The following is a 57,671-nucleotide window of genomic DNA, read 5'->3' as shown; positions in this document are numbered from 1 at the left end:
TTTTAATGGAACGCTTCTCTGAAGATGCTGCGTTACTGCAAAAAGTGCGTCGCTATTTACAGCAAAATGCACATATCCGAAGTACTGTGGTCAGTGGTAAAGAAAAAGAAGCAGCTAAATATTCTGATTATTTTGCACATAGCGAAAAAATCAGTAAAGTCCCCTCACATCGAGCTCTAGCCATGTTTCGTGGGCGCAATGAAGGGTTACTTCAAGTCAACCTTGATGCAGATCCGCAACGGGAAGAAAACGACCGCAGTGCTTATTGCGAAAGTATCATACGCGAGCATTTGAATTTGCAATTTAATGGTAAGCCTGCCGATGCATGGTTAGCGACTGTTGTGCAATGGACGTGGAAAGTAAAAATCCAATTGCATATGGAATCTGAATTGTTTGGTGCCATCAGAGAACAAGCTGAAGAAGAAGCTATTGGTGTTTTTGCTCGTAATTTAAATGACTTATTAATGGCCGCTCCGGCGGGCGCTAAAGTCACTATGGGTTTAGATCCTGGTTTACGAACGGGTGTAAAAGTCGCTGTAGTAGATACCACAGGTAAAGTTGTAGCGACAAACACAATATTTCCACACGTACCGCAAAATCAGTGGGACAAATCGTTACGTACACTAGCCAACTTATGCAAACAGTATAAAGTCCAGCTAATCAGTATTGGCAACGGCACAGGCTCAAGGGAAACCGACAAACTTGTGGCGGAGCTGATTAAATCAGCGCCAGAATTAAACCTACGTAAAATTGTTGTCAGCGAAGCTGGCGCATCGGTTTATTCTGCATCTGAGTTGGCGTCTCAGGAGCTACCTGGGATGGACGTATCCTTGCGTGGTGCAGTGTCCATCGCTCGCAGACTACAAGATCCATTGGCTGAGCTTGTGAAAATTGAGCCTAAGGCGATCGGAGTAGGTCAGTACCAGCATGACGTTAGCCAGAGTAATCTTGGTAAATCTCTAGAGCATGTTATTGAAGATTGTGTAAATGCGGTAGGCGTCGATGTGAACACCGCATCTCCCGCACTTTTATCTCATGTATCTGGTTTGAACCGGACGTTAGCGCAAAATATAGTGATGTTTCGTGATCAACACGGCGCGTTTACCCAACGAAAAGATTTATTGAATGTTGAAAGGTTGGGTCCAAAGGCCTATGAGCAGGCAGCAGGATTCTTAAGAATCGTTAACGGCAGCAATCCATTAGATGCCTCAGCGGTGCACCCTGAAGCTTACCCTGTGGTGAATGAAATCGTGGATAGAACAGCTTGCGCAGTGAACGATCTGATTGGCAACAAAGAAGTTCTTAAAGCGTTATCTCCCGAGACCTATACCAACGAGAATTTCGGTTTACCCACAGTCACCGATATAATCGCCGAACTTGAGAAGCCCGGTCGCGATCCCCGTCCTGAGTTTAAAACCGCTGCATTCAAAGAGGGTGTTGAAAAAATATCTGACTTGAAAGAAGGCATGATTTTAGAGGGTGTAGTCAGCAATGTTGCTAATTTCGGTGCATTTGTCGATGTAGGTGTACATCAAGATGGTTTGGTACACATCTCCGCCATGACTAACAAGTTTATTTCTGATCCCAGAGAAGTGGTAAAAGCTGGTGACATCGTTAAGGTCAAAGTCATTGAGGTAGATGAGCAGCGTAAGCGAATTGCTTTCACCATGAAGTTAGATGACAACACTGCCAAACCTCAAGGGGCTAGAGACAATCATTCAAAAGCCGACAATAGAGGCCCCCATAAACACGCCAAGCCGACTAAAAACCAAGGCCGAGATAATCATCGTAAAAAATCCCCCGCCCAAGGTAATGCTGCCATGGGTAACGCCTTTGCGGATGCGTTTGCTAAAGCGAAACAAAAGTAAGGTTTTTGATCTTAATTGCTAATTGTTAAGGTTGTCCTCACACATAGGGTAATACTTGTGTGTGAGGAAACTGACAACAAAAGTATTGTATGGATCAGTAGCCGGATATTGTGAGGTTAGATAAACAAAGAATATAAAAGTAAGTGAATACTTACTTTTATCAAAAAGACTAGGCACTAAATTGCAATTGTGAAGATCGAGGTTCAGATACTTTCTGATAAAAATTTTCAATAACCGATACCCGCTGTAAAATTCCGCTATCTCTATTTTCAAGACGTTCACGGTTTTGCTCTAAGCTAGCAACATCGGCACTTTGGTCCAGCGAGCGAGTGGGTGGTTCAGCTGCAAACCCATCCACAATTTCATCTAAATTTGGGGTGTTTGCGGCAATAGGGTTTTCCGCAGACTCAATACCCTGTGAATTTAACGAGTCGCCTAGCTGCTGTTCTATATTGTTAGTGACGGCTTGTTTAGCACTCTCTGCTTTTTCTCGCGCAATATCAGAACGCGCTTCCGTCGCTATCTTAGTTGCTTCACTAGCAACTCGTAAATCTTGTGCGGAAGGATCAGCTGGAGCCAGCGCAGCAGCCCGTACTTGCTGCATTTTGCGGATGGTTTCTTCTGGGGTATCTTCCTCAGAAATGTCGATAGACACTTCCCCCCCAACAGCATATTGATTGCCATCAGGTCCATTTTCATATTCATAGGTAGGTGATGCAGCATATTGCCCACCCACTGCCGCATGTGCTTGTTCATGTGAACGTACTTCGGCATCACGGCTTTTAAGTTCTTCTATCTCTTGTTGATCTGCTAATTGTTGTTGTTGCTGTTTGCTTTCAGCATCTTCTTTGCCCGCACTAGGATCTTCAGCGTTATCTTTTTCAGCTAAATTTTCTTGTGTGCGGTCATTTTGTGTTTGATTATTTTGTTGTGCTTGAGGTCGCTCATAGGTGACCTGAACTTGCTGACTGGGGGTTTTAACACGGTCTGACTCCGAGCCCAATCCACTTTCAGCCGCAGAATTTTCTGCATTACTAGTTTGCGGGATGGTTTCTCGTTGTTGATTGTCGCGCCGAGCAGCATCAGTACTGACATTATTCGTGGGGAATAATATTGCTGTTGGAGTTGGGGTGACAATATTCATCAGAAACGGCCTTGAGCCCTAAGCCAACTCATCAATGATACGACCAACCGTATCATTGGCCACTTCCAATACTTTGCCAGATGCCAAAGCATTGCGACTATTAATTTGAAGGGAAAGTAAGTTATCAGTCAAGGAGTCGCCGCCAGTAGGCAGTAGTTGACTAACTTGGCCTAACTGCTGAGTTGCAGCATTTGCTAACACGTCTTGCGGCGTTTGAGCTTGACTATTGCTTTGCGCAATACCCAGCGAAGCCTCAGTGATACCTTGCTGCGCACGGTTCAACCCAAGCGTCCCAGATATGATCGCTGAATTCACATTATTGCTTACATCAAATGCCATAGATAACCCCCATTACCTGTGCAAATTATAGCCTATTCCAATTAAATTGGAAACCTAGCTCGTTATGTTTAAGCATTTAAACAAAATAGCAATAAACTCATCCGGATGGGAAATGAAAGGCGCATGGGAAGCATGGGGGAAAACATGCGTAAAATCAGACAATTGCGAATTCTCAATGAGAGGGATCGCTTTGGCTGGCACTAAACTATCGAGGCGTCCATACAGGCGAAACGTAGGACACTTAATACCACCTACTTGTGCTCTTAAATCTGTGTTAGCCAGAATATTTAGCCCTGCCCGTAACGCAATATCATCTGGAATCGGATATTGCTGAATATGTGATTTGATTAATTTTATATCCTGTTTAGCAGATTCACTTCCCATCGCTTGAATCGCCATGAATCGGTCGAGTGTTTTACTGAAGTCTTGTTCCAGTTGACGTGTAAATGCCTGTAGAACATTTGCTTTTATTCCGGGCCACCCCTGTGCTTCGGAAAATTTTGGCGAACTAGCCACTAGCACTAAATTTTCGCATTGTTCAGGTCGGCTAATGGCAAGTTGTTGAGCGACTAAACCGCCAAGAGACCAACCGATAAAACTAGACTTGTCCGGGATGCAATCAGCAACCATACTGCAAACTGAATCTAAGTCATATTGAGCCGGTAATACATCTGCATTGCGCCCAAAACCAGGCAAATCAAGCAGAGTGATACGAAAATATTGTTCCAAAATGTGGCTAATAGGTTCCCACACACCGCTGTTGAGCCCCCAACCATGTAGTAAGACTAGATTGGGACCTTGTCCACGAGTTTCAAAAAAAAGGGAGTTGCTCATTGGGCTCTCATTTAATAAGGAATTTTATGGGACTAAGTCACTTTTACTTTACGTCAGCAAATATTAGCAAATGGCGCAATTTTAGTAAAAAAGTAACAACCTGGTTGGAACTAAATCAGCACTGTGTTTTATGTCACCAACCTAGTGGATATTTAATCTGCGATTATTGCGATAGTGATATTACATATTTCGAGCTTGAAAAATACCAATTCGACCTACTAAACAATGTTGCAGTGTGTTTAGGATTATCTTCTGCAAATTTCGACAGTTTAACTGCACTTGCCGAATACCAATGGCCGCTCTCAAACTTAATAACCCAGTTAAAATTTCACAACAAAAGCATCCATGCCAGAGGCTTAGCACAATTATTCTGTGCGCACGCTAGGCCACCACAATCCCAGTTACCGCAAGCAATTATTCCTATTCCACTGCACACTTCTAGATTAGCGCAAAGAAAGTATAATCAAGCCGCCATAATTGCGTTAGAAATAGCTAAACAAAGCGGCATCCCCTGTTTAACCGATACCCTAGCGCGACCGAAAAAAACCTTAGCACAAACCGAATTGACAGCGCAGCAACGACAAAAAAACATTAAAGATGCATTTGCAATTAATCAGCCATTAACGAAGCAGGTTAATCATATTGCTTTGTTTGATGATGTTGTAACAACGGGAGCAACCTTGAGTTCTGCTGCCGAAGCTATTCGCAGCGAATATCCGCAAATGCAAATTGACGCGTGGTCAATTTGCATTACTCCGAAAAATAATAAACCTGACTAATCTTAAATTAATCAATAAATCCGGACATGAAAATTGCGTTCCCCATTAGTCGGCTAGTCCCGTACCAAACACCACGGAAATTGGGATTATTCACAAATCCAATGACTCGCCCCTTGCCAAATCGATGAGCAACGATGGCAGCTGAATCGGATATAAGATCTTGCATCTCATCAGAGGCATATCCAGCCATTAATGGCTTTTCGGCGTACTGAGCGACGGTAATAAAGGGTTTGTCGGGCATCATGAGTATGTCAGTAGTATTGCGAAACACCGGTAATAACGCTCGGCTATAACCAAACCCAAGGGGATGACTAATATCTAGTTTAGTTTCGAATACAGCCCCTGCAATACGTTGTTTTGCAGCAAATGCTTCTCTGTCAGCAAAACTAAGATTACTAGCATTGAAGGCATCCTGTATTTCCGATTTTTTCATGAAATTGGCTTTTAACCAGCCATTATCACTTAAAAATTTAGTTCCAGATTGTTGACCAATTAACACTCCGCCTTGATCAACCCATTCGGCGACTTTCTCAATGACATCGTCTGGCAATTTTGAGTATTTTCCACTGACCCATATCATGTGAGTGTAACTAGACATATCTAATCCGGATAGACGATCCATATCAATAATAGATACAGGCATTCCCACTCGAGTATCTAAATAATGCCAAGTTTCACCTGCTTCATATTGATTGACACCTAAACCGCCAACAATCATCACTTTAGGCAAGGTAACCGGCGCCATTTTAGAACTACCTAAATCAATACCTTGGCCTGTTAAACCACTTTCAATTGACCAAACAGGTATATTCAGCTCGGTAGATAAGGATTGAATTTTTGCAAACATATGGTCTGGCTGATTAAGCCCTGTAGGTATGACGATTGAACCTGATGAAAAGCTAATGGTTCCACTACTGGTTTTCGCCGAAAATGCCGTTTCTGCGGCACGGACTTTTATGCCACTTTGCAATAATCGCTGCAGTAATTTAGGCGCCTTGTAATCTTGCCAACTGAAGCCATATGCATAAGCCCCCGATTTCAAGGCTGGTAATTTATCTACTCTCAATTCAGCTTGCTTATCAGCATAAGAGAGTTTTCGGAAGTCGCCTTTGTCTACTTCAGTGTATTGAAGGTTAAAAGCTAAGGGTAAATTCCAATTGGAAACATCGTAAAAGGTATTATCGACAAAACGTTTACGAGTGGAGAATATCGATTTAACCAAACGATATCTCGGCTGATCCGTTGGCACAAATATGCTGTCCACTGAGTGATAAGTCAGATCATCTATTTCAGCATTTTTGTTTAATGGATAATGTTCAATTTTATGTTGCTGTAGAATTTTCATCAGCTCATTAAAGCGACTTTTGTCATGACTTTCGCTGATTAAATAGCCTTTTACTCGATCATCTTTAATCAATTCTTTGGTTTCTTGATTGAAACTAGACTGATACTCAATAAGCGCTTGTTTATTCGCAAGTGCGCCTTTGAAGGTAGATAACGAAGTAGTGACCTGATTTTGAATCGTATCTGAGAATGCAAGAGGTCCATTTACGGTATCTTGTAAATGCCCACGACTACTGGCTTGCTCAAATAAAATACCTATAGATCCTAGCGCATCGGGATAAGTTGAACCTTTCCCGTAGTAAAAGTCATCATAGGCTTCTTGAGTGAAATACAACTGTTTGCTGTCATCTAACGCAGCCGCATGGAAATTGGCCAAGGCCTCGGTGAGCTTGACGTTTTGTTCTGGTGTCCAAGGGTTTTTGCGCGACGAAATACCTGGTTGGAAAAAGAAAGTGCTGTTAGATCCCATTTCATGAAAGTCAGTTAATACATGGGGACGCCATTGTTGAAACTGCTTGATACGCGCACGAGATTCAGGATGGGTCAGCAATAACCAATCACGATTCAAATCAAACCAATAGTGATTTACCCTGCCTCTAGGCCAGCGTTGACTTAGCTCTCGACTATTTGGATCAGATACAAGGTTTTGACTTTTATGCATATTCGCCCAATGAGCAAATCGCGCTAAACCATCAGGGTTAATAGATGGGTCTAGCAACACCACATTATTTTCTAATAATTTATCTACTTCAGGCCCTTGTGCTGCCGCCAAGTAGTAAGCGACTAGTAAAGATGCATTGGAGCCTGACGATTCGTCACCGTGAACACTGTAACCCATCCAAAGTACCAGCGGGTCGCTACTGTTTGATTTGGCCCCTTGCTCAATCACTTGTAAATGACGTTTCTGGATGTCTTTTATATTTTTTTGGTTATCAGCAGAGGTGATAGTCATTAACAGCAGACGGCGATTTTCATGGGTTCTACCGGTGTCAGTTAAACTAACCCGATCGGACGTTTCAGCCAACACTTCCATATAGCGAACTATTTGATCATGTCTTGCATGCCAAGTTCCTACAGGAGTACCTAAGATATCAGCTGGTTTGGGAATATTGGTGTCATAACTAACGGCTTTTGGAAGATAATCTAAGTCAGTCAAAGCGGAAGCTGAAAACGATAAAAACAAAAAAAGTACAGTGGCGCAATAACGCTTTAAATTCATATAAAACTCTTTAAAGTAGATTTAATTATTATTTTGACTAACCAGTAAGGTTTAAAACTCACTCAGCTTCTACTAAAGTAGTAGAACACCTTGTTTGGTGTACAGTATGCCTCAATTCTTTGATAGTTAAAAATTTCATAACAGAATCACATTACTTGAGTGTTTTACTCAGGTATTTCTGTTAAACTGTTCGCCTAATTTTATAAGCATCAGGAATGATTGATGATTAATATTTCTGAAAGTGCACAAGCTCACTTCACTAAACTGCTTGAAAAACAAGAACCTGATTCAAATATTCGTGTATTCGTAGTCAATCCAGGCACGCCAAGTGCGGAATGTGGTGTTTCTTATTGTCCACCGGATGCCGTCGAAAAAACCGATATATTGCTTACATTTAATGGTTTTGACGCAGTCGTTGATCAAGAAAGTGCACCATTTTTAGAAGAAGCTGAAATTGACTTTGTAACAGACCAGATGGGCTCTCAACTTACCTTGAAAGCACCAAATGCAAAAGCCCGCAAAGTTGACAGTGATGCGCCCTTAGCTGAACGCATCAGTTATATGATTGAAGCGGAAATAAATCCACAATTAGCCAGCCACGGCGGCAAAGTTATGTTGATGGAGATCACTGATAAAGGTGAAGCCATATTGCAATTTGGTGGTGGCTGTAATGGCTGTTCAATGGTTGATGTTACTCTCAAAGATGGCATTGAAAAGCAAATGTTAGAAGCTTTTTCCGGTGAGATAACTGCTGTCAAAGATGCGACTGAGCATACTGCCGGCGAACACTCATATTACTAAAAATAGCACTTCACATTTTTAACGCTGGATAATGCTTAAAAACTGGCTGTATAAAATGGGCAGTAATCCCCACAAAAGTTGGGCTGATTTTAAAATCGGCCTAACTGTTTTTATTGCTGGGGTTATTTGCATTTTTGGCGGCTTAAAACTGTGGATTTGGTTACAGATACCCGGCGTTTTATTATTGGCGTTGGGTCTGATTTTCGCAGCCAAAGGTTACCTAGGCATATTCGCCAACCGTTTCTCGCAAACCCTTAGTCAGTTTGAGAAGGCGAGCGATAAAGCCAAACGAAATACCCAGAAAGACTAATACCTCTGGCTCCTAGAAAAGCAAGCATGGCTATCCATAACGCCCAATTCCCTAGATCTTGCCACAACCACCACACTGGAAAATACACCAATAGCGCACTAATCAACATGCTATCACGCATGGCATTGGCACGGGTCAACCCGACAAATACTCCATCCATTAAAAAGCACCAATGTGCCACTAATGGCAATAGCCAGATAATAGGCAAAAACGCTCCCGCCGCCTTTTGCAAGGATTCTAAGTCAGTGAGCAGTTGAATAATATTATTACCCCAGATAACAAACACTAAGGTGTAAAGTATTGCAAAAGCACTCGACCAAAAAAGTCCTAAAGTGACATTTGCTTTCAGCAGTTTATCGTTTGACGCACCTTTGGCTTCACCCACTCTAGCTTCAACAGCAAATGCCACAGCATCCAACCCTAAAGCGATGAGCACAAAAAACTGCATTAACAGCGCATTAATCGCAGCCGTTTGAACCCCTAAACGAATACCTTGAAAGGTCATAAAAACTAAACAGGCTTGCAAAGCTAAGTTTCGAATCAACATTGCACTATTAAGACGGGTCAAAATAGCTAAACTTTTTAATCCTAGCCATTCTCGTTTAGGTAAAACACGGTCGGCTCTAAACACAAAGAACAAACCCATGATAGTAATACAATATTCGGCAATCATCGTAGCCGCTGCGACTCCAGCAACGTGCCAATCAAACACAAAAACAAAGAGTAAGTTCAAACCGATATTCAGTAAATTGGCAAATACTTGGCTGTACATCACCAATTTATTTCGTTGTTGGCCAAGTAACCAACCAATCAACGCCAAATTAGCTAATGCCGCTGGTGCACCCCAAATACGCACATTAAAATACTCAACGATGACTTGAGAAACCAATTCATTGGCATCTGAAAAGTGTAAACCGATAGCTAAAATTGGTTGCTGAAGTAGCAACAATAAAACAGCAATGATGCCAGCACTGAACATGCTTTGATAAAACACTTTGAAACTGGCCTGGGTCGACTTTTGTCCTTTCGCTTGCGCACTTAAGCCAGTGGCAGACATGCGTATAAAACCGCAAATCCAATAAATTTGCGTTAGTATAAGTGAAGCAACGGATGCGCCAGCCAAAACATGGGTTCCATTCATATGCCCAAGTACCGCAATATCTACAAATCCCATCAAAGGCGCGGTAATATTGGCCAATAACATCGGGAAAATTAAAGCAATCATTTCTAGATGCGCTGATTTTTGCCAGAATAGAGGCTTTGAAGCAGATGACGTTGGAAGATCAGACAATGATTGGGTCCAGAGCAAGTAAACAAATAAATTTACAGTATTATTTCATTTTTTTAGTACTGGGAGGGGTTTTATTTTCTGCCTTCAGTAAAGCAGTTAACGCAACGCCGTCTCATGGCGTTGTTCTACTATATCACCATGTCAGTACAGACACGCCAGCGAGCACCTCAATTAGCCCTGAGAAATTCTCTGAGCACATGGCTTATCTGCAAAAAAATCACAATGTAATCGCCCTGCAAACATTGATTGAAAGCATTCAAAATGACTTGCCATTGCCCGAAAATGCCGTTGCTATTACGTTTGACGATGGTTATCAAAATATTGCTGACAACGCACATCCGATTCTGCTGAAATATGGTTTTCCCTATACCATTTTTATTAGCCCCGACTTAATCGGTAAGCAAAATCACCAACTTGATTGGCCACAGATAGCTAAAATGAGTAAACAAGGTGTCAGCTTCGCTAACCATACCCGCATCCACAAACACTTGCTGATTGATAACCAACAACCGGACTGGTTGGATAAAACCATAGAAAATATTGAACAGGCCGAGCAGAGTATCAAGCATCATGCAGGCTTCGATTTGAAGTATGTTGCTTACCCATACGGCGAATACAATCAAGCACTTAGTCAAGCGCTTGTCAAAAAGGGGTTTATCGGATTTGGGCAGCAATCAGGGGCTATTTCTAAAAACAGTGATTTTGGCGCATTGCCGCGTTTCCCAGCTGCGGGGATATACGCAAACCTCGAAACACTGAAAGTCAAAATGAACAGCTTAGATATGCCGATAATCAGTAAGAGTCGAGCAGAACCGCAACTCAGTCTTAGCGAACGAACACCTTCACAAACCATTAAAGTCAAATTGGACGACATGCATACAAGCCAACTATCCTGTTATTTTGGCGGGCAACCAATAGATGTAAAGTGGCAAGACAATTCGTTTACTTATGCAATCGAAAAACCGCTGCCAAAGGGACGCTCACGGGTAAACTGCACGGCACCAAGTATCACTTATTCAGGTAAATATTACTGGTTTTCTCAACCTTGGTTTGTTCCTGATGAAAATGGTAACTGGCTCGATTAAACTCGTTATTGATGGGAATGTTTGTGGATGGAAATTAAATTAGAAAAGCCAATTTCTGCTCAGCTGATTGCGCTTTTAAAAGCACATCATCAAGAAATGTTTGAACATTCACCGCCAGAGAGTGTGCACGCTTTGGATGAATCTAAATTCAATGCCGATGATCTGACATTCTGGGGATTATGGCAGCAAGACGAACTAGCCGGATGTGGCGCATTAAAAGTCTTATCCGCCAAGCACGCAGAGATAAAATCAATGCGCACATCTAAGGCATTTTTACGCCAAGGGGTCGCGGCCAAAATTCTCACTCATCTGATACGCGAAGCAAAACAACGAGGTTATCATCGCTTGAGTTTAGAGACTGGTAGCATGGAATTTTTTGCACCTGCCAGAGCCTTATACGCGAAAAACGGATTCATAGAATGTTCGCCGTTTGCCGATTACGTTGAAGACCCCCACAGTGTTTGCATGACCCTAGATATTCGCAGAGTAGACAGCGAACCACACAAAAGTTAGGCTAAAAAGTCCTTAAAAAAAGCCAATGTGCGCTGCCAAGCTAGCTCTGCAGCCTCTTGGTCATAACGGCTCGTTGAGTCATTATGGAAGCCATGGTTAACCCCTTGATAGGTATGAGCAACATAATTTGCATTGTTCGACTCTAGTATTTTTTTATACTCTGGCCAACTACTGTTGACCCGTTTATCCAAGCCAGCAAATTGTATCATTATAGGTCCTTTCACCTTGGCTGCGATCTCGTCTTTCGCTGGTGTCCCGTAGAAAGGAACAGCCGCATCAACTAAGTGAGGCAAAGTACCAGCTAACATGTTGCAAATATATCCGCCAAAACAAAAACCAACTACGCCCAATTTACCATTGCTTTTCGCATGGATCTTTAAGAATCGAGCGGCCGCAATAAAATCCTGCTCAACCTTTCCTTTATCCAAGGAACGTTGCATTTTACGCCCTTCGTCATCATTGCCAGGATAACCGCCAAGGGGAAATAGCGCATCGGGTGCAAATGCGATATACCCTGACTTTGCCAAGCGACGAGCAACATCTTTGATATAAGGGTTAAGACCACGGTTTTCGTGCACCACCAATACGGTTCCGGTCTTTTCATTGAGCTCTTTGGGCACAGCCAAATAACCACGGCCTTTTCCATGCCCTTGGGGGGAATCAAATTCTAAATATGAAGCTGTAATATCAGGATCATTAAATGAAACTTGCTCGGCTTTTGCATAATTAGGAGTTAAAGAAGCAGCAATTGTCGATATCGCCAAGCCTGTAACGGCCAAACTTGATATTCGCGTTAAAAAAGTCCGTCTATCTATATCACCATGGGCGTATTCATCGTACCAATCGAAGGCTTGCTGGGGAATTTTAACCGTATTATCACTCATCAGTTTAACCTCTATATTTGGGCTGCTTATATAATTTAGGATCACTTTACACTAAAGTTTTTTGCATGTGAACGTGGGGTAAAAAACCCAAGTTTGTTCCTTTCTCACTTGGATGAGATGTGGATTTTTGTACAAAGCCAAATTTAACGTATGCCTGAATCGCAGCTTGATTTTCTGCCATTACATCTAAAACTAGCTTTGTCTTGCCTAACTTTGTTGCCGTTTCCGAGCAATGTTCCAAAAGACTGGTTGCAATTCCTTGTCTGCGGCTTGAGGGCTCAACAGCCAAGTGTCCTATACAAAGATCGTGAAAAGTTGGCGCTTTCACTAGATAAGATAGATCTTCACTATTATTTAGAATGGCGGCAGTTTCTAAAGGTCCAAAATGTACAATTAAACTTGCTAAAGTTTGTTGTTTAAACAAATCGGTTATCGGTGCTTGCCAGTAGCTCACGCATCCACATAACAATCCATCTTGTATCGCAACAGTTTGATTTAAAAAACCAAACTGCCCCTCAGGAATTTGTAACGCGGTTTCTAAAAAATCCAAACAAATTTTTTGTTTTTCAGACAAGCTTAACGCTGTGTGATGGCCGGTGAGTAAACTCATTAGGTTGTCCGGACCAGACAAAAAAAGCAATTTGGCAAGAGTTTGATAATGACTTGCTTGGGCCCGCGTAATTAGCATGTTTTTAGAATTACATCATAGTAACGATTTTGGGCATATCTTCTAATATCTGTGAACCTTCACTCACAGGTATTGAACCAGGTTCCATTTTAGGTTTGAAACGGCCAACAACCTCGCCACGGGGATTGATAACGGTGATTGAAGCACTATGGTCGACTAAATAATTGGGATCGTCGGTGTTATCACTCATAGCGTACATCATGCCCATCGCTCTAACCAATGGAAATAATTGTTTATGCTCGCCAGATGTGGCCCAAAAATCAGGATTAAAGAAGTTAACGTATTCTTGTAAACGCTCAGCGCTATCACGTTTTGGATCAACTGATAAAAACCAAATTTTGACCGGATTTTCAGTTTTGATCGCCTGTAATTGCGGATAAATCCCTTTCAGTTCTGCCAGTGTAGTCGGGCAAATATCGGGGCAAAAAGTGTATCCAACAAACGCCAAGGTCCAATACCCCTTGAGTTGTTGATTATTAAATACCTCACCATTTTGGTCGTAAAGTTCAAACTCTGGCAGCGCTCGCTCCACCGGATATTTTTGAAGATACTTCACTTCTTCCACTTCCGGTGGCGCAATAACCACCGAAAAGTACAGGCCAGCAGCCAAAGCTACTACCGCGACTATGCCAATTAATAGGTTTTGTTTCATAGTGTGAATTTTAAATAATGGTCAACCAGTAATACTACAAAGAGTACCATTAAGTGAACAATTGAAAAACCAAAGGTTTTCATCGCAGTGTTTTCATTACAGGCATATTTCAATTTCCACGCATAGTACATGAAACCAACATTCAACAGGCCTGAACCTAATAAGTAGATGACCCCAGACATACCCGTTAGATACGGAAGTAAACAAACAATGGTTAATAAAAGGGTATACAGTAAAACCGAGGTTTTAGTGAACTCAACACCATGGGTAACCGGTAACATTGGAATTTCAGCCTTCGCATAATCTTTCACTCTATGTATAGCTAACGCCCAAAAGTGCGGTGGCGTCCAAGTGAAAACAATAAGCACCAGTAGCAGCGCGTGAGAATGAATTTCGCCGGTTACAGCCGTCCACCCTAATAATGGTGGAGCAGCTCCAGCCAATCCTCCAATCACAATATTTTGAGGGGTAGCACGTTTAAGATACATAGTATAAATAACCGCATATCCCACCAAACTAGCTAAGGTCAACACAGCGGTTAATCGGTTAACCCAAAGCTCAAGACAGACAAATCCGGCTACACCGAGAACAATTGCAAATATAGTTGCACGCAGCGGACTAATTTTTCCTTTCGTTACGGGGCGATTAAAGGTTCTCGCCATCTTGCCGTCTATCTTGCGGTCGACAACATGATTGATCACTGCAGCAGATGACGACAGCAAGCCTATGCCTCCTAGACCAGCAATTAGCACTTGCCAATTCACCCATGTTTCAGTTGCTAAACACATACCAACCAGTGCGGTGAGTAATAACAACATCACCACTTTGGGCTTAGTCAACTCGTAATAATCACGCCAACTAGCTAATTGTGAAGATGATTTTGAATAATTTGCCTGAAGTGTTTTACTCACTTTGGTCTCCTAAGTCTTTCTGTACAGGGTGTAGCAAAGTTTCACCATAACTAACAGCAAACATGCCGCGACTGCATTGTGCAAAACAGCGACAAATAATGGCAGGCTAAATACCACGTTACTCACCCCAAGTATTACTTGTAACCCTAAAATCAATACCATGCTGACTGACAATTTCTTGATCAACTGTGAAGCTGCCGAGCTATATAAACGGATTGCCAACCAACATAAATAAATAAAAGTAACTATCGCACCGAACCTATGGGTCACATGCATAGTCATTCTTTCTGCCCAGTCGTGTACTCCGAACTCATAGTTATCTGCATGAGGAATGCTATACGCTCCGGCAAAATCGATACGGCTCACCCAGTCACTTTCGCAAAAGGGTAGCTCTGTACATGCGAGGGCAGCATAATTGGCGGAAGTCCATCCACCTAAGGCGATTTGAGCAACTAAGATCACAATCCCCAATGCGCAGAATTTAGCAAATCGTTTCATGTCCGAATCGCCACCTGGTATCCGATAAGGCGTAACGCGCAGATACAATAAATACAGGCAGGACAACACCGCAAAACCACCGAGCAAATGGCCCATAACAACTAAAGGCATCAAGTTGAGTGTGACAGTCCACATCCCTAAGGCAGCTTGAAAACAAACTAAACACAGCAAAAAGAAGGGTAATTTTACCGGACTGTGAAACGACCGTTTTACCAAACTAATTAGAAATATAAGCAGTATAAATAGACCCAAGGTACCAGCGGCATAGCGGTGAATCATTTCGTTCCACGCTTTATGGGCTTCAAATGTTCGTTCAGGAAAAGCATCCTGTGCAGCGCTAATATGAGACTCGGTAGCAGGTACGCTTAAATGTCCGTAGCAGCCAGGCCAATCTGGACATCCCAATCCGGCATCAGTTAAACGGGTATAAGCCCCTAACACAATAACCACAATTGCTAGCACCACTGAAGCCAGCACTAATTTTCTCATTGCTATCATTCCTTAACCAATGCGAGACAGCTTTAACAACTTGCGTAAATCGGCCAAAATATCGCGACTTTGTTGAATAGCATCTTCTTGTTGTAATTTTATTGGATACTTTAAAATGACATTTCCTAATGTATCAGCAATGAAAATACCATCTGTCGATGCATCTTTAAACACATTATTTACATTTTGCTCATCTGTACTTAACACTTTAATGTTCGGATGACGCTGCATATCAGTTAATTCAATTTTTTCACTTGTCTGATGGGCCAAAACCAAGGGCTCCACCCGGTCAGATTCCTTACCTAAAGCAACCCATATCTGGTTTAGGCTATAAAGGGCATTTTCACATCCCTGGGCGCATTCTTGCGGCATAACAAATAACAGTCGCCACAGTGGTTCTCTATCGCTAACAACAGAGCTCAAATCAAGGGGCGGCGTGAGCAGCTCACCCTTATTTGTGGAACCTTTGTTGAACCAATCGAAAGTTAACGCTAAGTAAGCTAAAACCACAGGAAGAACAAACACAATAAACATAATTAATGGCGTTTTAGACTTCTTTTTAACGGCTGCTTCAGACATCTTTTGTGACCTTCCTTTTTCGTAATGCAACAATATAAATAACTGCGCAAGCTATAGCTAAACCAAACCACTGCATTGCATAGGCATAATGTTTTTCGGGCGCCATTACCACAGCAACCCAATTTCGGGTAAATCCAATGGGAAACTCAGGATCTAACTGCAAAACCACGGGTAAAACCTGTGTTCCGGTAAATTTTGCGATCAAGGTTAAATCAATACTTTGCAACAACATTGGCCATTTATCATCCATTTGTGCGGTTTCTGTGACCATTGGGTTCACTGTAGGCACAGAGCTAGTACCATAAAATACTTGTTCATAGGCAGGTAAATCAAAGCGTGGCAATTGATCGCGATATTGACCAGCTTTAACCCAGCCCAAATTAACCATTACATCGCCAAACTCGGTTCTGACAGGTATTAAAACTTGGTAGCCAACCTGTCCATTCTCGATTCGATTATCAAGCAAAAAAACCTTGTTGACTAACATTTTACCTTTAAATTGAAGGGGTAAATCTCGCTTATCTTGACGCGCTAAAAGATCTTCAATATTTAATGGATTAGAGGTTTTACGTTGCTCAATTTGTTGTATACGTGCCTCTTTATAGTGAGCTCGTTGTAGTTGCCATACTCCCAGAGAGCATAAGATTATAACTGCCAACAGAATGAAAAATGTGGCAAAGTAAGGATGCTTGGGATTATCCGGTCTATTGGCCATAACTTTGAGGAGTGATCGATTTTGATAGTAAAATTATTAGTCGGCGGTTTATTACTGTTTATGCTCTACAATCTTTTTCGCGCGATGATAATAATGTTAAAAAACGACCCTAACCAGCCTCCTATGAGTAAATTTATTGGCCGCAGGGTGATGACCTCTGCAATTATAGTGATTTTGTTATTATTGGCTGTGGCAACTGGATTGATAACACCGAATCCGCGCCCCTATTAAGGGACGCAGAACCGTGAGCGTAAATCTACAGAATGTATACAAAGAAAAATAACATAACCCAGACTACATCAACGAAGTGCCAATACCAACTGCCGGCTTGGAATGCAAAATGATTCTCTGGCGTAAAGTGACCTTTTAATACCCTTAAAAACAAGACAATTAAAATGATCGTACCCAAAGTAACGTGCATTCCATGGAAGCCAGTTAATAAGAAGAATGTATTGCCGTAAACGCCTGATTGCAGTGTCAGGTTCATTTCACGATATGCGTGCACATATTCTTCAACCTGCAGGGTTAAGAAGAAACAACCCAGTAAGATAGTCCCTCCTAAAAACGCAATTAGCTTGCCGCGCTGTTCCTTCTCTAGCGCCACATGAGCAAAGTGACAGGTGACTGAGGAAATCAACAAAATAATAGTGTTGTACAGAGGTAAGCCCATCCAGCCCATCGCGGTTGTCTCAACGCCACCAGGGGTTTTAGTCAACGGCCAAACTGCTTCAAAATTAGGCCAAAGAACCTCGGCAGTCATGGCATTGTTGCCAGCCCCATCAAGCCAAGGCATAGCGATTACGCGAGCATAAAATAGTGCGCCAAAAAAAGCCGCAAAGAACATGACTTCAGAAAAAATAAACCACGCCATACCTTGTCGATAAGAGCGTCCCAACTGAGCACTGTACATTCCTGACATAGATTCGTGAATCTGGTTTCTGAACCATCCCACTAACATGACCAGCAAAGTTACAATTCCGGCAGCCAGAATCCAGCCACCATAACCACTTTCACCTTTGGTTTGTTCAACCACAAAATTTCCTGCGCCAAAGGCAATCAGAAATAATGCTACCGCGCCGACAATCGGCCAAGGGCTTTGGTCTGGAACATAATATTTTTCGTACACTTGTTGTTGCTGTTGTTGTGCCATTTTGATTCCTTTTATCCTTGATTCATTGCAACGCCTTCGGCACTTGCCGTTACGTCATACAAGGTATACTGAAGGGTAAAAAACTTAATATCTTTTGGAAGCTGCGGATCAACATAAAACTTCATCGGCATTATTGCTTCTTCGCCAGCACCAAGAGGCTGATTATTAAAGCAAAAACACTCGGTTTTATTCATATACAGAGCGGCAGTGCCCGGTGAAACAGAGGGAACAGCTTGTGCCACATAGTCTTTGTTGGTGGTATTTTTAACGTAAAAATCCACCTGATTCATTTCACCTGGATATACTTCCACTTTACGAGTTTGAGCCCTGAATTCCCAAGGCATTCCAGTATTGGTTCGGGTAATAAACTCAATGCTAATCGTGCGAGAACGATCTATCTCGATTGATTCGTATACAGCAGCTGTATCACTGGTTTTACCGTTAATTCCCGTCACCTGACAAAAAACCTCATAAAGAGGGACTAATGCAAATGCGAAACCAAACATACCAATCACAACAACAACCAGCTTTAAAGCCAGTTTGCCGTTGTTAGATTGGTTGTCGTTTGAACGCTCAGTCATGTCAAATCACGCTTACTTAATAACAGGAGGCGTATCAAATGTATGATAAGGAGCTGGAGACGGGATTTCCCATTCCAAACCCTCTGCACCTTCCCACACCTGGTCAGATACAGGCTCACCTTGTTTGCGACATGCTTTAATAAGAAGTGCTAGGAATATCAGTTGCGATAAACCGAATGCAAAACCACCTAAGCTTATCCACTTATTGAAGTCAGCAAACTGCAGTGCATAATCCGGAATACGACGAGGCATGCCAGCTAAACCAACAAAGTGCATGGGGAAAAACAGAACATTAACGGAAATCAATGAACACCAGAAATGCCATTTAGCCAATGTGATATCGAACATCTTCCCAGTCCATTTAGGCAGCCAATAGTAAACCGCTGCCATAATCGAAAATATTGCGCCTGTTACTAATACATAATGGAAGTGAGCGACGACAAAATAGGTATCGTGATATTGGAAATCCACAGGCGTTATCGCCAACATCAAGCCCGAAAGACCACCAATGGTAAATAACACAATAAAGGCTAAGGCAAACAACATTGGCACCTCAAATGACAAGGAACCCCGCCACATAGTGGCTACCCAGTTGAAGACCTTCACCCCTGTGGGCACCGATATCAGCATAGTGGCGAACATAAAGAACAGCTCGGCCCCCACTGGCATCCCCGTGGTAAACATGTGGTGCGCCCAAACGATAAAAGACAACAACGCAATTGACGTAGTTGCATATACCATAGACGCGTAACCAAACAGTTTTTTACGGGAGAAGGTCGGCACAATTGCGGAAATAATACCGAATGCCGGAAGAATCATAATATAAACTTCAGGGTGTCCGAAGAACCAAAATATGTGTTGGAACATAACCGGATCACCGCCACCAGCAGCATTAAAGAAACTAGTGCCGAAGAACTTATCGGTTAGTACCATGGTCACCGCACCCGCTAAAACAGGCATAACGGCGATCAGCAAGAATGCAGTAATTAACCATGTCCACACGAACAACGGCATCTTCATCCAAGTCATGCCAGGGGCTCGCATGTTGAAGATAGTTACAATGACGTTAATCGCTCCCATGATGGATGAAATCCCCATAATATGGACCGAGAAAACGAATAACGCTGTGGTGTCATTACTGTATGTTGTAGACAAGGGCGCATAGAAAGTCCAACCAAATGCTGGACCGCCACCTTCCATAAACAACGAAGCTAACAAAATGGTAAATGCCATTGGCAAAATCCAGAAGCTCCAGTTATTCATTCTTGGTAGAGCCATATCCGGCGCACCAATCATCATCGGAACCAGCCAGTTGGCTAATCCGGTAAATGCAGGCATAACAGCCCCAAATACCATGATAAGTCCATGGACTGTCGTCATCTGATTAAAGAAATTCGGTTCAACTATTTGTAATCCAGGCTGAAATAATTCAGCACGAATTACCATAGCCATGGCACCACCAGTTAAAAACATGATGAATGCAAACCACAGATACAGCGTACCTATGTCTTTATGGTTCGTAGTAAATAACCAACGTTTTATGCCGCTGGGAGCATGATGGTGATGGTCATCGTGATCTAGTTCTGTCGTCGCTGTGCTCATAACCGCTCCTCCTATTGACCTGTAATTACGGCGTTAACATCTTTAGCTTGGACCATGTCACCGGTATTGTTACCCCAAGCATTACGTTCATAAGTGATAACTGCTGCCAGCTCACTCATAGTTAATTGTTTTGCAAAAGCTTGCATGGCAGTACCCGTCTTACCGTTTACAACGATTTCAATGTGCGCAGGCATATCAGCCACAACCATTTGGCTTCCAGCCAATGCGGGGAAAACCCCGGGCAAACCTTGACCATTTGGCTGGTGACAAGCTGCACAAGCGCGCATATATACTTGCTCACCAGTGCTCATTAGCTCTTCCATGCTCATATTCATGGCCAACAATCTTTGCTCTTCTTCTTTCGCTTTGCGCTGTATTTCTTCTTGAGTGTTTATCCATTCTTCATATTCAGCGGGTTCTTTGGCGACCACAACTATTGGCATGAATCCATGATCTTTCCCGCAAAGCTCTGCACATTGACCACGGTATACACCAGGTTCAATCACATTTGCCCAGGCTTCATTGATAAAACCGGGATTAGCATCTTTTTTAACGGCAAAGTCAGGAACCCACCAAGAATGAATCACATCATCCGAGGTAACCAAGAAACGCACCTTTTTGCCTGTTGGAATAACCAAAGGACGATCAACTTCTAAGAGGTAGTTATGGCCTTTTTCAAACTTGTTGTTTATCTGTTCTTGCTGAGTTGCCATCACAGAATAATATTCAACGTCGTTTTCCATGTACTTGTAATGCCATTTCCATTGAGACCCAGTAACAAGAACAGTTACTTCTGAGTTTTCGGGATCTTCCATTGCAATCAAGGTTTTAGCCGCTGGGAATGCCATTACGACAAGAATGATAAAAGGAATTATTGTCCAAGCGATTTCAACTTTTACACTCTCATGAAAGTTAGCAGGTTTAGCACCGCGAGATTTACGGTGGAAAATCATGCTCCAAAACATGACACCAAACACTAATACTGCAATGACTACACATATGAAAAACATGAGCATGTGCAGATCATAAACTTGTCCACTGATTTCAGTCGCGCCTTTGCGCAAATTCAATTGATACTGATCAGCAGTCGAAGTCGAATCTGCAGATACTGTAAATGCAATTAGACTGGTCAGTATTACCAATATGCCGGACCATATCTTTTTCACTCAACACCTCCTGTTGATTTAAGCCGTTCCCAAAGGAGCAAAGCAGAGTAAACAACCGCAAAAAACTCAGCTATGGTAAATGACTTGGGATCTAAATGTTATGAAGCTGTAAAAACTAGTATAAGAATTACTCAACTAAAGTCTAACGTCTAGTGTTTTTTGTTAAAATTATAAACAACCGGTTGATTTTCAATCAAAATAGGCAAAAAAGTTATTTTTTATATCAATTGCAAATAGCTTTGGTTACTAAAGATATTAAAATCGGTAATTTTCCATCCGCAAAAAACAAAAATGCTCGCTCGGAGAATAACTAGACATTCTGAAATGGATTTTTTAGGATATTTTTTGAACAGAAAATGTATTCACTGGCAGAATACAAAATAGAGAAATCGTGGTTCGCAGTTTTAGAAAACTAACATTCAAAATAATAAAAAAGGTGACCAAATAGGTCACCTTTTTTAAAGAACTTTGCAATCAACCGCGTAATTACATCCAATCAGCGTTGCGAATAACGCCCACAGCAATACCTTCAATATTAAAAGGTTGCGACGCTAGATCCACTTTAATAGGGTTAAATTCATCGTTTTCAGCATGCAGAATCACTTCTCTACCACGCTTTTCAAGACGTTTAACAGTAACGTCTTCATCGACTCTTGCCACAACTACCTGACCATTGTGAACATCGGTTGTACGATGAACTGCCAGCAGGTCACCATCCAAAATGCCGATATCCTTCATACTCATACCGCTTACTCTAAGCAAAAAATCGGCACTGGGTTTAAATAGATCAGGATCGACTTTGTAATGACATTCAACATGCTCTTCCGCCAGTATAGGTTCACCCGCAGCAACACGGCCAATCAAAGGTAAGCCAACTTCTTCCAAATCATCTTCTAGGGGAACATTAAGTTTAATCCCTCTAGATGTGCCAGGTAGAATTTCAATGACCCCCTTACGCGCCAGAGCTTTTAAGTGCTCTTCTGCCGCATTAGCTGATTTAAAACCTAATTGTCGCGCAATTTCAGCACGGGTAGGTGGCATACCTGTAGCCAACATAGTGGCTTTAATTAATTCGAGAATTTCGCTTTGTCGTGGAGTTAGTGGACGCATAAACAGCCTGTTTTTCTATACAGTTTAACTGTTAGTATATACAGTTACGAAGATAAAACAAACTTTGTTTGTTGATTGATGTTTTAATCTAAGAATAAATTAAATTGATACAAAAAAAGAGGCTACTTAAAAGTAACCTCTTATATTCTAACAAATATATCGAATTAATTATGTTCTACGTGAAGCCATTCTCAAACCGAATAGTCCTAAAGCCAACACACCTAATGTTGAAGGTTCAGGAACAGGTACACCTGGGTTCTGACATTCAGGCAAAGTTGGGTCTTGACCACAACCAGGAGGAAGTGACTCACCCGCTAATAAAAACGAACGAATATTTTCCAAAGCAAGCGCTTCTTCTGTAGAAATTCCAGTTAGCCAGTCAATATCACTGATCGTTACGATACGACCTGCATTGTTTACTAAATCAGACGTGGCATAAGCAACACCAATGTTAAAACCGTCTGCAGCTACTTGGGCTGCAAACACTTTAGAAGGATCTGATACAAATAATTGTCCAGGTGCGTCGATATCAAATGTCGTATTACGAATATCGTTAGGTCCAACCAGAATAGTCGTATCAGGTGTTAGGAAAGTACCTGTTTCGCTTGAAGTAGAATCACCTGCACCGCCAAACTGCATCGCAACATCACCAGTAAGCGTTGAGAAAATATTTTGTACCCAATCATTATGAGTTTCACAGCAAGGTCGTTCAGTTTGACCGTAGAAACCACCACCGCCGTTAACGAAGTCGATAACATTTTGACCGATGGCTGCCCCTGGATCAGATAAAAATCCGCCATCCCATACAATATCATAGGCTGACATATCCGTTGGCGCAACACCCCAACTATTAATCACTGTTAGATTATCGCCAAAAGTAGTTTGGAATAAGTCTGTCCAACCACCGCCGGATAAACGACCTCCCTCATCGACTACTAGAATCTCTGCTGCGTTAGAAATAGTAGAAGAAAATGCGAGCGCTCCTGTTAAAAGCAAAGAACTTACACTTTTTATCATTTTTTTATTCATTGACCCTTTCTCCATTATTAGGAACTCAATTTTTGAATCTTTTTATAGATACATCCTGCAACTGTGCAAAAAGTAAGCATACTTTATGCCTAAATGTAAACTCAATACTTTTCAGCAAGTTAGATTGAATGAATTTAAATCACTACTTTGATGTGTAAAACTAACTGACAAAATATTAAGCCAAACCTCATATTGGATATTTTTATTACCGGAAGTATTTTCTGACAATTGCGAAGTTAATAGAAATTGATTTGAAATATGATAATGCTACTAAACAAGATGACTTTAGATGCGCTAACAATATAAAATAGCAGTACGACTCAAGAGTCGTTAGTCTGCGTGTTTTGGTGTGCAAACATGAACAGAATTCCGTTCTTCATGCTATGCTTTTAACGATTTCGAAACCTCAAGGTGTTATATAATATGGATTGGCTGCATAATTTGCTGCTTTCGATTTTTGCTTTTCCCGTAAAATGGCTGGTCAAAGTCAATAGTATTCCAACAGACATTGAAAGTGAGCTGGGTATAGATAAAAGTAAACCTATAGTTTATTTGCTCAGAACTCACTCTATTACTGACCAACTTGCGCTTAAAATGTCGACTAAGAAAGTGGACTTACCCAGCCCTACCAAGAAAATTCTCATAGGTGGAGAAGAACACAGCGCCAGTGTATTTCTTGAGCAACCTCAATCTGTTATTGGTAGGAAGATCAAAGGAACCAAAATAGCAGCAGATTTAACCCATTTATTTCAACTTCACAAAGACAACGCAGATCTCGATTTACAAATTGTGCCGGTTACTGTTTTTTGGGGTCGCGCGCCAGGCAGAAAATCCAACGGATTAGCAGATCTGTTAGCCGACAAGGCTTCACCGAGTTGGTTACGCAAATTTTTTATCGTGTTATTTTTAGGTCGCGATAATTTTGTGTCTTATAGTAAAGCTGTATCGTCTAAAGACATGACCAAATTACCTGGTACAGAGTCTGAAATCGCGCACAAATTAATTCGCCTAGCAGGCACCCACTTTCACCGCAAAAGACAAGCATTTAACGGCCCAATGCTGTTAGAAAAACAAGAGTTATACAATTCGATTCTTGGTTCTGTGTCTGTTATCAATGCAATCAACGAAGAATCCAGACAAAAGAAAATTCCTTTGTCTAAAGCCAAAGCAAACGCTAAATCTTATATAAACGAAATTGCTGCAGATTATCGTGAAGGTTTGATCCGCTTTGGAGACAGGGTGTTAACCCGTATTTGGAACAAAATATACGATGGGATCGAAGTTGGCCACGCCGACAAAGTGAGAAAATTGGCACAAAATGGCCATGAAATTATTTACGTTCCCTGCCACCGCAGCCACATGGATTATCTGCTGTTAACCTACGCAATTTACCATCAAGGGTTAGTGACACCGCATATCGCTGCAGGTATTAATCTAAACTTTTGGCCTGTGGGCGGGATTTTCCGAAAGGGTGGGGCTTTCTTTCTACGCCGCAGTTTTGCCGGTAATAAACTCTATACTAGCGTGTTCCGTGAATATCTAGAGCTATTATTCAACAAAGGGTATTCAGTTAAATATTATGCCGAAGGCGGACGCAGCCGCACAGGAAGGTTGTTACCACCGAAAACGGGTATGTTGGCCATGACGTTACAAGCGATGATCAAAGGAGTGAATCGTCCAGTGAGTATAGTTCCGGTTTACATTGGATATGAACACGTCATGGAAGTAGGCAGTTATCTAAGTGAGCTAAAGGGCAATACCAAGAAAAAAGAATCTGTTTTTGGACTGTTTTCAGTGGTTAGAAAGTTAAAGAATTACGGCCACGGATTTCTTAATTTTGGCGAACCCATACAGCTCAATAACTTCCTTGATGAACAAGTACCTAACTGGCGTGACGCCCAAAATAGTGAAGTAGATAAAAAACCCAGTTGGCTTACTCCCACTGTCAATATTCTTGCTAACCAAGTGATGGTACGAATCAACCAAACGGCAGCCATTAGTGGTATGTCACTGTGTGCATTGTGTTTGCTCTCTGCCAAGAAAAACGCGATGGGCCAAAAAGAGTTAGAGCAGGCAGTCGACGATTATCTTCACCTCTTAAAGTTATCGCCCTACAGTGAACTGGTTAGCTTACCAGACAAAAATGGCCATGAAATTGTAGAGCAAACCCTGAAACTAGGGAAAATGAATGTATCTGAAGATAGTTTTGGCAAGATTATTTCGTTAGAGCAGCGCAATGCCGTTACCTTAACTTACTATCGCAATAATATTTTGCACCTGTTCGCCATTCCTGGATTAATTGCCGCTATCGTTTTTGCGCACAATGGAATCGAAAAAACTAAGCTGCTTGATCTGATTATGCGTTTGTATCCAATGCTACAACGTGAATGGTTTCTTTATATGTCTCCTGAGCAAGCACAGGAATACGTGGAAGGTCTGATTGAAAGCATGTTGGAAATGGGCATGATAGTCACCGTCGGAGGTAATTTAGCGCCTGCACATCCAACAGCGCAGTCTTTTTATTCGCTGTGGTTGCTAAATCGCTGCGTTCAAGAAACCTTGCAGCGTTATGCGCTAGTGTTATCTTTGTTAGCCAAAGAAAAGAAAATGAGTCGTGCCGCATTAGAACGTCAAAGTGCTAAATTTGCAGAACGATTAGCCGCACTCCATGGTATTAGCTCACCTGAATTTTTCGATAAAAACGTGTTAGCAACCTTTGTTAATGCACTTAAGGAAAATCAACTTTTAGCAGATAGCGAAGACGGGCAATTGCAACATTCAGAAACCAGTGAAAAATTGCGTCAAGATATCATTGCTTTGATTGCGCCAGAGATCGCTCAACGTCTAGAGAAGCTCTACGCATTGCAAAACTAATATGCTAGGCAACAAATAATAAAGGCTCCTACTTAGGAGCCTTTATTTTATACCAAACGCAATTACTTACCTAAATCGGATAAAAAGAACTGATAAGCGGGATTACTTGTCTGTTCATTATATTGGTAGCCAAGTTTATCTAAATGCTGGTCAAAGTCCGCTCTGGCGCCTTCGGGTAAATCAAAGCCCGCAAGCACTAAACCTTCCGCTGCCCCATGATTACGATAATGAAACAAGGTAATATTCCATGACTCCCCAAGGGTATTCAAAAATTTCATCAACGCCCCTGGATATTCTGGAAACTCAAATGAGAAAATATGCTCATTGAGTAACGTGGGAGGACGGCCGCCTACCATGTAACGCACATGTAACTTTGCCATTTCATTTTCAGACAAATCAAAACATTGATAACCACTATCTGTAAGCAGCTTTTCTAATTGATGATACTCTTCCCGTCCAAAACGCAATTTTATCCCAACGAAGATATGTGCTTCTCCATCACTGGAATAACGGTAGTTAAACTCGGTAATAGTTCTGCCACCTAGCAACTCACAAAAACGTTTGAACTCACCTTTTTGTTCAGGGATTCTAACCGCAAAAACAGCTTCTTTTTGTTCGCCCAGTTCACATCGCTCAGACACATATCGCAAGGTATGAAAATTGATATTGGCGCCACACAATATGCCACCAATTTTTTTACCGGAAATTGAATGTTGAGAGAGATACTTTCGAATACCAGCCACAGATAACGCACCTGCTGGTTCAGCTATTACCCGAGTATCATCAAAAATGTCTTTGATTGCGGCACAAATTTCATCCGTATTGACAGTGATAACTTCATCAACAAATTGTTGGCATAATCGGAACGGTTCTGTACCTATGGTCTTCACTGCCACGCCATCAGCAAATATACCCACCGATGGCAACGCCACAGGTTCACCAGCTTGCAAAGCAGCCTGTAAACATGCAGATTCATCAGATTCTACCGCAATGATTTTCAAATCAGGTCGTAATTGCTTGAGGTAAACACTGATACCCGCAGCCAAACCTCCACCACCGACAGCAATGAATAGCATATCCAAGTCAGGTAACTGCTCAAGTAGTTCTCTACCAATGGTTCCTTGACCAACAATCACGTCTTCATCATCAAAAGGCGCAACCATAGTGTAACCATTGACTTCAGATAGGCGCAGCGCTTCGGCTTTTGCCTCATCGAAGCTGGTGCCATGCAGCACAACGTGTGCATATTCACCACCAAAACGTCTAACCGCATCCACTTTAATATCTGGTGTAGTTTCCGGCATCACTATTGTGGCTTGTATTTTTTTGATCTTGGCAGAATAAGCCACACCTTGAGCATGATTTCCTGCAGACGCAGCCACTACGCCGGCCTGCAATTGCTGCTGAGTCAAACAAGATAATTTATTGTAAGCACCGCGCAGCTTAAACGACTTCACCGGTTGTTGATCTTCACGCTTCAAGTAAATTTCATTACCTAAAGCAGTAGATAAACTGGTTAACCGATTCAGTTCGCTATTCACTGCCACATCATACACCGGTGACAGTAGAATACGCTTCAAATAATCATTAGCAGATAAACTCATTTAATCTTCCAATTTTGAAGCATCACGTACTCCGCCTTTATCGGCACTGGTGGCTAACAAGGCATATGCTTTAAGTGCCAATGAAACCTTGCGTTGACGGGTTGCCGGCTTCCATGGTTTAGCACTGTTATTCATGTTGTCACGGCGAGTTTGCAATTCAGCGTCACTGATATCTACGCCAATTTTGCGTGCAGGGATATCAATGATGATAGTGTCACCTTCTTCAACCAACCCTATACCACCGCCACTTGCTGCTTCTGGAGCACAGTGACCAATAGATAAACCTGAAGTACCACCAGAGAATCGGCCATCAGTGATTAGTGCACAAGATTTACCTAGGCCTTTAGCTTTAAGATAAGTGGTTGGGTACAACATTTCTTGCATTCCTGGACCACCTTTAGGACCTTCGTAACGAATAATCACAACGTCACCGGCAACTACCTTATCACCCAAAATAGCAGCAACCGCATCATCTTGGCTTTCAAAAATACGCGCACGACCAGTAAATTTATGAATCGACTCATCGACACCTGCGGTTTTTACAATACAACCATCTTCTGCAATATTGCCGAATAAAACCGCTAAGCCACCTTCCTCACTGAAAGCATGCTCACGATTACGAATACAGCCGTCTTCGCGATCTGTGTCGGCGGTAGGCCAACGACAATCTTGGCTAAAAGCTTTTGTTGTGCGAATACCAGCAGGGCCTGCTTTATAAAACTCGATCGCCTTTTCGTTGGCCGGATTTGTAATATCCCACTCAGCGATAACTTCACCAATAGATTTGCCCAACACATGAGGACAGTCATCATGCAATAAACCAGCGCGGTTTATTTCAGCTAAAATTCCCAATACGCCACCGGCACGGTGAACATCTTCCATATGGTATTTAGGTGTAGATGGTGCCACTTTACATAAATGTGGAACTTTACGAGATAGGCGATCGATGTCATCTAGGGTAAATGGAATCTCACCTTCTACCGCGGCTGCCAACAAATGCAAAATGGTATTGGTTGAACCGCCCATGGCGATATCCAAACTCATGGCGTTTTCAAACGCTTTAAAATTAGCAATATTGCGAGGCAAAACAGACTCGTCATCTTCTTTGTAGTAACGACGACAAAGCTCAACAATTTGTCTTCCAGCTTGTTTGAATAAACCTTCTCGGTCCGCGTGCGTTGCTAACATAGAGCCATTGCCTGGCAACGACAAACCTAAGGCTTCGGTCAAACAGTTCATCGAATTCGCCGTGAACATACCTGAACATGAGCCACAAGTAGGACAAGCTGAACGCTCCACTTCGTCACTTTCGTCATCAGTTACATTGTCATCCACACCGGCGACCATGGCGTCTACCAAGTCCAATTTGATAAGTTGATCTGAAAGCTTGGTTTTGCCGGCTTCCATCGGTCCGCCTGAGACAAAGATTACCGGTATATTTAAGCGCATCGACGCCATCAACATTCCTGGGGTGATTTTGTCACAATTAGAAATACACACTATGGCATCGGCACAATGGGCATTGACCATATACTCTACCGAATCAGCGATGATTTCTCGCGACGGCAAGCTGTATAGCATCCCGCTATGACCCATGGCGATACCGTCATCTACGGCGATAGTATTAAATTCTTTAGCAACACCACCGGCTTCTTCGATGCTACGAGCAACCAATTGGCCCATATCTTTTAAATGCACATGTCCCGGAACGAACTGAGTAAATGAGTTAGAAACGGCAATAATGGGTTTGTGAAAATCGCCATCTTTCATGCCAGTGGCACGCCACAAAGCTCTGGCTCCGGCCATATTGCGACCTTGAGTGGTTGTGGATGAACGTAACTTTGGCATGGTAAAACCCTCTAAATTGAAATCATTTCGACTAATTAAATATGTTTTTGTTTAAGCCTTTAAAAACAAAAACCCCCGCGTTTGATTGCGAGGGTTTTGGCAAAACTAAGAATACACCTACCCTCGCTGGGGCAACCCCCACGCGTCAATAATCACAATCAACACTTGCTCGATAGTTGTATAAAACATGGTATTCATATTAATAAGATCGTCACTGTTGTATAGAAATATCATGTAACCCCCCGCAGAATCAAGTTTTCAAAGGGTATATATTATTCTTTAGGCGTCGATTAATCGTTGTAAATGAAAATATTGTGATTAAACCAGCCAAGCATTTCAAAACTAGACTATAAACTGGACCTCGCTTTCTGGCACTTAGTAAAAACTTTCTCTAGTTTAATAACATAAGTTAGGCAGTACGTAGGGAAATGTAAATGTCATTAGCCGTTGTATACTCTCGGGCATCAGTGGGCATAGACGCGCCACTGGTAAGTATTGAGGTGCATCTAGCCAATGGTTTGCCAGCATTTAACTTGGTAGGATTAGCAGATGCTGCGGTACGGGAATCTAAAGAGCGGGTAAGAAGTGCGTTACTCAATTCAGGTTTTGAATTTCCTGCTAAACGAATAACAATAAACTTAGCGCCAGCCGATTTACCCAAGGACGGCGGGCGTTTCGATATCCCCATCGCGATCGGCATTATCGCTGCCAGCGGCTTGATTGCAATTGAACACTTAGAACATTTTGAGTTTGCAGGGGAGCTAGCGCTGACAGGAGACATTCGCCCTATCTCAGGCGCACTGCCGTTTAACTATGCCTGCCATAATGCTAAACGAACAGCTATTTTACCCACCGAAAATGCATCAGAAGCATGCTTAATTCAACATAGTAAAGTTTTAGCTTTTAACACCTTATCGCAACTGTATCTGCATTTATCTGGTCGCCAAACCGTGTCCTTACAACAACCACAAACCACCGCTAACACGCAGCAGTATGATTTTGATATGGCAGATATTAAGGGCCAACAGTTGGCTAAGCGCGGATTAGAAATTGCCGCAGCTGGAAGTCATAACATCCTTTTTGTAGGGCCGCCAGGCACTGGCAAAACCATGCTAGCCCAACGTTTACTGACAATTTTGCCGGAAATGTCACAACAACAAGCTTTAGAAACTGCCACCGTCTATTCCATAAGTGGTCACGAAGTTGACCCTAAAACTTGGCGATTGCGTAAATTTCGACAGCCTCACCATACGTCTTCGGCAATTGCCCTTGTAGGTGGAGGCGGCAACCCTAAGCCCGGTGAAATTAGCCTAGCCCATAATGGTGTGCTGTTCTTAGATGAGCTGCCTGAGTACGAGCGCCGCGTATTAGATGTGCTTCGCCAACCGATAGAATCTGGGTTTGTTTCCATTTCTCGCGCGTCAAAACAAGTAAAGTATCCAGCTCAATTTCAACTGGTAGCAGCGATGAATCCCAGTCCAACTGGCAGTTTACGGGATGGAAGAAGCACTTCAGAACAAGTATTGAAGTACATTAATCGAATTTCTGGTCCGTTTTTAGACCGTATTGATTTGCAAGTTGATGTACCAAAATTAGCCAACAATGAGTTGTATTCTTGCGCTCAAAACACCGCTGAGAGCAGCGCTGAAATCAAAACCCGTGTACTTCATGCCAGGCAACAGCAAATGGAACGAGCTGGCAAGTGTAATGCTCAGTTAACGAATAATGAAATGGACATTCACTGCTCACTACAACATGAAGACCGTTTATTTTTGCAATCTGCAGTGGAACAATTAGGTTTATCGATGCGCGCGTTTCACCGAGTTATTAAAGTTGCACGCACTATTGCAGATTTAGCTTTAGAGCCGCAAATTACTCGAACTCATTTAGCAGAAGCCCTTGGCTATAGGGCGCTAGACAATATCATCAACGAATTGCGCTACTGAAACTCTGGTTGATTAAAGAACTCTTCAATTAAGGTTTCCGATTGCCGTGACTTTAAACAACATAGTCCAAGTTGATAGGGTTCGATATTGTTAATTTTTATGCGATTAACACGCCGACTCGCTAAGGAATTATCAAGGACCACTTGCGGTACAATGCCCAACCCACAACCCAGCCCAACCATACTAACTATCGCTTCATTGCCACCGACAGTACCATACACTTTAGGTCGAATACCCATTTCCGAAAACCAATGATGAACAATACGCTTTGAAGGTCCTCCTTCAGGCAAAACAACTTTGTGATCACGCCAGTCCACCTGTTCAAGACTGGTGATTTGCGAATCTTTAGGGGAAATTAACAGCAGCGGAATCGTATCTATAGGCTGAAACTTGATATCTTTAGGCATGTCAGGTGCAAAAATCGCAATGGCTACATCCACTTCTTTATTGGCGACTTTTGAAACGGATAACCATGGATCCCCAGTAGTCAGCTGTACTTCGACTTGCGGATGTTTCTGTCTAAAAACATTTAAAATAGTGGGCAAATGGCTTTGGCTAGCCGTGACTGAGCAATATAGCTTGATTTCACCGGTTAACATAGGGTTGAGCATATCAAGATCGGCTTTCAAACTATGCCAATTCGATAACACCTCCTGACTAAATGCCAACATTTTCTCTCCAGCCAGAGTCATTTTTACCTTTCGGTTATCCCGTAAAAACAGTTCCGCGCCACACTCTTCTTCTAAGCGCTGGATTGCCCTGCTCAGGGTCGATGGACTGACGAATAGCGCATTAGCGGTTTTACCAAAATGTAAACTCTGAGCGAGATGCTGGAATAATTGTAAAGAGCGAAAATCCATAACGTTTCATTTTTTGCAACACTGTATTGCGAATATATCATTTTATTCAACAGAGCGTAAGCAGTAGACTCTGTTCATCACAAGTCGTCACTGACTCGATAGAAGAATTAAACACATATTTCCGTTCACTAATTATCAACGGTAATGAATATTTTTATAAGTTGAAAAGACAGTAGGTACACAATGGCAAATTACTTCAATACATTATCTCTGCGTCAGCAGTTAGACCAATTAGGTCGTTGTAGATTCATGCAAAAAAGTGAGTTTGCTTCAGGTTGCGACGCGCTTAAAGGACAAAAAATTGTCATCGTTGGATGTGGTGCTCAAGGTTTAAACCAAGGTTTGAACATGCGTGATTCTGGTTTGAACATATCTTATGCATTGCGTCAGGCTGCAATTGATGAAAAACGTGATTCATACCAACGCGCTACCAGTAATGGTTTTGAAGTGGGTACTTATCAGCAATTGATCCCAGAAGCAGATGTTGTTTACAACCTAACACCTGATAAACAGCATTCAAGTGTTGTTGAAGCTGTTATGCCACTTATGAAGGATGGCGCAACACTCGGTTACTCTCACGGATTCAACATTGTTGAAGAAGGTCAACAAATCCGCTCTGATATTACAGTGGTAATGTGTGCACCTAAATGTCCGGGTACTGAGGTACGTGAAGAATATAAGCGTGGTTTTGGTGTACCAACACTGATTGCTGTGCATCCTGAGAACGACCCTCAAAACAAAGGCTGGGATATCGCCAAAGCATTAGCTTCTGCTACAGGTGGAGATCGTGCCGGTGTTCTAGAATCATCTTTTGTTGCCGAAGTTAAATCTGACCTAATGGGTGAGCAAACAATTTTGTGTGGAATGCAGCAAACAGCTGCGATTCTTGCCTATGAAAAAATGACTGCCGACGGTATGGATCCAGCCTACGCTGGTGCACTAATTCAATTCGGATTAGAAACCATTACCGAAGCACTTAAGATTGGTGGTGTAACCAATATGATGGATCGCTTAAGCAATCCAGCTAAGTTGAAAGCATTTGAGTTATCAAATCAATTAACTGCAATGTTACGTCCACTTTTCGAGAAGCACCAAGATGACATCATCAGTGGAGAGTTCTCCAAAACGATGATGGAAGATTGGGCAAATGGAGACGCAAATCTTCTTAAATGGCGCGAAGAAACGGGCCAGAGTGCGTTCGAGAATGCACCTGAGTACTCAGGAAAGATTGATGAGCAAACTTTCTTTGATAAAGGCATCTTTATAGTTGCCATGATCAAATCAGGCGTTGAACTAGCATTTGATGTAATGGTCGAAGCAGGAATACTACCTGAATCAGCTTATTATGAGTCGTTACATGAAACACCGCTTATCTCAAATACAATTGCTCGTAAGCGCTTGTATGAAATGAACGTAGTTATTTCCGATACAGCTGAATACGGCAACTATTTGTTCGCCAATGCTGCAGTTCCACTATTGCGTGAAAAATTGATGTCAACTATCTCATCAGAGTTAGTCGGTAAAGGTCTAAGTAACACTTCAAATAGTGTCGACAACAAAGCATTAGTTGAAGCAAACAAAGCTATTCGTTCAAGTGGAGTTGAAGCCATAGGTGAGACTTTACGTGGATATATGACAGATATGAAAGCAATTGTTGATGTTGCCTAATTCATAGTGTCATAGACAGTACCAGTTTCTGTCGTTAGGTGCTTAAAACTAAGCCCTTTTTGCCCGGTCATTTGACCGGGCTTTTTCTATTTTGAAGAGTCGATAAGCTTAGTGTGAGTAATTACCTACTACTGATTAAGAATGTATATAATTTAAAAATATGTGATTTCTTTGTTTTATACTTGATGATATTTTAATCTATTGTAATAATGTGAGAAAATTATTACCCTTAAATATTTAAGAATCGTTTTGAACAATAAAAAATCCAGTTTTTTTGGCAAAAATAGTGAAATTAGGCTGGAAAAGTAACTAAAAGTCGTATTAACTCTACGTCTTGATCAAAAAGATCGAACTTCTTTTAGCAATAAAAGCAGATAATAATAAATAGTCGCTAAAGCGATACAATAATAAAAACTAAAGTTAAAATATTTAATTTATTGATTTACATAAAATAAGCCGTAATTTGTAACCTTAAGTTGAATCATAAATTGATTCGAAGACACTTTTTAGTCTCTGATCAGAAACAAAATATTTAATTGAATTTTCCCGAGGCGTTATATATCGGGCTTTTAATCATTGGCCTTTTTTTTGCATTTGATGCAGGAAAATAGCGGTATCATAATAATAAAACATGTTCTAAGTGGAGAGCACTATGAATTCATCAATATCAAGATTCACTCAAATGGGCGACTGGATCTTCGAAGTGAAAATGGTTAGAGCACTTCGCGTAAAAAAGTATGGAGAGCCTTACACTGCTTTAGCGACATTGACAGCGAATGGGGAGTCAATGTACATAGATAGTCAACTTACCCGAGAGAATGATGACTTTTCCCGAAAAGACTTTCTAACATTTTATAAATTCTGCCAAGCCTTAGAAATGAAAAATGTAATTTATGATAAAGTCAAAAACGGCGTAAGACATCCTCGAGTCGTAGATATAGTCGAAAACGTCAAACCCTCTCCAATAGTGCGTCTAGTCAAATAATTCCAACCTATCAAAAGTAACAAAATAGAAAACAGTTAGATTGAATGTAGCATTATCTATTTTGTTATTTTACGGGTATTACAAACTGGTGCTTGCTCAGCACCAGTTCCGGCAAATCGGAAGCAAATCAACGTAATCAAACCAAACACCATAAAGCCAATTGCTATGGGCGTAATGTCAGTTTTAACAAAACTGCCAATAAACATAGCAACGGGAACGGCAAATGCACTGCTAAGTGAACCTGTAATCGCTGCTCCTAAGCCCGCCACATGTCCTAATGGCATCATCGCCAGTGAATTAAGATTGCCAAACAGAACACCAATAAAGAAGAAATTAATAAACATAATTACGATAGTGACCAACAAAGGTGGCAGACCTTGATAGTGTAAAGTGGCAAGCACAAAAATCGTCGACATTACAATCGTCCCGTAAATCGCTAGGGTGCAAAGTTTACGCATTCCCATTGTCATCACTAAAGTACCGTTAATAAATGATGCAATGCCGATTGAGAAAGCCAGTACAGCGAAAATCAGGGGGAACATATCCCCTTGTGAGTAAAAATCTTCAAAGATGGTCTGAGACGCACTCAGATAAGCTAGGAACGATCCAAAAATACAGCCCATAGACAAGGTGTACATCATCACAGCTCGGTGAGTCAGAACATACTTACTTGATGCCCATAAGTCGGAAAATGCAAACGGCTTTCGTTTTGATTTAGGTAAGGTTTCAGGTTGACGACTGAAAAACCATATCGCCAAACCAAAACCGATAATCAAGAATGAAATAAATATTTCGCGCCAAGATGCGAAAATCAATATTGCTTTACCGAATGCCGGTGCAATCATTGGAACCAAGATAAATACCATCATGATAAACGACATCACTCTGGCCATGGCTTCGCCTTCAAATTGATCTCGAATTAGTGCAATACTGGCGATTCTGGGCCCAGAAACACCAAATGCTTGAATCACTCGGCCAAGCAACAACATTTCCATTGATTGCGAAAACAAACAAATTACCGTACCCAAAGCAAAAACGATCAAACCGGAAAGAATCGCCGCTCTTCGACCCTTGGTATCGGAGTAGGGACCATAATAGAGTTGCCCAAACGCCATTCCCAAAAAGAAGATGGAAATAATCATGTGAGTGTATTGCGGACTTTCACTGCCTAAATCACTGCCAATTTGATTGAGTGCTGGCAGCATGGCATCGATACTCAAAGCAACAATCGATGTCATAAATGCCATTAGGGTAACAAACTCAAACAATCCAAGTTTAGGTTTAGAGTGTTCGACAATCTCTTCAGTGGTCATTAGTACAATTAAATCCTTTTTGTAAAGAAGCTACATACAAAATTGTAGATAGACAGTTACAGATAGAGTTATGAGTGAAATTATATAGGAATAGTAGTTTCAATTTGAAGGCAAACGCTATAACCCAGATTAAAATCGTATTATAGCGTTCACATTTCCAATTGGTACTTGCTAAAAGTCATGGATAAAAAAATTCATTTGTGAAGCAACGATTAATCTACGCTCAAATCCGTTACCAAACCATTTTTAAGGCTATAAACCCAACTGTGAATCTTTAATTTCTGTCCCCGGGCAAGGGCATCTCTTATAATTGAGTTACGCTTAACATTTTCAGTCTGTTCAAGCACATTGATTTCACAGAGTCGCGCCGATTTGGCAGCACCACTTAGTTTACTTAACTCTTTTTCATGTTTGCTGGCGATATCCCGAATGTGTCCCAACCAGTTGTCTACCAAGCTTAAATTTAGAGGCTCTTTTTGAATTGCTGCATCAATACCGCCACAACCGTAATGACCACACACAATGACGTGTTCAACTTTCAACACATCAATGGCGAACTGCAAAACCGAAAGACAGTTAAAATCAGTGTGCACAACTAGGTTAGCCACATTGCGATGCACAAAAACTTCGCCTGGGGGTAAGTCGACTATCTGATTTGCAGGGACTCGACTATCAGAACAGCCAATCCATAAAAATTTGGGATTTTGTTGTTGCGCCAATGACTCAAAAAAGTGAGGCGTGACCTTTGTGGTCCTTTCCGACCACTTGCGATTATTTTCTAACAGCTGTTCGATTTCATTCATGGGAATTTACCTATAACTCAAGGTTACGCCATGATACAAAAAGCAACGCAGATCGCCTAGGAAAATAATCCGATAATGACGTTCTAAAGTTTATGATTTTTCACAACTTATAGGTAATCAAAGGATTTAACAGATGATTAGCAAAGGGGCTCTTGTCAGCGCCGTTCGACTAGACAATTGCATCAATGAATCACTTTTAGCATATTGATCTCAAGGTTAACCAAGGAAGGGTAAGATTAAATCAATTCCCTCAATGATTCGTCCATTGAGATTCAAACTCAACCAACAGACGTTTAAACTTAAGCTCTCTTTTGTGCATCCATACCCATATCAATGGCATACAAACAAGGTTCAGAATCAGCATTAACTTTGCTTTTCGCAGTAATTCTTGTTGATCAACGAAATCGCCAAAATACGCGATTAGCAAATAACTTATAAAGAACAATGGCGTGAAGTAACAAAGTACTTTGTTGACGTAAGCAATTTTAATATTTTGCCGATATTGCAGTTTTACCCGCTCAATAAACTCTGAGGTTGTTGCAGATTCAGATTTAAAGCCCAGAGAGAAGCGTCGCAGCCATACAAGATAAAAGAACCAAACAAAAATAAATAGAAAGATACTCCAAATCCAAATTGTTTCGAAAGTAGACATTTTTCTAGGAAAAAAGAAGAACGCGATTGGCACAGCGATTGTCGCCAGCGCATCCATTAAAATATACAGATATTGCTTCATTCTCATCAACCACCACTGTCGTTTTAGTGATTGCGTATCGACTTTAACCACATCTTGTTGCTGCCAGATTTTGTCTAAATCAAAGTCGTCATTATTCATGATTAATTGTCTCCATTAAGGATTTTTTGGCGCGATTGAGAATAACCCCCACATTGACTGGACTTATGCCACATACCTCAGCAATTTCTTGGTACCCCAACCCCTCCATTGACATTGTGACTATTTGTCTTGATTGCATGGGTAATTTGCGTACGGCCTTGAGCAATAAAGTGACTTTGGATTGCTCGGCTAATTGGGATTCAAGAGAGGTGTTATTGGTAGAATGGGGGCTTTCGATCTCACAATAACTTTCACTAAAAGGTTGTTTAGCGTGATAAGCAACGTGGGTTACCGCTTTATTGTGAGCAACACGTAATATGTAGGTTTTAAGGCTGCTATTTCCCTTAAAGGCTTTCAAGGATTGCCACACCGCTAAGCTGATTTCTTGCAATAACTCTTGTTGCAAGTGTTGGTTGGCCTCATAGCTTGATGCGACTCGGCTCAGTAGCGGCCCATATTCAGCAACAATGGCATTAAAATCCTTGCTCAACGGTAATTCCTGCAACCTAAATATTTAAAAACTAATGTATTAGTGTGTCGCTTTCAAAAAATATTACAAATATCTGTAATGTTTTTTAAAAGCCCAAGACTAAAACATTAAACGGTGAATAAAACAGCGTTAAAATGTTAGCCAAAGCGATGGAAGTTTACATATCGCAACGGTCAAACTGAACAAATCATTACCCACTAACAATAGGAAAAGAACATGAGCGGATTAACAATCACATTGCTGGTCTTAGGCAGTATAACCTTATATTTAGCTGCGGCTTGGTTAGATACCAAACATAACTGGAAACTCATTGATTGGTTCAATGGAGATACACAAAATCCATTTAAAACCTCAAAAGAACAGCAATTTAAAACAACTATCAACCATAAAGATCAAGAAATTAAAGACTTAAAAGAACGTATACAAGTGCTCGAAAAAATCGTCACAGAGCCCGCCTATGAGCTCAATAAAAAGATTAATTCCCTTTGAAAACACAAATACCTGCGCAGTTCATCTTGTTAGTGGCTGCGCTATGTTTGTTTATGCCTAATCTTTAATCTGACGAACCTTAAATGCGGCTATGCTCAGCGGCACTTTCCCCATGGCTATGGCGTTCCCCAGTAACACCACAAGTACACCAATCAAAGCAGGCAATCGCCACTGATAGCCTTCAAATAAAGTGGAAATAAACAACGCGACCAAAGGATACATTAACACCACATAAGCGGCCTTATCTGAGCCAATTTGCTGTACCAGCTTCATATATGCTCCAAATGCTAAGACTGAGCCGAACACCGCTAGAAATAAAAGCGAAAGGTAATAATCAACTGAGCTAGGAAAGACTAATTCAGCGCCATTTAAAAAAGCGTAGCCATACAAAAACACCAACGCATAAGTCATTGCCCAAAAATTCATTTGCAGTACTGGGGTGCCATGGTCAAGTATGCGTTCCGAAATCACGTTACCAAATGCAGCGCAAACAAAGGCAATACAAGCCAGCGTAATCCCAAGGGATAAAAACATATGAGTCTGTGCATGTTCAAATTGCGGCACAAAAATCATCGCCATTCCCAGCAAGCCAAAAGTTGCGCCAAGCACTACCTCTAAACGTATTGGCTTTTTTAAAAATAGACGACGCATAATGACATTAATATAAATAATGCATGAACTCATAAGCGCAACCACTGCGCTCACTAAATATTTCTGACTTTCATATAAAAAGCTGTAGTCGAGGGTGTAAAGGCTTAATCCCACTGCGGCCATCTTTATATGGATATGCATGGGTAATTTCAGTGACAGCTTTTTAAACCAACACACACACCCAAGTAAAATAGAAGCGATAGTAAATCGATACGCGACCGACAATACAGGGTCTACTTCACCTAATTGAAAGGTAATTGCTATCCAAGTTGAGCCCCAAATTAAAGTGCAGCTAATAAAAAGTTGAATATTTGACACTCAAAGGCTCTCATGCAAAATGACTAGGTAGGCATAGTAACAAAACGTTTTAAAAGCGACTAATAAAGAGTATTCTGTTTAGAAATATTGTTTAAATTGACAAAGGGAATTGAAAAAATGAAAAAGTTGTTAGGTTTGTTAGTATTACTTTTAGTAATCCTCGCTGTGACTTTATGGATTCGTTCAGAAACTGTATTTGAAGATAACCAACTACAAATTAAACAATCGAAACAAGAGTTACCCTTAGATACAGATGCCGCTGTTGCGAGATTTGCCAAAGGCATCCAAATAAAAACAATATCCCACGACGATCCAGCACAATTTAATCCTCAGCCTTTCATTGAATTTAGGCAGCACATCAAACAAAGTTACCCACTTGTGCATCAAGCTTCCCAACAAAAAACATTTAGTGAACATAGCCTGTTATATTATTTTCCTGGCACAGACAACTCTCTCAAACCAGCTCTATTTATGGGCCATATGGATGTAGTTCCAGTAGACGATGCAACCCTAGATAAATGGCAACAACCGCCTTTTAGCGGCGCAGTAGTGGACGATATTATATGGGGAAGAGGCACCATAGACGACAAAGTAACGGTATTTGCGTTGCTGGAATCAATTGAACTGTTATTGCAACAAAATAAGCCTTTTAAACGAGGGATCTATTTAGCATTTGGTCATGATGAAGAAATAGGTGGCAGTCAAGGCGCTGTAAAAATTGCAGAATATTTACAACAACAAGGTGTAGAGTTTGAATTTGTGTTAGATGAAGGGGGCGCCATTACCGACGGTATCATGCCGGGCATAGAACAACCTGTAGCAATTGTTGGCGTTGCCGAAAAGGGATTTGTAAACCTCAGACTAACCGTCAATTCCGAAGGTGGGCATTCTTCGCAACCACCAGAACACACAGCGTTAGGTATATTGAGTGAAGCCATTGTCAAAGTAGAAAATGCCCAATTTGATACCGATTTAACATTTAGCAAAATGACCTTTGATGCGGTTGCTACGCACGCACCACTGAGCAGTCGTTTACCTATGGCTAATTTGTGGTTATTAGAACCTGTTGTAAGCAATGTAATGCTAAAAACACCATCAAGTGCCGCAAGCATCCGCACAACTATTGCAGCAACCATGGCCAGCGGCAGCTCCAAATCTAATATTCTGCCCTCTCAAGCGTCAGCAGTGATTAATTTTCGAATCCTGCCTGGAGATAGCATTGAAAGTGTTAAACAACATGTTATCAGTGCCATTGATGACGAACGCGTATTGATTAGCGACTTTATGGGCATTAACCCTTCAGGGGTTTCACCCACAGATAGCGTTGGTTTTAAGTTAATCGAAAAGCATATACGTCAGCTCGATAACGATGTACTAGTGGCGCCCTATTTAGTCGTTGGCGGTACAGACTCACGCTATTTCACAAGTCTGTCAGATAACGTTTATCGTTTTATGATGGTGCGCTTAAATCCAGAAGGTTTAACACGCTTTCACGGCATAAATGAACAACTACCAGTGCAAGATTATCTCAATGCGATTAGTTTTTTCCATGCAATGCTGCAAGAAACCAGTGGCATCGAAATGCCGCAAAGTAGCCATTAAGAGTAAGCCAAGGCTATAAATAGGAATAGACTAAATAGAAAAGCGGCGCGCAAATTAACCACCCTACAAAAGTGCATTTGAAAAAGCCATCACACGGCGCATCAAAGGTAAAAGAAGTGGGTTGCTGCCGCGTTTCAGGGAAAGGTTTTAGCAGTCGATAGAGTTTGAAGAATCCCAATCCTACTAGGATTGGGACCACTACAATGGCAATAATGAATAGCACAAACATCCAAGTTTCAGGTGAGTTCCTGTGCATGCTAGATACTCAAAAACGCAATATTAACCGCGGATTTCACCGTCACCATAAACCACAAACTTTTCAGTAGTTAAGGATTCGGCCCCCATTGGTCCGTAGGCATGCAATTTACTGGTAGAAATACCAATTTCCGCGCCTAAACCTAATTCACCCCCATCTGAAAAGCGTGAAGAAGCATTGGCCATAACAACAGCAGAGTCGACAATCCGAATAAACTCATTTGCCGCAGAATAATCTTGGGTCACTATCACTTCAGTGTGCCCAGAACCGTATAAACCTATATGCTCAATCGCTTTATCAAAATCTTCCACTACGCGCACTGCAATCTCCAGCGCTAAATACTCGGCATGCCAATCATCCACAGTGGCTGCTTCGGCATCTTTAAAATAACCGATGCTATTTTCACAGGCATGCACTTTCACTTTATGCTCAGACAACATTTTGGCGGCCATTGGTAAAAAGGTGTCGGCGACAGATTGGTGCACCAGTAAGGTTTCTAGGGAATTACACACGCTAGTGCGCTGGGTTTTGCCATTTTCGAGAAGCGATAAACCTTTGTTTAAATCTGCTTGTTTATCAATATATAAATGACAAACACCTTTAAAGTGTTGAATAACCGGAATACGACTATTTTCAGTAACAAAACGGATTAAACCTTCTCCGCCTCGGGGAATAATCAAATCGATAGAATCATTTAACGTCATCAATTCATTCATTACACTGCGGTCGGTATTGGGGACAACCACCACCACATTCGGGTCTAATTGATGTTTTTCTAACGCCACCTGAATGCATTTTGCCAATGCCAGATTTGAATGAATCGCTTCTTTACCACCACGTAATATCACCCCATTACCGGCCTTAAGACACAATGCCGCGGCATCAATTGTCACATTCGGACGAGACTCATAAATCATTGCTATTACACCCAAAGGGATACGCATTTTACCGACGCGAATTCCACTTGGACGTTGTTGGACATGGCTAATTTCCCCCACAGGATCAGCTTGTTGAACGATTTCAAGTACCGCGCTGCGAATGGCTTCCAGCCGCTCTTCGGTTAAGCGTAAGCGATCTTGCATAGATGCATCGATTTGATTTTCCTGGGCTGCATCCAGATCTTTTTGGTTAGCACTTAAAATCTGCTCTTTTTGCACAATCAGTTGATCGGCTATTTCTGTCAGCAGGGCATTTTTTGCCTGACTTCCTAAAGACGAATAAGCTCGTGCTGCTTTTTTTGCTGCCACTGCTGCTGCAGCGATTGAAAATGTCATATAAATTTACTCACTTTTTATAACAGAACCATATCATCTCTGTGCACCACAGCTTCGCCAAAAGTATAACCTAGAACACTTTCGATTTTGCTGCTTCGCATCCCTTTTATACTGTTCAAATCAGATGAATTATACAATGCCAACCCCTTGGCAAGTGCGTTATTTTGATACTCGATGGTTACTGCATCGCCGGAACTGAACTGACCAATCACGTCGACGATGCCACTAGGCAACAAGGAAGCTCCTTTGTTAAGAATGGCCGTTTTAGCGCCCGAGTCAATGACAATTTTGCCACCACTTTTTAAGGTATGTTTTAACCATTGACGCCGCGCATTTTCCCGACTTGCAACAGGAATAAAACGTGTACCTTGGATCTTTCCGTCTAATAGTTGATCAAACACTTCGCCTTTTTGACCGTTAACTATTAGGGTTTGAATACCACTTTGTGTGCACTTTTGAGCAGCCTGGAGTTTGGTTATCATTCCACCTGTGCCCATTTTTGTGCCCGCGCCACCAGCTAAAGCAAACGTATTATCATCGATACAAGGTACTTCTGATATCAATTTAGCATCAGGGTTTGCACGGGGATCTTGATCATATAGGCCGTCAACGTCTGAACAGATAATCAAAGTGTCCGCTTGGGCGATAAGTGCTGTATAAGCCCCTAAATTATCGTTATCACCTACTTTGAGCTCATTCACTGCCACTGTGTCATTTTCGTTCACAATCGGCAAAGCTTGATGATTCAACAACTCGCGTAATGTATTTTTTATATTTACATAGCGAGTTCGGCTATGTAAGTCGTCGTAAGTTAACAATAACTGGGCACAGGGAAAATCAAAAAAGCGCGACCAGTTAGACATCATCTGCATTTGCCCGATGGATGCCATTGCCTGTTTTTCAGCAATAGACGGGGGATGATGAATAGGAATACTGCCGCGACCAGCAGCAACACTGCCAGAAGAAACCAAAATAACTTCTTTGCCCTGTTCTCGGCTTGCGGTAATAAAACGCGCGATTGCCAATAAATAACGTCCACTGCAATGCTGACCATCAGGCGCAATCAATGCGCTACCGACTTTTATAACAGCACGCTGCCACTCAAACTCATGCATCAGTTTTCTCTACTTAAATAATTATTCGTAGATTACGACAATTCACAAACTAAACAAGGCATTGGGGTTATAAGTTATGGAAAAATAGGAGGGTTAATCTTTAGCAGCCTTAGCTAACTGTTGTTTTAACCAAATTTCTGCGGTATCAACATCATCAAAAAACTTATAATGTTCCCCAGCGTTTTGGTAAATCTCACCAATATGTTGTTTGGCGAAATTGGGTGAATCACAATCATTAACTAAAATTGCAGTGGCGATTCTATTCCGCTGCTTTTCAGCTCGTACAATCTCCGATAAGCGTTGCCCTGCGGCGTGCACATAGATACATTCACCATGCATAATGACAAGAACCGCCCAAGGTTCCTGAGCAAGCTGTTCGATCAGTGGATTTGCTTCTTCACCAGATTCATCTAGTGATTCAAGATTCCAAGGACCAGTCCCCTCCAGTCGTAAGATTCGATCTTTGACGAACAACTCTAACGTACCGTGGGCCTCAAACATTCTATGCACAATTACGCCTATCCGGTTAATTTTATACCCATAGGTTGAGTATATTTATTTTTTACCATTGATGCCAACATTTTAAAGATATACCTAATATCTCGATTAACTTCTGACCTTTAATTAATGTCGTTTTTATCCAAAAACTTGGCTAATACTCTCAGTTTAAGATAATCAAGAATCTCTTGTTCCTGGTCTGCAATTTCACCATCAATAAGACATATTCCTTGAGCGAGTACTAAGGCCTTTTTAGCATTAAAAGATAAAGGGTCTTTCAATGACATAACAAATTGTTTTGCTTCGCCATTTTCTACGGCTTCTCTGACCTGATGAATGGATTGGCGCTGGAACTCTTCCATATCTTCTTCACCTTGCCACTTAATATGGTGAAATATAGAGTCGTAATAATCTTGCTCGGATAGGGTGATTTTGCCATCTATTCGATAAAGCAACATACACAACTTTAATAACGCTTCATTGAAAGATTGTTCCATTCCAACTTTTACTCCAATTCATAATAACAGGTCAATCTGCACTATTAAGGGAAGTGCACTTATGCGTAAAAGATGAAATGGGGACTAAATCTGTTTTTCCAATTCGATTGAAAACTGTTAACTACTCTTTTCCTGCAGTAATTGATCTATCTGTTCACGTTGGTCGAGACAAAATAAGACAACCACATCACCAGCTTTAGCCTTCTGTAAAGCCAGTTTAGCCCCAGCCAAAGGCGAATCAACGCATTCAATAATTGAATCGCTAACACCTTTTTGCTGTAAATGTTTAGCCACAAGATCGAGTAGCTCTTTGGGTTGCCTACCCCGTAAATATCGGGCTAATTCCGCCACTATGTAATGGTCAGCCTGCAATTTATAAATTTCATCGCTAAGCTCTTTAATATCCGTATCCGCTCTATCACCAGCGTTACTGAACATAACAATATAGCGCTTTGCAGGGAGCTGTTTTGCCGTGCTAATCATGGCTTTAACACTATGTGCATTATGGGCAAAATCGACCATGACTGTTGAGCCGCTATAGGTATATAAATTGCCCCGTCCAGGATTATCCTTGGCTGAACTACCAAAGCGCATTAAACCTTGCTTGATGGCGTGCAGGGGAATGTGTAAAGCCATACTCAGACCAATCACACCCAAGGCGTTTTGGATATTGTGCTGAGCAGCCCCTTGCATGGTCATTGGAATCGACTTTACCTCTGCAATAGGTACAGGCGTTCCATCGGCATGCATATACACAAATTGCTCATTATCGACAAATACACAAGGCCAACCAACCTGCTGATTTTGCAGAATCAGAGGGTGTTTTGGATCTTCACTGAACCAACAAATTCGACAATTAACGTGCTTAGCTTGCTGAACCACCAATGTATTATCCGCATTGAGCACTAACGTCCCGGAACTATCTAATCCTTTCGCCACAACAAACTTTACTTCGGCCAACTCTTCAACCGTATTAATACCGTATTGTCCAAGGTGATCACTGGCAACATTGGTAATAAGCGCGGCATCCACATTATCGATTGGGATCCCGCGGCGTAAAATGCCGCCCCTAGCAACTTCTAAAAAGGCCATCTCAGTGCGTTTGTCGCGCAACAGCATTCTTGCGCCACCAGGGCCCGAATAATCACCCTTATCAATAATTTCATCACCCACTTTGATAAAGTCAGTGGAAGTCACACCGGCACAAATTCCCGCCGCTTTAGCGATCTCGCTAGCCAGCCGTACACTGGTTGATTTGCCGTTGGTGCCGGTAACAAAGGCACGGGGAATATCTTTGTATTGTTGCCAATCCAACGCTGTGCTTTGCGGCAGTTCTGTAATAGGCCAAACGTCAACCGTTGGCCCAGTGCCTAGACTAAATTCGTCGTCATCACTAATAGCAGTAACATTATGAGCATGGGCTTGAGCCATGAGATTTAACAACTCAGAATTTTGCTCCTGATTAAGCGTAATTTGCAATTGTTTAACTCGACTAGGCAAATCAATTTCTGGTTGCTGACAAAGTTGTGAAACTGTTAACTCCCAAGCAAGCTCAGCTAGGTCACATGCAGAATAAAGTGCATCCATAGGGGCGCTAAGTGCCATACTCGCACCGCCGGTGTAAAGCCGAAATGTATAGGTTTGCTGCCAGTTTATTTGCGGCAACAACTTATCGACCCAACTCTGCCAAGTGTTGATCACAAGACGACTATCAATGTCGTCAATAAACACGTCTAAGATAGCCCCTGGTTTATCCCACAATAAATTGGGACCGGTCAGTCGTCTGACTTCATCTAGCTCTAAACGCATTAATCTGAATCTTCATCACGTTCAACGACTAAGCGCACACCTCTTTCATCTTGAACGAGGGTTTGACCAGCATCGAGTTCAAATTTGTGTTCGACAGGTTCAAACAGTTTTTCCGGATAGTCACGAGAGGGCACTTCATCTTTTTGGGTCAAGTCACGATCCGCTTGGAAATGCACAATTTGTTTCCAACAACGGGTAATGTTGTCGCCAAGAATAATCAACAAATCGCCTTTTTGACAATCCGCTAAAGCCTTATCGATGGCGTCTTTTTCAGACGGAATCACTTGTATATCGTCGTCAGACAATCCCTGTTCTAAGTAGGTTTTACGCAACAACTCTGGTATTTCATCATGCCCTCGACCGCGACGATCATCGTCCGCTTTACAAACGATCGCATCGAAACCTTTGGCAGTAATAGTAGCTGCCTCAATCACATCTTCATCCCGTCTATCACCCGGCATGGCAATAACCAAACGACGTTTTCCGGTGACATCTAAGCGCATCGCTAAATCGGTGATAGTTTGAATCGCCGCAGGATTGTGCGCGTAATCCAAAATCACTTTAAACGGATGTTCGTCATAAATATTAAGACGGCCAGGCGCTTGATAGAATGAGGTATTGAAAATACGTAACCCTTGGCGAATATCTTCCAATGAAGTGTTAAAACAATATGCCATTGCAGTCGCAAACATAGCATTTTGCACGTTATGCATTGCTTTGCCTTCAATGGTCGCTGGAATAAGATGAGTCCATAACAGCGGGATATGTGAGCCCTTATCGTAAATGGTGATCATGTCACCATTAATCCCTTTTTCCAAAACCACAGCTAAACCACCACTGCGGATATGCTCCCGTACCAAACCATGGCCAGAATCCGTGGTGACATAACAAATGCGCTTCGCGGTACAAAAGTCTGCCATTTCTAAACAGTGTCTATCATCTGCGTTAAGTACCACACAGTCTTTTGCCACTTCCACAACCACACGTTTAATCTGGGCAAGTTGCTCTAATGTGTCTATACCCCGCTGACCTAAGTGGTCGGCGCTGATATTCAAACAAGCACCCACATCACATTCGCTGTAACCAAGACCACGTTTAAGTATGCCACCTCGCGCGGTTTCCATTATCGCGAAGTCAACACTGGGGTCGCGCAGTACGATTTGCGCTGAAGTAGGACCTGTCATATCCCCTTTTACGGTTAAATGACCGTCAATATACACCCCATCTGTCGAGGTCATTCCTGTGGTATAACCAACACTCTTCATTATGCTAGCTAGCATGCGAGAAGTGGTGGTTTTACCGTTAGTTCCGGTAATTGCGGCAATTGGTATGCTTGAATGGGCACCAGGAGGAAACAACATATCCATCACTTTACCAGACACATCTCTAGGCGTGCCTTCACTAGGAGCAACATGCATTCTAAAACCAGGCGCGGCGTTACACTCACAAATGCCGCCGCCAATTTCTTTATATGACTTACTGATATCATCAGTGAGGAAATCAACACCACCAATATCTAAGCCGATGGCTTTTATCGCCCGTACTGCCATATCTCGGTTGTCAGGGTGCACAGAATCTGTGACATCAATGGCGGTACCGCCGGTTGATAGATTTGCCGTTGAGCGTAAGTAAAATTCCTGCCCTTCCTGCAACACCGTATTTTTGTCATATCCGGCTTCCGCTAACAAACGTTCAGCTTGATTATCCAATTCTAATCGGGTCAGAACTTTTTCATGACCGATACCGCGACGGGGATCTTTGTTCACAATATCCACCAGCTCTTCAATCGTGCTGCTACCATCTCCTACTACATGACCTGGAACCCGTTTAGCCACAGCCACTAACTCGTCATTTACCACCAACATACGATGATCAAAACCGGTCAAATAACTTTCTACCAATACCGCTCGGCTAGTACCAAATTTCTGGGCTTCATTAAATGCTGTTACCACTTCCTCATCAGTAGTGAGGTTGATGCTGACGCCTCTACCATGATTCGCATTGAGTGGCTTAATCACCACAGGGAAACCAATACGATTAGCCGCACGCACCGCTTGACGCTCACTGTAAATCATCAACTGTTTAGGTACAGGCAGACCTAAGTCATTTAAAAGATTGTGGGTGTCTTCTTTGTCGCAAGAAATTTCAACAGCGATATGTTTTGTTTCACTGGTGATAGTAGCTTGAATACGCTTTTGATATTTACCGTGACCAAATTGCACTAAGCTGTAATTGTTTAAACGTAACCAAGGAATATCACGCTCTTCGGCAGCTTTAACCAAACTACCAGTACTAGGGCCAAATTCTTTTTTCTGGGCCATGCGTACAAAGTCTTGCAGCTCTTGGCTAAAATCAAAATCATCATCAATATCGGCATTAATTGCAGTCTGAACTTCTTCTGGTAAAAGGTGAGTAAGTAGTCGCATACCCAAAGAACCAGCTTCTAAACCAACATCCTGTTGTTTGTATTGATACACAACGTTATAGCAACCGGGTTTATCTAAACTCCGAGTGCGACCAAAGCCCACAGGCGAACCCGCTAAGTTTTGCAGTTCAAGGGCAACGTGTTCCCAAATATGGCCCATCCACGTACCTTCGTCATCGCGCAAGCGACGGATAAAACCACCTTCTTCTTGGTAGGAACAACCGTGGCTGTGCAAACTAGGAATCGCATTGATTAAGCCATTGATGAAATCCTCACCTAATTTTACTGAAGGCCAATTCTCCAACTCGCCTAAATCGATTTGATATCGAATAACAGGAAAATTAGCGTAAACATTTGGGCCGACATAAACGTTTCTACTGAGGATCTTCATATATTTGGGCTTCCTTGTGTAAGTTGCTCTAAAACTATTAACAACACGCTAAACGTGAATCACATTGATGAAAGGAGAGTGAAAACAATACTACAAGTAACGGACTTAAGATAAGGATGTTTTAGCTTATAGAATTGTAGTAACTAGGCTATATAAAAACAGTGGTATTCGCCACTGTTTTTATATTCAGCATAAATGGAGGATTAAGCGAATGCTTGGCGCGTACTGATATTGTAACGACTGCCCGATGCGAGGATATGCACCTTTAAATTAAGTAAGGTCAAAGCATCACCTCTGCGTGCTTCAGCCATTGACGAATATTCGATATCCGCAGGGTCAACAACGGTTATTGCACCACTGCCTACCACTGTAAATTCATTATTCTCATCAATAAATGCGGCGGTATCTTCGTCTAATCCAATACCCACTAAAAACGGATTATAGGAAACAGCACTTAGCAAACGCGATAAACGATTGCGTTCATTAAAGTGTTGATCCACCACTACCGTGTTGATCAAGCCCATACCAGGCGCTAAGTTCACCCCATCTTCAGTGGGCACAATACCAGTACTGCCACCGGTTATCATGTGTTGTGACACTATTGCCGCACCCGCAGAGGTGCCAGCTACATGCACACCTTTGGCATTAATTTGACGAATCGTCTTAGCAATGGGGGTACCACCTAATATGGTCGACAAACGCAATTGATTGCCGCCGGTGATAAACACAGCCGTGCATTTTAAAAGTTGTTCAACATAATCAGGGTTTTGCGCATCAGCGCGCTCGCGAATAGGTAATGAAATAGTTTTACCCGCACCTAGTTGGTGAAATAAGTTTTCATATCGTTCGCCGGTATCATCTAGTTGAGAAGCCGTTGGAATCACGCAGATCACTGCATCTGCACCCCCAGCGAGCTCAACAAATTTTGTCAGTATTTCAGGGTTATCTATTTTCTCTTCGGCGCCGCCGATGGGGATTACATAACCACGTTGCTGCCCTTCAATATTAGGAGACGGCATATTCAATCCTCAAACGTACCTTTTTTTACAAAAGATTTATCAAAAATGTGCCACACACCAAGTGCCATGACATGGCTGATGCGGGACGAATCGTCAAGTATAACAAGATCTGCGTCAAACCCAGCGTGTATCTTGCCTTTTTTATGAAAATTCATCAAAGAAGCCACATTTGAGCTGAAAAATGGCAGGCAGTCTTGCAGCGGCACACCATTATCGAGCAGTTCATATAGCACTTGGGTCATCGATTCTGAGTTGGCGAAGTCCATTTTGGTTAAATGTCCTTGTTTATCAAAACACGGTAAACAGCCACCGCCGTCAGAACTAATGGTGAGTTTGTCGTTTGGAAAGTCACTGGCGAGATATCGACTTAGCGCGTCCGCAGGTTCATAACCCTCACCATCGGTTTCAAATGCAGTTACGTCAATCCAACAACCTTGTTTGGTTAGCTCACAAGCCTCTTCAAACAAAAACCGCTGGCGATTTACATGGGTTGGATTAAATGTTCTGGCCGGTATTTCTGAGCCTGATAACGCTTCTCGTACCAAACTCAAGCCACGTTCGCCGTCACCTAAATGCAAATGCACAGTACCGGCCTTACCAGTCATCAATCTTGCCACATGGGCTTCAGAAGCGACTTTTAACAATTCATTAAGGGTTGGTTGACTAGAGCGATGGTCGCTGATGGCTAATTCACCCACCGCCACTATGGGATCAACAAACACGATATCGGTTTTAATGGAACCGGTTAAGGTAGTGGGCGGTAAATGATAGCCCCCAGTGTAACAATAAGCAGATAAACCTTCCTCACGCAGACCGTACACCTGAGCAACCAAAGACTCAGTACTGCGCGTTGTATCATCAGTACCTAAGAGTCCAACGGCTGTAGTAACACCTGCACGGGTAAATTGGCTCAGAGGAACCGGTGGCACACGGGTGGCAAATCCAGCTTCACCGCCACCACCGGTAATGTGAGTGTGCGCATCTATTAAGCCTGGGATTACAGTCGCTCCTTGCAAATCGAGCTGCTGAACATCAAGTTGAGAATCAAGCTTAGGCAGGCTATCTAAAATCTGTAAAACTCGACCGCCTCCCACTAAAAGGTGACGAATACCAAGAGCCTGCGGGGCGAAAATATTGGCATTTTTCAGTAGAATTAATGACTGCTTGTTCAACCCGATCTCCAAATAAAGTGTTGATGCCTAAAACTGGTGTTTTAGGGCTAAATCGTAAAAATCGGATTATACACTAGCTATAAGCGATAGTTTATCTCAGCCATAGAATTACTAGACATTTTACCGGATCGTAAGCGCCTTTGGTTTTGTAACCTGGCCTTTAGGCCATGGAAAGGTTCATTGTGCAAGCGGGCCTAAAGCACCCGCCTACAGGGAACGCTTTGTTAACGAATAATTACCACTCGCCGGTATTTTCCATCGATGCCCAAGGCTCTTGAGGGGCAAGAGCCTTACCTCGTTGCAGTAATTCAATGGAAATATTATCCGGTGAACGCACAAAGGCCATATGACCGTCTCTAGGCGGACGATTGATAACCACACCGGCATCACTTAGTTTCTGACATAAACCATAAATGTCATCAACCAAAAACGCTAGGTGTCCAAAGTTTCTGCCACCAGTGTAAGTTTCTGGATCCCAATTATAAGTCAGTTCCACTAAAGGAGCGTCATCTTTCTCTGCACGCTCTGCGTCTTCGGGAGCGGCTAAATAAACCAAAGTAAACCGACCTTTCTCATTTTCGATACGCTTGCTTTCTTGCAAACCTAGTTGCTCACAATAGAATTTTAAAGATGCATCTAAGTCTGCGACTCGCACCATAGTATGTAGAAATTGCATGAAAAACTTGCCTCTTGGGTAACGTTAAGCTTGTGTTTATTAACACCAATCTAGACAATATTGTCATTATTAACCGGCACCTCTAGTATGGTGGGTGATTTTAATTATTCAATCCTTTAGAGGGGTTGTTGCAAAGAAAATGGCAGTTTTAAACTGGCGCCTGATTTAGCTGGATTACCGATCATTTCGTCATAAGGCGAGTCATGCACCATAACTGCCTGCAACACATCAATATCTGCAAAGGCCTCGCGAACTTGTTGAGTGCTATTAAAACGCATTAATTCATTGCCGTTGTATAACATGCCTTGCTCATTTCCTATACGCAACTTCAGTAAATAAATACTCATTTCAAACGATTGTAATTCAAGTTCATCTATACTTTGGTTTTGGCTTATCAATTGTTGATATTCGAATTTCATCTGCACTTCTCGACTAATGACAACTCTAGCGTGGTTTAGGATATTTACGTTTAATCAGCAGGTTTAGTTCATAGTCGCGAATAACGCTCAGTCGACTCTACAATTGATTGAACAACAAGCCCTTGTTTTTGATTGTTATATCCCAATCAAAATAGTAGAAACAAATAGTGACATGAGATTTGGAAGTAGTAATATCTACGAAGTGTTTATCTTTATCTGTATTTTTTAGTAAGTGTCTGCCACATTAAAGGAAGGCATTTACTTTGGCCGCTGAACAAATTGGCTGGAATAGATAAACAATTTACAGACTATATTTAAAAAAATTCAACGATTTGCTTCCTAGCTTGTCATAATATTATCTAGTTGCGTGTAATTTAGGAAAGAAAATGACTGACGAATCAAACCCCAAATCCATTAAGCCGCACATTATTTTAGCAGTGATTGTGATCTGTGTTGCAGTCATAGGTTATTTTGCGTTAAGCGGCAGTAATGAAACCGAAGAAGTCCCTGAGCCGATAATAGAAGCTCCCATTCCAGATCCAATCATTGACGAAAATGAGCAACAGCAATTCGACGAATACGCTGTAGAAGACGAAGCTGAAATGATCGAAGAAGAGCCTGTGCTTGTGGATTTACCGCCACCTGAACCGATTCCAGAGCCACTCGATACCAGCGATGCTGCGGTGAAAACGTCGATTATTAGTTTAGCCAATTATGAAGCAGCGGCAAGTTTATTGGTAAATGATGACTTGCTTAGACGTTTTGTGGTTATGACCGAAAACGCTGCCAATCATAATATTGCGACTAATCATCAAGTAATAGTGCCGCCGGAACAAAAGTTTCGTGTGTATGAGCAATCTGATAAAAGTTTTATCGATGCAGCCAGTTTCAAACGTTACACGCCCTATGTAGAAACCTTAGATTCTATGGATACAGATTCGTTAATATCGCTATACGAAACTTATAAACCGTCAATTACAGATATTTACGCCGAAATTGGCGACCCTGATGACGACTTTACCTTTGTATTAATGGATGCAATCAATCATCTGCTGGATACGCCAGAAGTGCCTGTGCCCATCGAAGTTTATACTGATAGTGTGATGTACAAGTTTGCCGATGACCGATTAGAAAGTTTAACCGCCGTGCAAAAGCAACTGCTGCGCACAGGACCAGAAAACATGCGTCGCATCAAAGCAAAATTGCGTGAAGTCAGAGATGCGTTGCAATAACAGCAATTCCACTAGGATGATTAAGGCGAGTGTCTAATGGACTTATCTAAGCTACAAAGCCAACTTGCTCAGCAGCAGGGTAAAATACCGCCAGTAGAAAAGTGGAATCCAGATTTTTGTGGTGATATTGATATTCACATCAAACATGATGGTAGTTGGTTTTATATGGGCACGCCCATTGGACGTAAACCACTAGTGAAATTGTTTGCTAGTGTTTTACGCAAAGACCAAGACGAATATTTCTTGGTCACGCCCGTGGAAAAAGTACGCATTAAAGTCGATGACGTGCCCTTCATTATCACTCAGTGGGACAAACAAGACGATTTACTCACCTTTAGCACACAAACTGACGATAGTTTTGTGGTCAGCAACGACAACCCAGTAGAAATACGCCAAGACGCAACGACTCAAGCAATGCTTCCTTATGTCAAAGTAAGACGTAACCTCTGGGCTCGCCTACATCAAAACGTATATTACCAACTTATCGAAATAGCCGAAGAAGTGGCCATAGATGGCAAGCAACAATTGCAACTTAGCAGCGGCGAATACACCTTTACTTTAGGCACATTTTAAACAAAAGTTTACAGTTGTTTAAGACGCTATTTTTGACCTGCTAAACAAATTAACCTAATGTTGATAACTCTTACAATATTGGCAGGGACTCCTTGATGATTAGCCGTAAATCTTTATTTTTAAAAGCATCTTTTCTACTTATTACCACCGCGATTCTGAACGTTAGCCATGCCGCAACCATTATTCATGCTGGCAAGCTGATTGCTGCGGATAATAACGACGTTCAAAACAAAGTATCAGTGATTGTTGAAGGTAATAAAATTAGCCGCATAGAAAAAGGCTTCACCCCAGCAGGTGACAATGATGAAATCATAGATCTTTCAGAGTACACGCTAATGCCCGGCTTGATGGACATGCATACCCATATCAGCAGTCAATTTGAAGGCCCTAGTACCTACATGGAACCCTTTGTTTTAAACGAAGCGGATTTTGCGATTAAAGCCGTGGTCTATGCCAAGAAAACCCTAGATGCAGGTTTTACTACCGTACGTAATTTAGGAGACGGTTACAATGAAACCGTAGCACTGCGTAACGCCATCAATAGTGGCAAAGTCCCCGGTCCGAGGATATTCACCGCAGGTCAGGCGATCGCCACTACTGGTGGACACGCCGATTCGACCAATGGGCAAGCAAAAATAATTCGCCGCGATCTCGGCCCAGAAGAAGGGGTTATCAATGGTGTAGCAGAAGCCAGAAAAGCGGTTAGACAGCGCTATAAAGATGGTGCTGACTTGATTAAGATTACTGCCACAGGTGGTGTTTTATCGGTAGCCAAAAGTGGCCAAAACCCACAATTTATGGATGATGAACTACAAGCAATTGTCGACACAGCTAAAGACTATGGCATGACAGTCGCCGTGCATGCCCACGGCAAAGAAGGTATGCGCCGCGCTATTTTGGCCGGTGTTTCGTCCATCGAGCACGGTACTTACATGGATAAAGAAATCTTCAAACTGATGAAGAAACACGATATTTATTATGTACCTACTATTATGGCTGGAAATTGGGTGGCAGAAAAAGCCAAAATTGACGGTTTCTTTCCTGATTTAGTGCGTCCTAAAGCCGCTAAAATAGGTCCACTAATTAAGGCAACCCTTGCAAACGCATATAAATCAGGGGTCAACATTGCTTTTGGAACAGACTCTGGGGTTTCGGCCCATGGTGATAATGGACTTGAGTTTGTGCTCATGGTCGATGCTGGAATGAAGCCCATAGAAGTAATTCGAAGCGCGACCTATCATGGCGCGAAATTGCTCAATGAATTAGATACCTTAGGCACAATAGAAGCAGGTAAGTTTGCTGATATGGTTGCCGTACATGGTGATCCGTTAAATGACATAAAAGAGATGCAAGATATTGATTTTGTGATGAAAAACGGGGAAGTTTTTGTACATAAACAGTAATCTCGGGCATCTTTTTCAATCTTCTGGAATGAAATTTCGGTATGCTCAGGTCTCTAAATAAAAGTAATAATAAAACCGTAAACCACTAAGTAATCAAACATATACATGGAGAAAAGAATGAAATTACGTTCAACAGCTATTGCTTTGCTTACCACCCTTGGGTTAACTATAAGCCTACCCTCTATGGCAGCCCATCACGAAGTTGGTGATTTAATTAAGACAGCCATGAAGTCTGATATACGAACCGAAGCTGAGATAAAGCGAGATCGCAACAGAAAGCCTGTTGAAACATTAGAGTTTTTCGGCCTTGAACCCGATATGCGTATTCTTGAATTGTTGCCTGGCGGCGGTTGGTATACAAAAATACTTGCGCCAGTAGTACGTGACAAAGGCGAATATTATGCTGCGATTGGGACTGGCAATATTAAAGAGTCCCTTAGTAATCAGCCTGGTTTCGACAAAATGAACATTGTCGCTGAAGAAGCAAAACTGTATCGTAAAGACGGGGCACGGTTCTATTCATTAGATTTAGATTCGTTCGGCGTGAAAGATCTCGATATGGTATTGACCTTCAGAAACTACCACAACTTCTCTGAAGAAGGCCGTAAAGCTATGAACGTTGCCGCATTTGAAGCACTGAAGCCAGGTGGTATTTATGCGGTTGTCGATCATACTGCACGACACATGGAGCCAGCAAACAGTTCAAATGGTAGACGTGTTGACCCAGTTTTAGCCATCAAAGAAATTATCGAAGCTGGGTTTGAATTTGTTGATTACAGCGACCTTCACTACCGCGAAGACGATGAACTAGAATATGAAGTAGGTGCAAAATCAGTAACCGGTAATACCGACCGCTGGACGATTAAATTCCGCAAACCAGAATAATTTCAGCACCAATATCAAAAATGCAATATCTGTTGTAGGCGGGTGTTTTAACCCCGTGCAATTGTGCGACCTTCCAGGGCCTAAAGGCCGTGCTACGGGAGCAATGTCTCTTGTAGGCGGGTATTTTAACCCCGCGCAATTGTGCGACCTTCCATGGCCTAAA

Annotated in this window: 53 protein-coding genes (1 of these 53 running past the window's edge); 17 read left to right on the top strand and 36 right to left on the bottom strand. The window is 42.0% G+C overall.

All coding sequences use genetic code 11. The features are described 5' to 3' along the window. Positions 1–1,868: the 3' portion of a Tex family protein gene (locus ABWV72_RS05820; RefSeq protein WP_353369269.1), read on the top strand. 481 nt of this gene lie to the left of the window's left edge; 1,868 of the gene's 2,349 nt are visible here — the last part of the coding sequence; its start codon lies off the left edge, out of view; it ends in the stop codon at positions 1,866–1,868. Positions 1,869–2,037: 169 nt separating this feature from the next. Here the strand turns inward: ABWV72_RS05820 and ABWV72_RS05815 are convergent, their stop codons facing one another. Genes ABWV72_RS05815 through bioH form a run of 3 tightly spaced genes read right to left on the bottom strand, consistent with a single transcriptional unit; the run spans position 2,038 to position 4,185 of the window. Beyond that, positions 2,038–3,012: a putative metalloprotease CJM1_0395 family protein gene (locus ABWV72_RS05815; protein WP_353369267.1), complete on the bottom strand. Its 975-nt coding sequence runs from the start codon at positions 3,010–3,012 to the stop codon at positions 2,038–2,040. Between the two features lie 18 nt (positions 3,013–3,030). Then, entirely contained in the window at positions 3,031–3,351 is a 321-nt protein-coding gene (locus ABWV72_RS05810; RefSeq protein WP_342805785.1) for a hypothetical protein, read from the bottom strand. Between the two features lie 54 nt (positions 3,352–3,405). Next, positions 3,406–4,185, bottom strand: a complete 780-nt coding sequence (bioH, locus tag ABWV72_RS05805) for a pimeloyl-ACP methyl ester esterase BioH (protein ID WP_342805787.1) — start codon at positions 4,183–4,185, stop codon at positions 3,406–3,408. Positions 4,186–4,211: 26 nt separating this feature from the next. Between bioH and ABWV72_RS05800 the strand changes: the two genes are divergently transcribed. After that, a complete protein-coding gene (locus ABWV72_RS05800) occupies positions 4,212–4,964 on the top strand; it encodes a ComF family protein (protein WP_216047792.1) in 753 nt (250 codons plus the stop codon). Between the two features lie 7 nt (positions 4,965–4,971). On the opposite strand, the gene ABWV72_RS05795 is transcribed toward ABWV72_RS05800, so the two are convergent. After that, positions 4,972–7,527 (bottom strand): M14 family metallopeptidase, encoded by a 2,556-nt coding sequence (locus tag ABWV72_RS05795; protein WP_353369264.1) that lies wholly within the window; start codon positions 7,525–7,527, stop codon positions 4,972–4,974. 222 nt (positions 7,528–7,749) lie between these two features. Between ABWV72_RS05795 and nfuA the strand changes: the two genes are divergently transcribed. Further along, entirely contained in the window at positions 7,750–8,328 is a 579-nt protein-coding gene (gene nfuA, locus ABWV72_RS05790) for a Fe-S biogenesis protein NfuA (protein ID WP_216047790.1), read from the top strand. Positions 8,329–8,359: 31 nt separating this feature from the next. Continuing rightward, positions 8,360–8,638, top strand: a complete 279-nt coding sequence (locus tag ABWV72_RS05785; protein ID WP_216047789.1) for a hypothetical protein — start codon at positions 8,360–8,362, stop codon at positions 8,636–8,638. Here the strand turns inward: ABWV72_RS05785 and ABWV72_RS05780 are convergent. Beyond that, positions 8,583–9,929, bottom strand: a complete 1,347-nt coding sequence (locus ABWV72_RS05780) for an MATE family efflux transporter (protein ID WP_353369261.1) — start codon at positions 9,927–9,929, stop codon at positions 8,583–8,585. The two genes, ABWV72_RS05785 and ABWV72_RS05780, sit on opposite strands and share 56 nt — an antisense overlap. Between ABWV72_RS05780 and ABWV72_RS05775 the strand changes: the two genes are divergently transcribed. Beyond that, positions 9,929–11,014 (top strand): polysaccharide deacetylase family protein, encoded by a 1,086-nt coding sequence (locus ABWV72_RS05775; RefSeq protein WP_353369259.1) that lies wholly within the window; start codon positions 9,929–9,931, stop codon positions 11,012–11,014. The two genes, ABWV72_RS05780 and ABWV72_RS05775, sit on opposite strands and share 1 nt — an antisense overlap. 27 nt (positions 11,015–11,041) lie before the next feature. Further along, on the top strand, positions 11,042–11,527 hold the full coding sequence (locus ABWV72_RS05770; RefSeq protein WP_342805795.1) for a GNAT family N-acetyltransferase: 486 nt from the start codon (positions 11,042–11,044) through the stop codon (positions 11,525–11,527). On the opposite strand, the gene ABWV72_RS05765 is transcribed toward ABWV72_RS05770, so the two are convergent. The 7 genes from ABWV72_RS05765 to ABWV72_RS05735 all read right to left on the bottom strand — a co-directional run bounded on the left by ABWV72_RS05765 (position 11,524) and on the right by ABWV72_RS05735 (position 16,943). After that, positions 11,524–12,411, bottom strand: coding sequence for a dienelactone hydrolase family protein (locus ABWV72_RS05765; protein WP_303500276.1), 888 nt, complete (start codon positions 12,409–12,411; stop codon positions 11,524–11,526). The genes ABWV72_RS05770 and ABWV72_RS05765 overlap by 4 nt on opposite strands. A gap of 46 nt (positions 12,412–12,457) precedes the next feature. Further along, positions 12,458–13,021, bottom strand: coding sequence for a GNAT family N-acetyltransferase (locus ABWV72_RS05760; protein ID WP_216047785.1), 564 nt, complete (start codon positions 13,019–13,021; stop codon positions 12,458–12,460). 88 nt (positions 13,022–13,109) lie between these two features. Then, on the bottom strand, positions 13,110–13,751 hold the full coding sequence (locus tag ABWV72_RS05755; protein ID WP_303500274.1) for an SCO family protein: 642 nt from the start codon (positions 13,749–13,751) through the stop codon (positions 13,110–13,112). Next, positions 13,748–14,662 (bottom strand): heme o synthase, encoded by a 915-nt coding sequence (gene cyoE / locus ABWV72_RS05750; RefSeq protein ID WP_216047783.1) that lies wholly within the window; start codon positions 14,660–14,662, stop codon positions 13,748–13,750. The genes ABWV72_RS05755 and cyoE overlap by 4 nt, the downstream gene beginning before the upstream one ends. A 9-nt stretch (positions 14,663–14,671) precedes the next feature. Next, positions 14,672–15,649 carry a COX15/CtaA family protein gene (locus ABWV72_RS05745; protein WP_216047782.1) on the bottom strand — a complete coding sequence of 326 codons (978 nt, stop codon included), beginning with the start codon at positions 15,647–15,649 and terminating at the stop codon, positions 14,672–14,674. A 12-nt stretch (positions 15,650–15,661) separates the two neighbouring features. Next, the gene (locus ABWV72_RS05740) at positions 15,662–16,228 is read right to left on the bottom strand and encodes a redox-active disulfide-containing membrane protein (RefSeq protein WP_216047781.1); all 567 of its coding nucleotides are present in this window, start codon (positions 16,226–16,228) and stop codon (positions 15,662–15,664) included. Then, positions 16,221–16,943 (bottom strand): SURF1 family protein, encoded by a 723-nt coding sequence (locus ABWV72_RS05735; protein WP_353369255.1) that lies wholly within the window; start codon positions 16,941–16,943, stop codon positions 16,221–16,223. The genes ABWV72_RS05740 and ABWV72_RS05735 overlap by 8 nt, the downstream gene beginning before the upstream one ends. A gap of 21 nt (positions 16,944–16,964) precedes the next feature. Between ABWV72_RS05735 and ABWV72_RS05730 the strand changes: the two genes are divergently transcribed. Continuing rightward, positions 16,965–17,174: a DUF2909 domain-containing protein gene (locus ABWV72_RS05730; RefSeq protein ID WP_216047779.1), complete on the top strand. Its 210-nt coding sequence runs from the start codon at positions 16,965–16,967 to the stop codon at positions 17,172–17,174. A 25-nt stretch (positions 17,175–17,199) separates the two neighbouring features. Here ABWV72_RS05730 and ABWV72_RS05725 read toward each other — a convergent pair whose 3' ends face one another. The 6 genes from ABWV72_RS05725 to ABWV72_RS05700 form a co-directional block, all read right to left on the bottom strand. Then, positions 17,200–18,093, bottom strand: coding sequence for a cytochrome c oxidase subunit 3 (locus ABWV72_RS05725; RefSeq protein WP_216047778.1), 894 nt, complete (start codon positions 18,091–18,093; stop codon positions 17,200–17,202). An 11-nt stretch (positions 18,094–18,104) separates the two neighbouring features. After that, on the bottom strand, positions 18,105–18,674 hold the full coding sequence (locus ABWV72_RS05720; RefSeq protein ID WP_216047777.1) for a cytochrome c oxidase assembly protein: 570 nt from the start codon (positions 18,672–18,674) through the stop codon (positions 18,105–18,107). Between the two features lie 12 nt (positions 18,675–18,686). Further along, the gene (ctaD, locus tag ABWV72_RS05715; RefSeq protein ID WP_216047776.1) at positions 18,687–20,276 is read right to left on the bottom strand and encodes a cytochrome c oxidase subunit I; all 1,590 of its coding nucleotides are present in this window, start codon (positions 20,274–20,276) and stop codon (positions 18,687–18,689) included. Positions 20,277–20,287: 11 nt separating this feature from the next. Next, on the bottom strand, positions 20,288–21,442 hold the full coding sequence (gene coxB / locus ABWV72_RS05710; protein WP_502902119.1) for a cytochrome c oxidase subunit II: 1,155 nt from the start codon (positions 21,440–21,442) through the stop codon (positions 20,288–20,290). A gap of 486 nt (positions 21,443–21,928) precedes the next feature. Continuing rightward, positions 21,929–22,552, bottom strand: coding sequence for a transcriptional repressor LexA (lexA, locus tag ABWV72_RS05705; RefSeq protein WP_216047774.1), 624 nt, complete (start codon positions 22,550–22,552; stop codon positions 21,929–21,931). A gap of 168 nt (positions 22,553–22,720) precedes the next feature. Beyond that, on the bottom strand, positions 22,721–23,581 hold the full coding sequence (locus ABWV72_RS05700; RefSeq protein ID WP_342805880.1) for a PEP-CTERM sorting domain-containing protein: 861 nt from the start codon (positions 23,579–23,581) through the stop codon (positions 22,721–22,723). A gap of 423 nt (positions 23,582–24,004) precedes the next feature. Between ABWV72_RS05700 and plsB the strand changes: the two genes are divergently transcribed. Then, a complete protein-coding gene (plsB, locus tag ABWV72_RS05695; RefSeq protein ID WP_216047773.1) occupies positions 24,005–26,455 on the top strand; it encodes a glycerol-3-phosphate 1-O-acyltransferase PlsB in 2,451 nt (816 codons plus the stop codon). A gap of 62 nt (positions 26,456–26,517) precedes the next feature. On the opposite strand, the gene ilvA is transcribed toward plsB, so the two are convergent. Both ilvA and ilvD read right to left on the bottom strand, forming a co-directional pair. Further along, positions 26,518–28,059, bottom strand: coding sequence for a threonine ammonia-lyase, biosynthetic (ilvA, locus tag ABWV72_RS05690; RefSeq protein ID WP_216047769.1), 1,542 nt, complete (start codon positions 28,057–28,059; stop codon positions 26,518–26,520). Then, on the bottom strand, positions 28,060–29,907 hold the full coding sequence (ilvD, locus tag ABWV72_RS05685) for a dihydroxy-acid dehydratase (RefSeq protein WP_216047768.1): 1,848 nt from the start codon (positions 29,905–29,907) through the stop codon (positions 28,060–28,062). It lies immediately after the preceding gene. 434 nt (positions 29,908–30,341) lie between these two features. Between ilvD and ABWV72_RS05680 the strand changes: the two genes are divergently transcribed. Then, on the top strand, positions 30,342–31,853 hold the full coding sequence (locus ABWV72_RS05680; RefSeq protein ID WP_342805883.1) for a YifB family Mg chelatase-like AAA ATPase: 1,512 nt from the start codon (positions 30,342–30,344) through the stop codon (positions 31,851–31,853). Here the strand turns inward: ABWV72_RS05680 and ilvY are convergent. Then, positions 31,847–32,713 carry an HTH-type transcriptional activator IlvY gene (gene ilvY, locus ABWV72_RS05675; protein ID WP_216047766.1) on the bottom strand — a complete coding sequence of 289 codons (867 nt, stop codon included), beginning with the start codon at positions 32,711–32,713 and terminating at the stop codon, positions 31,847–31,849. The genes ABWV72_RS05680 and ilvY overlap by 7 nt on opposite strands. 183 nt (positions 32,714–32,896) lie before the next feature. On the opposite strand from ilvY, the gene ilvC reads away from it, so the two are divergent. Together ilvC and ABWV72_RS05665 are read left to right on the top strand one after the other, a co-directional pair. After that, positions 32,897–34,381, top strand: coding sequence for a ketol-acid reductoisomerase (gene ilvC / locus ABWV72_RS05670; protein ID WP_216047765.1), 1,485 nt, complete (start codon positions 32,897–32,899; stop codon positions 34,379–34,381). Between the two features lie 652 nt (positions 34,382–35,033). After that, positions 35,034–35,366 (top strand): hypothetical protein, encoded by a 333-nt coding sequence (locus ABWV72_RS05665; RefSeq protein ID WP_008846084.1) that lies wholly within the window; start codon positions 35,034–35,036, stop codon positions 35,364–35,366. 56 nt (positions 35,367–35,422) lie between these two features. On the opposite strand, the gene ABWV72_RS05660 is transcribed toward ABWV72_RS05665, so the two are convergent. The 4 genes from ABWV72_RS05660 to ABWV72_RS05645 all read right to left on the bottom strand — a co-directional run bounded on the left by ABWV72_RS05660 (position 35,423) and on the right by ABWV72_RS05645 (position 38,804). Continuing rightward, positions 35,423–36,679 (bottom strand): multidrug effflux MFS transporter, encoded by a 1,257-nt coding sequence (locus ABWV72_RS05660; RefSeq protein ID WP_303500266.1) that lies wholly within the window; start codon positions 36,677–36,679, stop codon positions 35,423–35,425. A 212-nt stretch (positions 36,680–36,891) separates the two neighbouring features. Then, positions 36,892–37,482: a carbonate dehydratase gene (can, locus tag ABWV72_RS05655; RefSeq protein ID WP_216047763.1), complete on the bottom strand. Its 591-nt coding sequence runs from the start codon at positions 37,480–37,482 to the stop codon at positions 36,892–36,894. A 250-nt stretch (positions 37,483–37,732) separates the two neighbouring features. Further along, positions 37,733–38,314 (bottom strand): hypothetical protein, encoded by a 582-nt coding sequence (locus tag ABWV72_RS05650; RefSeq protein WP_216047762.1) that lies wholly within the window; start codon positions 38,312–38,314, stop codon positions 37,733–37,735. Beyond that, a complete protein-coding gene (locus ABWV72_RS05645; RefSeq protein ID WP_353369247.1) occupies positions 38,307–38,804 on the bottom strand; it encodes an RNA polymerase sigma factor in 498 nt (165 codons plus the stop codon). The genes ABWV72_RS05650 and ABWV72_RS05645 overlap by 8 nt, the downstream gene beginning before the upstream one ends. Positions 38,805–39,020: 216 nt before the next feature. Between ABWV72_RS05645 and ABWV72_RS05640 the strand changes: the two genes are divergently transcribed. Next, positions 39,021–39,293, top strand: coding sequence for a hypothetical protein (locus ABWV72_RS05640; protein ID WP_216047760.1), 273 nt, complete (start codon positions 39,021–39,023; stop codon positions 39,291–39,293). A 57-nt stretch (positions 39,294–39,350) separates the two neighbouring features. Here the strand turns inward: ABWV72_RS05640 and ABWV72_RS05635 are convergent, their stop codons facing one another. Continuing rightward, complete coding sequence (locus tag ABWV72_RS05635; protein ID WP_353369244.1) at positions 39,351–40,262, bottom strand: DMT family transporter; 912 nt, start codon at positions 40,260–40,262, stop codon at positions 39,351–39,353. 117 nt (positions 40,263–40,379) lie between these two features. On the opposite strand from ABWV72_RS05635, the gene ABWV72_RS05630 reads away from it, so the two are divergent. Beyond that, on the top strand, positions 40,380–41,864 hold the full coding sequence (locus tag ABWV72_RS05630; RefSeq protein ID WP_216047758.1) for a M20 family peptidase: 1,485 nt from the start codon (positions 40,380–40,382) through the stop codon (positions 41,862–41,864). Positions 41,865–42,143: 279 nt separating this feature from the next. On the opposite strand, the gene ABWV72_RS05625 is transcribed toward ABWV72_RS05630, so the two are convergent. From ABWV72_RS05625 to ABWV72_RS05580, 10 genes are all read right to left on the bottom strand, one after another. Next, positions 42,144–43,394: a glutamate-5-semialdehyde dehydrogenase gene (locus ABWV72_RS05625; protein WP_216047757.1), complete on the bottom strand. Its 1,251-nt coding sequence runs from the start codon at positions 43,392–43,394 to the stop codon at positions 42,144–42,146. 17 nt (positions 43,395–43,411) lie between these two features. Continuing rightward, positions 43,412–44,509: a glutamate 5-kinase gene (proB, locus tag ABWV72_RS05620; RefSeq protein ID WP_216047756.1), complete on the bottom strand. Its 1,098-nt coding sequence runs from the start codon at positions 44,507–44,509 to the stop codon at positions 43,412–43,414. A 93-nt stretch (positions 44,510–44,602) separates the two neighbouring features. Continuing rightward, positions 44,603–45,019, bottom strand: a complete 417-nt coding sequence (locus tag ABWV72_RS05615) for a hypothetical protein (protein ID WP_353369241.1) — start codon at positions 45,017–45,019, stop codon at positions 44,603–44,605. A gap of 110 nt (positions 45,020–45,129) precedes the next feature. Then, positions 45,130–45,504 carry a TerB family tellurite resistance protein gene (locus ABWV72_RS05610; protein ID WP_353369239.1) on the bottom strand — a complete coding sequence of 125 codons (375 nt, stop codon included), beginning with the start codon at positions 45,502–45,504 and terminating at the stop codon, positions 45,130–45,132. A gap of 117 nt (positions 45,505–45,621) precedes the next feature. Further along, entirely contained in the window at positions 45,622–47,313 is a 1,692-nt protein-coding gene (locus ABWV72_RS05605; RefSeq protein WP_353369237.1) for a Mur ligase family protein, read from the bottom strand. Then, positions 47,313–50,129 (bottom strand): cyanophycin synthetase, encoded by a 2,817-nt coding sequence (gene cphA, locus ABWV72_RS05600; protein WP_353369235.1) that lies wholly within the window; start codon positions 50,127–50,129, stop codon positions 47,313–47,315. Before cphA ends, ABWV72_RS05605 begins: the two co-directional genes overlap by 1 nt. Positions 50,130–50,332: 203 nt before the next feature. Further along, positions 50,333–51,148 carry a cyanophycinase gene (locus ABWV72_RS05595; RefSeq protein ID WP_216047751.1) on the bottom strand — a complete coding sequence of 272 codons (816 nt, stop codon included), beginning with the start codon at positions 51,146–51,148 and terminating at the stop codon, positions 50,333–50,335. 2 nt (positions 51,149–51,150) lie between these two features. Then, positions 51,151–52,320: a beta-aspartyl-peptidase gene (gene iadA, locus ABWV72_RS05590; RefSeq protein WP_353369233.1), complete on the bottom strand. Its 1,170-nt coding sequence runs from the start codon at positions 52,318–52,320 to the stop codon at positions 51,151–51,153. 235 nt (positions 52,321–52,555) lie between these two features. Then, positions 52,556–52,996, bottom strand: a complete 441-nt coding sequence (locus tag ABWV72_RS05585) for a VOC family protein (protein ID WP_216047749.1) — start codon at positions 52,994–52,996, stop codon at positions 52,556–52,558. A gap of 116 nt (positions 52,997–53,112) precedes the next feature. Continuing rightward, complete coding sequence (locus ABWV72_RS05580; RefSeq protein WP_353369230.1) at positions 53,113–53,415, bottom strand: DUF6482 family protein; 303 nt, start codon at positions 53,413–53,415, stop codon at positions 53,113–53,115. A gap of 386 nt (positions 53,416–53,801) precedes the next feature. On the opposite strand from ABWV72_RS05580, the gene ABWV72_RS05575 reads away from it, so the two are divergent. The 4 genes from ABWV72_RS05575 to ABWV72_RS05560 all read left to right on the top strand — a co-directional run bounded on the left by ABWV72_RS05575 (position 53,802) and on the right by ABWV72_RS05560 (position 57,508). Continuing rightward, positions 53,802–54,647: a DUF3014 domain-containing protein gene (locus ABWV72_RS05575; RefSeq protein WP_216047747.1), complete on the top strand. Its 846-nt coding sequence runs from the start codon at positions 53,802–53,804 to the stop codon at positions 54,645–54,647. Positions 54,648–54,683: 36 nt separating this feature from the next. Continuing rightward, positions 54,684–55,220: a DUF1285 domain-containing protein gene (locus tag ABWV72_RS05570; protein WP_353369228.1), complete on the top strand. Its 537-nt coding sequence runs from the start codon at positions 54,684–54,686 to the stop codon at positions 55,218–55,220. A gap of 95 nt (positions 55,221–55,315) precedes the next feature. After that, positions 55,316–56,623, top strand: coding sequence for a metal-dependent hydrolase family protein (locus ABWV72_RS05565; RefSeq protein WP_353369226.1), 1,308 nt, complete (start codon positions 55,316–55,318; stop codon positions 56,621–56,623). 117 nt (positions 56,624–56,740) lie between these two features. Further along, a complete protein-coding gene (locus ABWV72_RS05560; RefSeq protein WP_353369224.1) occupies positions 56,741–57,508 on the top strand; it encodes a class I SAM-dependent methyltransferase in 768 nt (255 codons plus the stop codon). The last annotated feature ends 163 nt before the right edge of the window (positions 57,509–57,671 follow it).

This window comes from Aliiglaciecola sp. NS0011-25 (assembly GCF_040370605.1).
Taxonomy (GTDB): domain Bacteria; phylum Pseudomonadota; class Gammaproteobacteria; order Enterobacterales; family Alteromonadaceae; genus Aliiglaciecola; species Aliiglaciecola lipolytica_A.
This window is presented reverse-complemented; position numbering and strand designations above follow the sequence as displayed.

Coding starts and splice junctions, on each gene's coding strand:
- ABWV72_RS05740 (WP_216047781.1), bottom strand. CDS start 16,228: ATGTCTGAAGCAGCCGTTAAAAAGAAGTCTAAAACGCCATTAATTATG.
- ABWV72_RS05680 (WP_342805883.1), top strand. CDS start 30,342: ATGTCATTAGCCGTTGTATACTCTCGGGCATCAGTGGGCATAGACGCG.
- ABWV72_RS05640 (WP_216047760.1), top strand. CDS start 39,021: ATGAGCGGATTAACAATCACATTGCTGGTCTTAGGCAGTATAACCTTA.
- ABWV72_RS05815 (WP_353369267.1), bottom strand. CDS start 3,012: ATGAATATTGTCACCCCAACTCCAACAGCAATATTATTCCCCACGAAT.
- ABWV72_RS05575 (WP_216047747.1), top strand. CDS start 53,802: ATGACTGACGAATCAAACCCCAAATCCATTAAGCCGCACATTATTTTA.
- ABWV72_RS05770 (WP_342805795.1), top strand. CDS start 11,042: ATGGAAATTAAATTAGAAAAGCCAATTTCTGCTCAGCTGATTGCGCTT.
- ABWV72_RS05735 (WP_353369255.1), bottom strand. CDS start 16,943: ATGGCCAATAGACCGGATAATCCCAAGCATCCTTACTTTGCCACATTT.
- ilvD (WP_216047768.1), bottom strand. CDS start 29,907: ATGCCAAAGTTACGTTCATCCACAACCACTCAAGGTCGCAATATGGCC.
- ABWV72_RS05585 (WP_216047749.1), bottom strand. CDS start 52,996: ATGCAATTTCTACATACTATGGTGCGAGTCGCAGACTTAGATGCATCT.
- ilvY (WP_216047766.1), bottom strand. CDS start 32,713: ATGGATTTTCGCTCTTTACAATTATTCCAGCATCTCGCTCAGAGTTTA.
- ABWV72_RS05745 (WP_216047782.1), bottom strand. CDS start 15,649: ATGAGAAAATTAGTGCTGGCTTCAGTGGTGCTAGCAATTGTGGTTATT.
- can (WP_216047763.1), bottom strand. CDS start 37,482: ATGAATGAAATCGAACAGCTGTTAGAAAATAATCGCAAGTGGTCGGAA.
- ABWV72_RS05810 (WP_342805785.1), bottom strand. CDS start 3,351: ATGGCATTTGATGTAAGCAATAATGTGAATTCAGCGATCATATCTGGG.
- ABWV72_RS05580 (WP_353369230.1), bottom strand. CDS start 53,415: ATGAAATTCGAATATCAACAATTGATAAGCCAAAACCAAAGTATAGAT.
- ctaD (WP_216047776.1), bottom strand. CDS start 20,276: ATGAGCACAGCGACGACAGAACTAGATCACGATGACCATCACCATCAT.
- ABWV72_RS05605 (WP_353369237.1), bottom strand. CDS start 47,313: ATGCGTTTAGAGCTAGATGAAGTCAGACGACTGACCGGTCCCAATTTA.
- ABWV72_RS05800 (WP_216047792.1), top strand. CDS start 4,212: ATGGGACTAAGTCACTTTTACTTTACGTCAGCAAATATTAGCAAATGG.
- nfuA (WP_216047790.1), top strand. CDS start 7,750: ATGATTAATATTTCTGAAAGTGCACAAGCTCACTTCACTAAACTGCTT.
- ABWV72_RS05625 (WP_216047757.1), bottom strand. CDS start 43,394: ATGACATTTTCAATCGCTGCAGCAGCAGTGGCAGCAAAAAAAGCAGCA.
- plsB (WP_216047773.1), top strand. CDS start 24,005: ATGGATTGGCTGCATAATTTGCTGCTTTCGATTTTTGCTTTTCCCGTA.
- ABWV72_RS05665 (WP_008846084.1), top strand. CDS start 35,034: ATGAATTCATCAATATCAAGATTCACTCAAATGGGCGACTGGATCTTC.
- ilvA (WP_216047769.1), bottom strand. CDS start 28,059: ATGAGTTTATCTGCTAATGATTATTTGAAGCGTATTCTACTGTCACCG.
- lexA (WP_216047774.1), bottom strand. CDS start 22,552: ATGCGTCCACTAACTCCACGACAAAGCGAAATTCTCGAATTAATTAAA.
- ABWV72_RS05560 (WP_353369224.1), top strand. CDS start 56,741: ATGAAATTACGTTCAACAGCTATTGCTTTGCTTACCACCCTTGGGTTA.
- bioH (WP_342805787.1), bottom strand. CDS start 4,185: ATGAGCAACTCCCTTTTTTTTGAAACTCGTGGACAAGGTCCCAATCTA.
- ABWV72_RS05660 (WP_303500266.1), bottom strand. CDS start 36,679: ATGACCACTGAAGAGATTGTCGAACACTCTAAACCTAAACTTGGATTG.
- ABWV72_RS05565 (WP_353369226.1), top strand. CDS start 55,316: ATGATTAGCCGTAAATCTTTATTTTTAAAAGCATCTTTTCTACTTATT.
- ABWV72_RS05760 (WP_216047785.1), bottom strand. CDS start 13,021: ATGAGTTTACTCACCGGCCATCACACAGCGTTAAGCTTGTCTGAAAAA.
- ABWV72_RS05765 (WP_303500276.1), bottom strand. CDS start 12,411: ATGAGTGATAATACGGTTAAAATTCCCCAGCAAGCCTTCGATTGGTAC.
- ABWV72_RS05795 (WP_353369264.1), bottom strand. CDS start 7,527: ATGAATTTAAAGCGTTATTGCGCCACTGTACTTTTTTTGTTTTTATCG.
- ABWV72_RS05595 (WP_216047751.1), bottom strand. CDS start 51,148: ATGCCGTCTCCTAATATTGAAGGGCAGCAACGTGGTTATGTAATCCCC.
- ABWV72_RS05785 (WP_216047789.1), top strand. CDS start 8,360: ATGCTTAAAAACTGGCTGTATAAAATGGGCAGTAATCCCCACAAAAGT.
- ABWV72_RS05630 (WP_216047758.1), top strand. CDS start 40,380: ATGAAAAAGTTGTTAGGTTTGTTAGTATTACTTTTAGTAATCCTCGCT.
- ABWV72_RS05725 (WP_216047778.1), bottom strand. CDS start 18,093: ATGGCACAACAACAGCAACAACAAGTGTACGAAAAATATTATGTTCCA.
- ABWV72_RS05700 (WP_342805880.1), bottom strand. CDS start 23,581: ATGAATAAAAAAATGATAAAAAGTGTAAGTTCTTTGCTTTTAACAGGA.
- ilvC (WP_216047765.1), top strand. CDS start 32,897: ATGGCAAATTACTTCAATACATTATCTCTGCGTCAGCAGTTAGACCAA.
- ABWV72_RS05755 (WP_303500274.1), bottom strand. CDS start 13,751: ATGAAACAAAACCTATTAATTGGCATAGTCGCGGTAGTAGCTTTGGCT.
- ABWV72_RS05610 (WP_353369239.1), bottom strand. CDS start 45,504: ATGGAACAATCTTTCAATGAAGCGTTATTAAAGTTGTGTATGTTGCTT.
- ABWV72_RS05570 (WP_353369228.1), top strand. CDS start 54,684: ATGGACTTATCTAAGCTACAAAGCCAACTTGCTCAGCAGCAGGGTAAA.
- proB (WP_216047756.1), bottom strand. CDS start 44,509: ATGCATGAGTTTGAGTGGCAGCGTGCTGTTATAAAAGTCGGTAGCGCA.
- ABWV72_RS05775 (WP_353369259.1), top strand. CDS start 9,929: ATGATTGGGTCCAGAGCAAGTAAACAAATAAATTTACAGTATTATTTC.
- ABWV72_RS05650 (WP_216047762.1), bottom strand. CDS start 38,314: ATGAATAATGACGACTTTGATTTAGACAAAATCTGGCAGCAACAAGAT.
- cphA (WP_353369235.1), bottom strand. CDS start 50,129: ATGAAGATCCTCAGTAGAAACGTTTATGTCGGCCCAAATGTTTACGCT.
- ABWV72_RS05720 (WP_216047777.1), bottom strand. CDS start 18,674: ATGACTGAGCGTTCAAACGACAACCAATCTAACAACGGCAAACTGGCT.